This window comes from Burkholderia sp. BCC1999, assembly GCF_905339975.1.
Taxonomy (GTDB): Bacteria; Pseudomonadota; Gammaproteobacteria; order Burkholderiales; family Burkholderiaceae; genus Burkholderia.
In genome coordinates this window covers 1-56,435 of record NZ_CAJPHP010000007.1, presented here as the reverse complement: position 1 = coordinate 56,435, position 56,435 = coordinate 1, and the positions used below count along the sequence as shown (strand labels likewise).

Sequence of the window (56,435 nt, the reverse complement as noted above, 5' to 3'; positions counted from 1 at the left end):
CTCGGCGATCACGCGCCGCTTGAGCTTGCGCTCGCGGATCGGGAATGCGACTTCGACGCGGCGGAACAGGTTGCGGTCCATCCAGTCGGCGCTCGACAGATAGACGTCCTCTGCACCGCCCGCGTGGAAGTAGTAGATCCGGTGGTGCTCGAGGAAGCGGCCGACGATCGAGCGCACCGTGATGTTTTCCGACAGCCCCGGCACGCCGGGCTTCAGTGCGCAGACGCCGCGCACGATCAGGTCGACCTTGACGCCTGCCTGCGACGCTTCGTACAGCGCGGCGATCACGGACGGCTCCAGCAGCGCGTTCATCTTCGCGACGACGCGCGCACGCTTGCCGGCGCGCGCGTTGTCGATTTCCGCGCGGATCGCGTCGATGATGCGCGGATGCAGCGTGAACGGCGACTGCCACAGCTCGTGCAGCGAGAGTTCGCCGCCGATCCCCGTCAGTTGCTGGAACACGTGATGGACGTCCTCGCAGATCTTCTGGTCGGCCGTCATCAGCCCGAAGTCGGTGTAGAGGCGTGCCGTGCGCGGGTGGTAGTTGCCGGTGCCGAGGTGCACGTAGCGGCGCAGCGACGCCTTGCCGGCCTGCACGACGCGCCGCACGATCAGCATCATCTTCGCGTGGCACTTGTGGCCGACCACGCCGTACACGACATGCGCGCCGACGGCTTCGAGCTGCGACGCCCAGTTGATGTTGGTTTCCTCGTCGAAGCGCGCGAGCAACTCGACGACGACGGTCACTTCCTTGCCGTTGCGCGCGGCTTCCATCAGCGCGTCCATCAGCGGCGAATCGGTGCCGGTGCGGTAGATCGTCTGCTTGATCGCGACGACGCTCGGGTCCTTCGCGGCCTGCTGCAGCAGTTCGAGCACGGGCTGGAAGCTCTCGTACGGGTGGTGCAGCAGGATGTCGCCGTTGTCGATCGCGTCGAACATCGTCGGCGCATTCGTGATCGCGGCCGGAATCGACGCGGTGAACGGCGTGAACTTCAGGTCGGGGCGGTCGACGAGATCGGGAATCTGCATCAGGCGCACGAGGTTCACGGACCCGGCCACGCGATAGCAGTCCTTGTCGCCGAGTTCGCTTTCCTCGAGCAGGCGCCGCACGATGTGCTGCGGCGTGTCGGCCGAGACTTCGAGACGCACCGCGTTGCCGAGGTGGCGCGCGGGCAGTTCGCCCTGCAGCGCGACGCGCAGGTTCGTGATTTCGTCTTCGTCGACGAACAGCTCGCTGTTGCGCGTGATGCGGAACTGGTTGCAGCTCTTCACGACGAGTTGAGGGAAGAGTTCGCCGACGAAGCGCTGCATGAACGAGCTCAGCAGCACGAAGCCGTGCTCGAAACCCGAGAGCGCATGCGGCATGCGCACGACGCGCGGCAGCGCGCGCGGCGCCTGCACGATACCCATCACGGCCTGGCGGCCGAACGCGTCGCGGCCTTCGAGCTCGACGACGAAGTTCAGGCTCTTGTTCAGCACGCGCGGGAACGGGTGGGCCGGATCGAGGCCGATCGGCGTCAGCACGGGCAGCAGCTCGTCGAGGAAATAACGCCGCGCCCATTCGAGCTGCTCGTCGTTCCACGTGTCGCTCGCGTGGAAATAGATGCCTTCCTGTTCGAGCGCGGGCAGCACGGTTTCGTGCAGCATCGTGTACTGTCGATGGACGAGCCGCTGCGCGCGTTCGACGACGAGATCGTAAGCATGCTGTAACGACATGCCGTCGGGTGTCAGTGCGCCGGGGTTGTCGCGGATCTGTTCCTGAAGGCCGGCCATGCGGACTTCGAAGAATTCGTCGAGGTTGCTGCTGGTGATGCAGATGAAACGGAGGCGCTCGAGCAACGGGATTTGAGGGTCGGCCGCCTGGGCCAGCACGCGCTCGTTGAAACCGAGGATGCCGAGTTCACGATTGAGAAGCGGGTAACGGACGGACATCGGCAGGGTAGGGGGTGATTCAGGCGATGATTCAAAAGGACGCTCGGAAACTCTCACGGTACGATGACGTGCTGATGACAATACTGTATTTATATCGGCAAATTCTACGCTGGAACCATTTCGTCTCATAAATGTTTTGGCGATATGGAATCGAGCAGTGTGCATGCCCGTGAAGCGTGGTAATGGCAAGCGTTCCACGCTTAAAATGTCGCCTTTGATTGATCGCCCTGGGTTGCCGGTCCGGCTGCCGCGGGCGAACGCGCACGGAGCCCCCTTCAGATGGTTACAACTCCCCACTTGCTGGCTGCCGTGGATCTCGGCTCGAACAGCTTCCGGCTGATCGTCGGTCGCGTCGAGGAAACGCCGGCGGGCAGCCAGATCTATCCCGTCGACGCGCTGCGCGAGCCCGTTCGGCTGGCCGCGGGCCTGTCGAGCGACAAGATGCTCGATCGTGCGTCGCAGGAGCGTGGCTGGGAGGCGCTCAAGCGGTTTGGCGAGCGCCTGCGCGATTTTCATCCCGATCATGTGCGGGCGGTGGCGACCAACACGCTGCGCGTCGCGAAGAACGCCGGCGAGTTTCTCGGCGAGGCTGAAGCGGCGCTCGGTTTTCCGATCGAAGTGATCGCGGGCCGCGAGGAAGCGCGGCTGATCTATGCGGGCGCCGCGCACTCGGTGCCGGCGAGCGCCGGCAAGCGGCTCGTCGTCGACATCGGCGGCGGCTCGACCGAATTCATCATCGGCTCGCACTACACGCCGATCGTGATGGAGAGTCTGTATATCGGCTGCGTAAGCCACAGCCGCACGTTCTTTCCGGCCGGCAACGTCGACGAATACACGATGCGGCAGGCCGAACTCGCGGCCAAGCGCGAGATCCAGATCATTTCGAGCGAGTACAAGAAGGCCGGCTGGGACCAGGCGATCGGTTCGTCCGGCACCGCGCGTGCGCTTGCGGAACTCGTCGAGGCGAACGGCTTCAACGATCCGGGCATCACGCACGGCATTTCGCGCGGCGGACTCGAGCGCCTGAAGCGCGCGCTGATCAAGTCGGAGAACGTCAACCGGCTGAAGCTGGTCGCGCTGAAGCCCGATCGCGTGCCCGTGCTCGCGGGCGGCCTCGCGATCATGCTCGCGGTGTTCGAGGAACTCGGCGTCGATTACGTCGATACGACCGACGGCGCGCTGCGTCTCGGCGTGCTGTACGACCTGCTCGGCCGGACGCAGCACGAGGACATGCGTGCGGTGACCGTCGAGGGCTTCACGCGTCGCTACGGCGTCGATCGCGCGCAGGCCGAGCGGATCGGTGCGCTCGCCGGGCGTTTCTACGACGAACTCGAGGAAGACGACGAAGAGGCGCGCGAGGAAGGACGGATGTTCCTCGGCTGGGCGGCCGCGTTGCACGAGATCGGCCTGTCGATCTCGCACAGCGCGTATCACAAGCATTCAGCCTATATCGCGAGCAACGCGGACATGCCGGGTTTTTCGCGCACCGACCAGGCGCGGCTCGCCGCGCTCGTGCTCGGTCACGCGGGCAAGCTCGGCAAGCTGTCGCAGGCGCGCGAGGTCGAGTGGCCGCTGCTGTTCTGCCTGCGGCTCGCGGCGCTGCTGTGCCGGCGCCGGACCGATGCGGGGCTGCCCGACATTTCCGTTTCGCAGATGAAGAAGGGCGGGTATGAAGTGCGCTTGCCGAGCGCGTGGGTCGAGCAGAACCCGTTGACCGACTACAGCCTCAGCCAGGAGGCTGCCGAGTGGGAGAAGGTCGGTATCCCGTATCGCGTGGTGTACACCGGCGCGTAACGGGCCGATAGCGCGGCCTGGAGGCGTTGGACGGGAGCGTGGTTGCGGCACCCTCAGGCGTGCCGCACGACCGTCCTGGCGGCTCGCTCAATCCGACGAGCAGACGATCGCGGTCAGGAACGGGAACGCCTGCTTGACCGTCGCGTCGCTGCCGGCCTTGCGCACGGCTTCCTCCACCGAACTCTTCGTGCCGCGTACCACGACGCCGTAGGCCCAGTCGCCGATCGGCGTACCGTCGCCCGGACGGAAGATCGGGTCGTTCGCCTGATAGCCCAGCACGACATAGACGCCGAAGCCGTATGCGGTCAGCGGGTGGCTCGTGCGGAACGCGTTGACCGAGTTCGATTCGACATGCATGGGCTCCGACTGGATGTCGCCGGCGGCGAGCAGCGGCGCGACGAACTTGTGGCCGGTCGAATGGCAGTCGAGCGCATTGTCGAGCGCCTTGGCCGAAGCGGTGCCGACGCTCGCAAGTGCAAGCAGCGACGCGCAGAGGGCGGTCTTGAGAATGTTGTTTTTCATGCGCGGGTGCGGGTTGTTCACGCGCATTATCGCGTGTTCCCGGAAGTGCCGTGCGCGGGTTGCGGGCAGCGGCCCGAGCGTTGTCGCGTCGGTGCCCCAATGAATCCCTACAATGAATTAAAGGTGCGAGCCGGGTGACCGCACGTGCGATTCAGCGGCCCGGAAACGGAAAAGGGGCTACGGTGTTTAACCGTAACCCCTTGATTCCTTGGTCGGAGCGATAGGATTCGAACCTACGACCCTCTGATCCCAAATCAGATGCGCTACCAGGCTGCGCTACGCTCCGACGAGCCAAAGATTATATCGGTACGTGCCAGATTAGGTCAATCGCAATATGCGGGTAAATGCCGCGGCGGTGAACCGCCGCGATTTGCGACAATTTGCGCGGTAATCGGCCGTACCCGTGCGCATGTGTGTGCGGACGCTCGCCGAAGCAAGGAGAACATCATGATGAACCTGATCCTGTGGCGTCACGCCGAAGCCGAAGACTACGCGACGAGCGATCTTGCGCGCCAACTGACCGTTCGTGGCCGCAAGGACGCGCAGGCGATGGCCAAATGGCTGCGCAGCAGGCTCGAGACGAACAGCGTGATCCTCGCGAGCCCGGCGGCCCGTACCGTGCAGACGGTCGAGGCGCTGACCGATCAGTACCGGACCGTCGAGGCGCTCGCACCGGGCGGCAGTGTCGACGACGTGCTGGAAGCGGCAGGCTGGCCGGAAGGCATCGCGCCGACGGTCGTGATCGTCGGACACCAGCCGACGCTCGGCAGCGTCGCCGCGCAATTGATCGCCGGCAGCAACGACAGCTGGAGCGTCAAGAAGGGGGGAATCGTGTGGTTGGCGAGCCGCACGCGTGACGGCAGCCGGCAGGCCGTATTGCGCGCGGTATTGACGCCGGAACTGGTGTGAAGCCCGGCTGAATGGGTTTGAAGGGATTCATCATACGGTTTCGCAAGCTTTCTGCTAAAGTCAATTCGGCGACACGTCATTGAAAGGACACAGTCGTGCCACATAACGGTCACGGCCGATTACTACATTGGCGGGCATGTCGCCTTATTCCTTACGACCAGGAAAGCCTAATGCGAGAACTGCCGACGCCTACGCTCCCTTTTGCCTCGCTGCCCCTCGACACGTCGCGGCGCCACCTGCCGCGCGCCAGTGAAACCGTCACATCGGAGTATCGCCTGCGCGCCGCATGGGCCCGCACGGAAGACGAATTGCGCGAAGCCCAGCGCCTGCGCTACAGCGTGTTCGCCGAAGAGATGGGCGCGCAGGTCAGCGGCCCGTCCGGTCTCGACGTCGATCCGTTCGACGCGTACTGCGACCACCTGCTGGTTCGCGATCTCGACACGTTGAAAGTTGTCGGCACGTATCGCGTGCTGCCGCCGCACCAGGCAGCGCGCGTCGGCCGCCTCTACGCCGAAGGCGAATTCGACCTGTCGCGCCTCACGCACCTGCGCGGCAAGATGGTCGAGGTCGGCCGCTCGTGCGTGCACAGCGACTACCGCAGCGGCGCCGTCATCATGGCACTGTGGGGCGGCCTCGGCGCGTACATGATGCAGAACGGCTACGAGACGATGCTCGGCTGCGCGAGCGTGTCGATGGCCGATGGCGGCCACTACGCGGCGAACCTGTACCAGTCGCTGTCGGCCGGTTCGCTGACGGCGCCCGAGTATCGCGCGTTCCCGCACACGGCACTGCCGGTCGACGAACTGCAAACGGGCACCGTCGTCGCGCCGCCGCCGCTGATCAAGGGCTACCTGCGTCTCGGCGCGAAGATTTGCGGCGCACCGGCCTGGGATCCCGACTTCAACTGCGCGGATTTCCTGACGCTGTTCCGCCTGTCCGACATCAACGCGCGCTACGCCCGCCACTTTCTGGGCTGAGTCGCCTGAATCGCGTCGCGCCCGTTGCGGGCGCGCGCAAGCGAACGCCGTCGTGCGGCCATGGCCATGCGACGGCGCTCTTGCATTCGGCCCTGATAATTTCCGGAGTGTGCGGTTTCCGGCGTGCCGCGGGACGGCACGTTTCCGGGCGGCCCGGGTTCGATACGGGCCGGACTGCAGGATGGCTTGCTCAGTGCTTGCGCCGCCAGTCGAGCAGGTGATGTTCCGCCATCCAGTGGTGGATCATCCCTTCGCCGTCATGGCTACGCTTGTATTCGCGCGACTCGAAGTAGGACAGCGCGACCAGCACCATCAGGCCAATGAACAGGCCGATCAGGCCCGCAATTTCTTCAGACGACATGGCAGCCTCCTTTCCACGGCACAGCGCCATGCGTACATAGTAGGACATGCGCGGCGCGACCCTGAAAGCGGATTTCCGCTAGACTCGGCGCGGTCCCGGCGCGCGATGGGCGCACCGTTTTCCGGAGCCATACCCGATGACCCGTTTCATGCTGGCCGTGCTGGCCGCGTCCTTTCTCGCCGGCTGCGGCAGCGACCCACATCAGGCTCGCCGCGGCCACCCGCCGGAAGATCCGGCCGACTATCACGGCGTGCCGACCGACATGACGCCGCCGTCGATGCTCGACGCGCCGCCGCCGAAACCGACGCAGTAACAGCCTGGCCTGCCGTCACGCGTGGGCGGTGGACGTCGCCTGCGCGTCGGCGCCGATGCGTCGCAGCAGCCCGGGCAGGTAGCGCGCAAGCGTCGCGCCGCGCGCGGCCATGAACAGCAGCAGCGCGAACCAGAGGCCGTGATTGCCGAACGTGCCGACGGCGGCGAGCGTGGCCGCAATGAAGATCGAGAACGACACGACCATCGCACGCATCAGCGATTGCGTCTGCGTGGCGCCGATGAAGACGCCATCGAGCAGGAAGCCCCAGACCGACACGATCGGCGAGATCGCAGCCCATGGCAGATAGCGCAGCGCGACGGCGCGGATCTCGGCCTGATCGGTCAGGCGCGCGACGATCCAGCCGCCCGCCGCCCAATAGACGAGTGCGAACAGCAGAGCGCCGAGTGCCGACCAGAGCAGCGTGACGCGTACGGCCTGCCGGAATGCGCGGCGGTCGCGTGCGCCGGCCGCCGCGCCGACGAGCGCCTCGGCCGCGTGCGCGAAGCCGTCGAGGCCATAGGCCATGAAGGTCTGGAAATTCAGCAGCAGTGCGTTTGCCGCAAGCGTCGCGTCGCCCTGTTTCGCACCGAGGTGCGCGAACCAGCCGAACGCGCCGAGCAGGCACAGCGTGCGCAGGAAGATATCGCGATTGAGCGCGATCAGCCGTTTGAGCGCGACGCGGTCGGCGAGCGCGCGCACCGCGATCGGCGCAAGGCCGCGCGGGCGCAGCCGCCACAGGATCCACGCGCCAAGCGCGAAACCGCAGGCATCCGCGGTGGCGGTTGCGGCGCCGATGCCGGCGATGCCCCAACCGAAGCCGTACACATAGAGCAGGACGGCGCCGATGTTCACCGCGTTGATGAACACCTGCGCGACGAGCGCGAGCCGCACGCGCTGCACGCCGAGCAGGTAGCCGAGTACGACATAGTTCGCGAGCGCGAAAGGCGCGCTCCAGATCCGCGCATGGCTGTACGCGAGCGCCGTCGCGCGGACGGCATCGCTGCCGCCGAGCGCGGACAGCGCGAACGACAGCAGCGGCACCTGCAGCGCGAGTACGGCCGTGCCGAGCGCGAATGCGACGATCAGTGCGCGCAGCAGGTTCAGGCGAATCCCGGTGGTGTCGCCGGCGCCGTGCGCCTGTGCGACGAGACCGGTCGTTCCCATCCGCAGGAAGCCGAAACCCCAGAATACGAAATTGAAGAACAGCCCGCCGAGCGCGACGCCGCCCAGATACTGCGCGCCGTCGAGGTGACCGGCGACGGCCGTGTCGACGGCGCCGAGGATCGGCTGGGTCAGGTTCGCAAGGACGATCGGGAAGGCGAGCGCGAGGACGCGCCGGTGCGTGACGGTGGCCGAGCCGGCGCCGGCCCCGTGCGGTAACGCGGATTCAGACATGGCGGACGCGTCAGGCGCGTTCCTGCACGCAGACCCACGGCGAGACGACGACCGCCCACAGCTCCGGGTTGCGCGCCGCGTAGTCGGCGGCCGTTTCGGCCGGCATGCGTGCGACGAGGCCGGCCGACAGCCAGCGCGTGACCTGCTCGGCATCGTCGCTGGCAACCGCTTCCGCGACGCTGACGAGATCGAGGTCGCGCGCGACGGACAGCAGCTTGCCCTGCGCGAAGAAGCGTTCGAGATCGCACCAGTCGATCTTGGCGGTCTCGCCGAGGAGTTTGGCGTAGAGCGGGCTGTGCGACACGCCCGCGGCGGATTGGTGATCAGAGGACATCGGTTTCTTGGAAAAACTGCGTGGCGCCACTATAAACCATCCGGCCGCACGGGCCGAGCCGCCGGCGGGCGGTTCATGCGTCGCGCAGTGCGCGGCGCACGATCTTGCCGGTCGCGGTCATCGGCAGGCTGTCGACGAACGCGATCGCGCGCGGATACTCGTGTGCGGCGAGCCGCGTGCGCACGTGTGCCTGCAGCGCGAGCACGAGCGCGTCGTCGCCGATGTGGCCGGGATTCAGCACGACGAACGCCTTGACGATCTCGGTGCGCGTCGCGTCGGGCACGCCGACGACGGCCGCCATCCGCACCGCCGGATGCGTGAGCAGGCAGTCCTCGATCGGGCCCGGGCCGATCCGGTAGCCGGCGCTCGTGATCACGTCGTCGTCGCGGCCGACGAAGCGCACGAAGCCGTCGGCGTCGATCGTGCCTGTATCGCCGGTGAGCAGGTAGTCGCCCGCGAACTTGTCGCGCGTCGCATCCGCGTTGCGCCAGTATTCGATGAACATCACCGGGTCGGGGCGGCGCACCGCGATGCGACCTTCGACGCCCGGCGGCAGCGGCGTGCCGTCCGCGTCGACGATCGCGACTGCATGACCGGGCACAGCCTTGCCGATCGCACCGGGCTGCGCGTCGAACAGCGCCGCGCACGATGACAGCACCATGTTGCACTCGGTTTGCCCGTAGAACTCGTTGATCGTCACGCCGAGCGCGTCGCGCCCCCAGGCCGTCAGTTCGGTGCCGAGCGACTCGCCGCCGCTCGCGACCGATTTCAGCGACAACGCATAGCGTTCGCGTGGCCGCTCCACGGCGCGCATCAGCTTCAGCGCGGTGGGCGGCAGGAACGCATGCGTGACGCCGTGCCGGGCCATCAGCGCGAACGCCGCGTCGCCGTCGAACTTCTCGAAGCGGCGCGCGAGCACCGGCACGCCGTGATGCCATGACGGCAGCAGCACGTCGAGCAGGCCGCCGATCCACGCCCAGTCGGCCGGCGTCCAGAACAGGCGCGCGTCGCGCGGGAAGCATTGCTGCGACATCTCGACGCCCGGCAGGTGGCCGAGCAGCACGCGATGGGCGTGCAGCGCGCCTTTCGGTTTGCCCGTCGTGCCGGACGTGTAGATGATCACCGCCGGATCGTCGGCGGCCGTGTCGGCCGGCACGAAATCCGGCGTTTCGGCGGCGAGCGCCGCGTCGTAACGCAGCACGCCCGGCGCGTCGGGGGCATCGTCGCCGACGCAGTAGACGGTATGCAGCGCCGGCAGTTGCGCGCGCAGCGGTGCGATTTTTGCGTAGCCGGCTGCGTCGGTGACGAGCGCGGCCGCCTCGCTGTTCGCGAGCCGGTATTCGAGCGCATCGACGCCGAACAGCGTGAAGAGCGGCACCGCGATTGCACCGAGCTTGTACGCGGCGAGGTGTGCAATGGCCGTTTCGGGCCCTTGTGCGAGAAAGATGCCGATCCGGTCGCCGCGTCGCAGGCCGGCGCGCGCAAAACTGTTCGCGAGCCGGTTAGAAGCATTCTTCAAGTCGTCGAACGTGAGGCGGAACACGTCGCCCTGCGCCGTTTCGTAGATCAACGCGAGGCGACCGCTGCCGTCGGCCCATTTGTCGCAGACGTCCACGCCGATGTTGTAGCGGGCCGGAATGTCCCACTGGAAGCGGGAGAGCAGTTCGTCGTAGCGGTCGGCGGCGGGCAGCATCGCAGTGTCTCCTGGGTGTCGATCGTGGCGTCGGGCGCACGGCTTACATCAGGTTTTCACGCAGACGAATCCACAATGGTGTCTGCTGATAGGGAATGTTCGGACTCGTCCAATAGCCACGGCTCAGTGCACGATTCCACAATGACGCATAAGATCAAGTCAAAACAGTGATGTGACCATGGATTTGCTTCTGATAGCTGCGGGGTTCAGCCTGATCGGAATCGGTGTGCTGGTGGCGTTTGCTCGTCACGTCGATCCGCTGTCCGGCCGTTTCACCGGACGTCTGCGCAAGCGCTGACTCAATCATTTTCGTGTTTCGCCGCGACGGCACGCGATGCGTGCCGGCATCGCGTGTCGTCCGTCGTGCGCTCAGCGCGACGGCAGGTAGCGCGACGGGTCGATCGACCGGCCGCCGTAGCGCAGCTCGAAATGCAGCGCGACGCGATCGCTGTCGCTGTTGCCCATTTCCGCGATCGACTGCCCCTGTGTTACCGACTGGCCTTCCTTCACCAGTAGCGCGCGGTTATGCGCGTAGGCGGTCAGGTAGTCGGCGTTGTGCTTCAGGATGATCAGGTTGCCGTAGCCGCGCAGCCCGTTACCGGCATAGACCACGACACCCGGCGCGGCTGCGACCACCGGCGTGCCCGGTGAGTTCGCGATGTCGATCCCCTTCGATTTCGAGCCGTCGAACGTGCGGACCACATTGCCGGCCGCCGGCCAGATCAGCGAAATGCTCGTGGCCGGCTTGACGGCCGATTCAACCGGCGCGGATGGTGCGGGGCGCGCGCGGCCGGCGCTGCCGGTGCCGGTGGTCGACGGCGTCGATGCGGTCGTCGTGCCGGGCGGCGGCGCGACGCGCAGCACCTGGCCGACTTCGATCGCATCGGGATTCGTCATCTGGTTCCAGCGCACGACGTTCTGCACTGACGTGCGGTTGTCCCGCGCGATCTTGTAGAGCGTGTCGCCACGCTCGACGCGATAGAACCCGGGGCCGACGGGCGCGGAGCCGCACGCGACGAGCAGGGCGGCGCAGGCGGCTGCGAAGAGTCGCTTCGTTGTTGTTCCGAACATTGAACCTCGCAAAACCCTGCCGCGGGTGATGCGGCAGGCAACACAAAACGTCCGATTTTAACGGGTTCGACCCACGCACCGCAGTTTGGGCCGTTGCCGGGGCCGTCGCGCGCCGGTCTGGCGCGCCGCGTATCAGCCGGCGAGCGGGCGCACGCGAATGCGCAGCGTGGCCGTTTCGGTCGCGCCCGGCGCGAGCATGCGCAGCCCGAGGCCGTTGTGGATCGCATCGGGCAGGCCGAGCCACGGCTCGACGCAGTAGAAGTCGGAATCCGGTTTTTCGGTCCAGGTCGTGACCGCGTACCACGGGATCGAGCCCGGCACGTCGAGCGCAATCTCGATCGTGCGGCGGCGGCCCGGCATCACGATGCGCACCGGCGCGGACGGCTCGCCGTCGAGGCAGTGGAAGCGGTCGACGATGTCCGGATCGTCGAGGCGGTACTGCGCTTCGCCGGGTTCGAGCGGGCTGATCGAGCCATTCGGGCGCTGCTGGCAACTGCGGGTCGGCGGCAGTTCGAGCGTGGTTTCGGCGCGTTCGCCATGCGGCAGCGCGAAATAGAAGTGGTGGCCGGCGTAGTAGGGCAGCGGTGTGTCGCCGCGATTGGTTGTCGTCAGCGCGACGTCGAGCGTGTGCGCGTCGGTCAGCCGGTAGGTCGTCTCGAACCGGAAATCGAACGGGTAGCTCGCGTGCAGCGCGTCGTTCGCGTCGAGCGTCATCGACAGCGCGCATCCGTCGGCCGACGGATGCGCGTCGAACGGCAGGTCGCGCGCGAAGCCGTGCATCGGCAGGTCGCGGACCACGCCGGCGGCATCGCGCCAGCGGCCGAGTTCGCCGTCGACGCGGTGGCGGCCGAGGAACGGGAACAGCAGCGGATTGCCGCCGCGCACGCGGGCGAGGTTGCTCCAGTCGGCCGTTTCCGGCCAGAAGATGATTGGTTCGCCGTCGACGTGCCAGGACAGCAGGCGGCCGCCGAATTGCGGAGCGACCCGGACGAGCGACGGGCCGGCGTGAAGTTCGTGGATATCGTGTTGCTGGAAGATCGGCATGGCGAATCGGATTGAGCGGGTGGACGGAGCAACGCGCGTTCCATTATCGGGCCGCCGCTGCTCGGGGAAAACCCTTCTCGGGAAATTGCGAGTTTTTAACATTCTCAACGGTCTGGATAATGCGTCTAAACCGGTGATGTTGCCGGGTCATGACACTTCGAGGAGGGGGCCATGGATCTGGCAATGGCAATGGGCATCGCACTGTTCGGCATGTTCACCGGCAGCACGGTATTATTTTTCTATCAGCTCGGCCGCTGACGGCAATTCCTGCCGAAGTCGACAGGCCCGCCATGCAAATGGCGGGCTTTTTGCTTTCTGTGCGCTTACAAATTGCAAGCGTTTGTGTGCATTGCCGCAATAACCTGCCAAATGCCTTGGCGCAGTAATCCTGGCTCGGCATAATCGGGGCGCGTTTTTTCGGACGCGCATCGCGGCGTCCGTCTTTCTTCCCGCTTAATCTCGACTAAAAGGACCGACGCGTGAGTCTCTGGTTTCTGGTATTCCTGAGCGTCCTGCAGGGCGTCACCGAACTCTTCCCCGTCAGCAGCCTGGGCCATACGCTGCTCGTGCCGGCGCTGTTCGGCATGCATATCGACAAGCACGCGCCGCAACTGCTGCCGTTCCTCGTCGCGCTGCACCTCGGCACCGCGCTGGCGCTGCTGTGGTACTTCCGCGCGCGCTGGATCGCGCTGATCAGCGGTTTCTTCGCGCAGCTCGGCGGCCGCAAGAACGATGACGGCCACCTGATGTGGGCGCTCATCATCGGTACGATTCCGACCGGCATCGTCGGGCTGCTGCTCGAGAAGCGCATCGAGCGCGTGTTCCACGATCTGCGGATCGTCGCGATCGCGCTGATCGTGAACGGCGTGCTGCTGTGGCTCGGTGATCGCATCCAGCGCAGCCGCGCGCATCAGGCGCCCGAGAAGATGACGTTCAAGCAGGCGTTCTTCGTGGGTCTCGCGCAGATCGGCGCACTGATTCCGGGTTTCTCGCGCAGCGGGCTGACGATGATCGCGGGCAACGCGGCCGGGCTGACGGCGGAGAAGGCGGCGGAGTTTTCGTTCCTGCTCGGCACGCCGATCATCTTCGCGGCAGGCGTGCTCGAACTGCCGAAGCTGTTCCATGCTCGCGACCAGCTCGCCGATGCACTGCTCGGCGGCGTGCTGACGGCGATCGCCGCGTACCTGAGCGTGCGGTTCCTGATGCGCTATTTCGAAGGGCGCGGCCGGCTCGCGTCGTTCGGCGTGTATTGCGTGATCGCCGGCGTGTTCTGTCTCGGCTGGTTCATGCTGCATCCGCAGCCGGTTTGAGGCTGTGACGGCCCGATTCGCGTGATGTGATGCGATGATCGGGTATAATTTCGGGCTCGGTTTCGTACCGGGCCCGTTTTGTTTCGGGGCTTTGGGTTTGGCGGTGCTGTCGCCGCTGCCTGAAGCCCGGTACCGAATGCGGTCCGGGTCAGGCCGTGTCTTTTCTCCCCGACCGCCCTTAGCTCAGCTGGATAGAGCAACGGCCTTCTAAGCCGTAGGTCACACGTTCGAGTCGTGTAGGGCGGGCCAGCTTGATCAATTGATGACCTTCGCGAGCCCACCCGGGTGACGCCAATCCATCACTCCACCGTCACCGATTTCGCCAGATTCCTCGGCTTGTCGATATCCGCGCCGCGCAAGCACGCTGCGTGATACGCGAGCAATTGCAACGGCACGACGTGCAGGATCGGCGACAACAACCCGTAGTAATCCGGCATCCGCAGTACCGACACGCCTTCGCTGTTGTCGATCCGCGTATCCGCATCGGCGAACACGTAAAGTTGCCCGCCACGCGCCCGCACTTCCTGCATGTTCGACTTGAGCTTTTCGAGCAGCGCGTCGTTCGGTGCGATCGTCGCGACCGGCATCGTGTGCGTCACGAGCGCGAGCGGCCCGTGTTTCAGCTCACCCGCCGGATACGCTTCCGCGTGGATATACGAAATCTCCTTCAGCTTCAGCGCTCCTTCGAGCGCGATCGGGTAGTGCAGCCCGCGCCCGAGAAACAGCGCATTCTCGTGCTGCGAGAATTCCGCCGCCCAGCGCTCGATCTGCGGCTCCAGCCCGAGCACGTCTTCGAGCGCACCGGGCAGCCGCCGCAGCTGCGTCGTGTAGCGCGCGAGCTGCGCGTCGTCGACGTAGCCGCGCAGCCGTCCGAGCGTGACGACAAGAATGAACAGCGCGACGAGCTGCGTCGTGAACGCCTTGGTCGACGCGACGCCGATTTCCGGGCCGGCCCGCGTCAGGAAGCGCAGGCCAGTCTGACGCATCATCGCGCTGGTCGGCACGTTGCAGATCGCCAGCGTGTCGATATGGCCGAGCGCCTGCGCGTACTTGAGCGCGGCGAGCGTGTCGGCGGTCTCGCCGGATTGCGATACGCTGACCACCAGCGTGTTCGGCATCGCGAGCGCATCGCTGTAACGGTACTCGCTCGCGATTTCGACCTGCGCGGGGATGCGCGCGATCGTTTCGAGCCAGCGGCGCGCGGTCAGGCCGGAATAATGGCTCGTGCCGCACGCGAGAATCAGCACGTTGTCGATCTGCTCGAACGCGCGCGCGGCATCCGGGCCGAACACGGCCGGATCGAACAGCCCGGCGTCCGGGATGGTCGCGGCCACGGCCTGCGGTTGCTCGAAAATTTCCTTCTGCATGAAGTGCCGGTACGGCCCGAGTTCGACCACACCCTGTGCGGACGAAACGGTCTGTATCGCGCGCTCGATCGGCGCACCGGTGCGATCGAGCACCCGCACGCCACCCGGCGTCAACTCGACGATGTCGCCTTCCTCGAGAAAGATGAAGCGGTCGGTGATGCCGGCAAGCGCGAGTGCATCGGAAGCGAGAAAGCATTCGCCATCCTTCACGCCGACGACGAGCGGTGAGCCGGCCCGCGCGCCGATCAGCCGCTGCGGCTCGTGTTTGCTGAACACCGCGATCGCGTAGGCGCCGTGAAGCTGCGACGTTGCATCGCGTACGGCGGTGAGCAGGTCGCCGCGATACTTGCTGTGGATCAGGTGGGCGACGACTTCGGTGTCGGTCTGGCCGTCGAATTCGTAGTGTTCGTCGGACAGTTGCTTGCGCAACGTTTCATGGTTTTCGATGATGCCGTTGTGCACGAGCGCGATCTCGTCGCGGGAGAAGATCGGGTGCGCGTTGCAGGTTGCGGGCGCGCCATGGGTCGCCCAGCGCGTGTGGGCGATGCCGGTGCTGCCGGTCAGGCCGGCGCTGCGCACGTGCGCGTCGAGATCGGCGACGCGCGACATGCTGCGCTCCCGTCGCGCCTGGCCGTTGACGACCGTCGCCACGCCACATGAGTCGTAGCCGCGATATTCGAGGCGGCGCAGACCTTCAATCAGAATCGGGACGATGTCCCGTTGCGCGACCGCGCCGACGATGCCACACATGACACGTCTCCTTCCCTGTAAATTCTCCTGGGCCGCATGCACGCTGTGTCAGCGCGACGCAGTCTCCGTCGCCTCCGCCGTCGTGAAGCCGCACTGGGCGGGCGCGACGGGGTCGGCCATCCTGCTTTCGAATGCGAGATAAAGCGATTCCTCCAGTACGTTCCAGTGCGCGCCATGCCGGTACGGGCCCGATCGCGCATGCCAGCAGGCGACCGTGCTCCAGTCGTTCATCTTGAATGCGACCAGCGCAATCAAGCCCCATGGATAATCGCTGCCGGCCAGTTGCAGCCAGGTCTTGCCGTATTTCTGCATCCACTGCGCGTAGATCGTCTCGTTCGACTGGTCGGGAACCTGAATCCCCGACAGGAGCGGGAAGATCTGTGCGACTTTCGCCGGATAGAAGCTCGTGTCGCTGATGCGCTGCGTACTCGCGCGAAAGCCGGATTGCGTGCCGCGCCAGAACACCTTCAGGATCGCGGACGAGAGCCGGTCGGCGCGCTGGCTCCACGGGCCCGCGTGCGCGTAGTCGGCATGCCGGACGTAGTACGCGGCGAGCGCCTGGAACGCGCTGTGTACCTCGACGTTGTCCATCAGCAGCGCGACGTGCAGCGTCGACGAGATCTGATAGACGCCGGCGGGCTTGCTGAGCAGCGTGTCGAGATGCGCGCCCGCGCGGTTCAGGCTGAGTTCCCACGCGGCGGGCATCCCGTCGGGCGGCGCGAAGCGGGAGAGCAGTTCGATCCACGTCGCCATCATCGAGTCGTCGGCGTCGGCCTCCGCGCATGTGCTGTACTGGCCGCTCTTCACGCAGTAGCGATCGAAGCCGCCGTCGGGGCGCTGACGCGGCAGCAGCCACGCGATCCATGCGAGTGCGGCCTGATGAGCGTCAAGCCCGGCATCGGCGGCGGCGAGCAACGCCTTCGCCGCAAAATATGGATCGATACCGGCGCCATTCAGGCGCACGGTGATCGCGCCGTCGGGGCGCTGGTACAGTCCGTTGAGCTGGAGTTCGGCGGCGCTCGCGTGCAGCGCGAAGCCGAATGCCGAGACACAGCAGGCAACGCACCACAGGCGGCATAGCCGGGAGGTGGCCGCCACGCGTGCGCGTGCGGCCGGGAAAAGCGCGGGCCGGTTCATGATCGGGGGCTCCTGCGCGGTGGTCCTGCGCAATGTCCGCCGGGCGCGGCGTTGGCCGCGTCGCGCGCCGGCGGGGGTGTCGACGGTTCGGCTCAGTTCACCTTGGCGCTGGTGAACTTGAAGCTGGTTCCGCTGTTCGCGGTGACGAGCCAGTACGTCGCATCGGTGATGACGACACTGCCGATACCCTGCGTGATCAACGGCAGCGCGAACGACTTCTTCGGCAGTAGCCAGGTCATGTTCGCGAGGCTGGTCGGGTGGCTGGCGGCAAATGCCCAGCCGCTGCCCGTGTCGGTAGCCGACCACGTGACGTTCAGGCGCGCACGATCGAAGATCGTGATGTCACTCATCGTGTACCACTTGAACTGACCGAGCAGCTTCAGCGTGTTCGCCTGCGAGAAGATCGCCGACAGTGTCGACGTATAGGACGACGCGCCAAGCGGGTGCGCATAGATCAGCCGGCTCGTGCGGTTCGCGACGACGAAGTTCATCAGGGCTGCGTACCAGTTGTTCACGTCGCTCGTCGGCACCGCATACTGCTGGAACTCCTCGAACGTCGCGTACTTGCCGAACGGCATCACCGGGTAAGCCCACAGGCCCGGGTTCAGCAGCGCGCCGTTGCGATATGCGCGGGTCGGCGCCGAGCCGGTGTGGCCGGTGAAGTAGTACCCGTTGAAGCCGTTGGCTTCGAGCCAGTTGACCGACCAGGTCGGCGTGTTGCCTTCCGGCGCCGCGTACTCGACGTCCGGCTGGCCCGTCGCAGCCTGGACGGCCTGATGGTTCATCACCAGGTACTGCGTGAACGTGCTCGCGTTCGTTTCGCTGGCATTTGCCCCCCAGTAGTCGTGAATCCAGCCGCCGTGGCTGCCGACGTGATGGCCCTTGCTCAGGAAATACTTCACGAGATTCAGCGCGGTGGGGTTGTTGGCGAGGTTCACGCCGTCGCCGTCGCCGAAGGTCGCTTCGTCGGGGCCGGCCGTGATCACGAGCGAGAACGGCCCGTTGTTCCACACGCCGAGGTTCTTCAGCTGGAGCGCCGGCTGGATCTGGTCGCCCGCGCAGAAGTGCCAGTTGAACACCAGCCCGGCCATCGCCTTCGGCAGCGGCGACAGCGACGGCAGGTTCAGCATCTGCGTACCGAAATAATGCAGGTAGCCGTGGATCAGCATGCCGTCGGTCTGGCCGTCGAGGTAGGCGAGCGGCAGGTTGACGAACAGCACGCCACCGTTGCCGTACGTGTTGTAGCCGGACACCAGCCCGAACGTCGGCGAGGTCAGGATCGTCGTGCCGGTGTACGTTCCCTGCGTGACGAAGCTCGGATAGGTGAGGAAGCCGTACACGTAGCCGGAGATACCCTCGAGCGTGTCGGTGGTCGTTGCCATGGTCGACGCGAGCGTGGTGGCGGCCTTGCCGGTCGTCGTGCTGACGAGCGAGTTGGCGCTATACGTGCCGGACTTCACCTGCTTGCCATTCGCAACGCCGGTCAGCTTCGGGGCCGTCTGGCTCAGCACGCCGCTGCCTGCGGGGGACGTGTCGTACTGGAACCATGCGCCGTGGTTGTAGTTGGCGAGGCCGCCCGGGTTCGACGGGCTGCCGGACAGATACAGCGCGGTACCGGTCGTCTGCTTCGACGAATTGTTCGTCTTCGAGTTGCTGGTGGTCGCCGCGGCCATGACGCTGGCGGTCGTCGTGGTCGAAGCCGTCGTGGTCCACGTCATCGACTTGCCGGGAGGCACCTGGAGCGTGCGCAGCCAGCTGCTCATGCCGGTCACGTTACCGAGACCGATCATGTTGCCGCCCAATTGGTCATACAGTACGTAGTCCACACCGACCATGTTGCTGAAACGAGATTTCGGGCTCACGTAGAAGCCGGCCGAATTCAGCACGCCGAAATCGTAGACGAGCATCACCTTGCCGCCGTTCAGTGCATAGTTCTGGATTGCCGTGACGAGCGTGTCGTCGGCCGTCGTATGCACCTGATCGGGCAGGATCAGGCCGGGATACTGCGACAGCGACGCGCCGGCCGCCATGAACTGGCTGTCGGTCATCACCGTGATCTGCAGCCCTTCCTCCTGGGCGGTGTCAAGCCATGCGGACACGCGCGGATCGGGCAACGTCAGCGTATTCGGCACCAGCAGGATGAGCTGGTTGGTGGCCGCCTGAACGCCGCCCGGACTGAATGCGAACGCGAGCGCGAACAACGCGAACAGGATCCGCAAGAACTTGCCTGACTTTGCCAACATGGTGTGCTCCTCGCTCAAGGAATGGGGGCGCGCGGCAGCCGTGATACGCGTGCCGCCAGGTCGACCAATCCTGCCCCGTAGGTGTGTGCGGCTGTCCGGTGCGTCGGACATCGAGCGGCACCTGTCGACGGCAGCCGGACCAACACGACATGTCGGTACGCCGCGCTGCCGTCGTCGACGAGCGGACTCGATGCGACGTATTGAGTGAAGCGAACAACGTGCCATTTGCCCAGGAGGCCCGGTCCTGCTGGCTTCATGTGACGCGAGTCGCGCGGCATGGCAGCAAACGCAATGGATTCGTTTCATCGCTGATACGGCGCGTTTGCAAGCGAAATCAGCAGACGGAATCGGAGCCGTTCGTCAGCGCGCCGGGCCAGCTCGCGCAGTAGGTGTAGAGCGTGACCAGCAGGCCGATCAGCAGCGGTCCGCCGAGCAGGAAATAGCAGAACGGCAGAAACAGCAGCGAGCCGTGATGGATGATCACCGCGTGCAGCAGCATCACGAACGGCAGCGCGAAGACGAAATAGCCGAGCACCAGCACCGATGCGAGGGCCTTCTGCAGCAGCGAGAAATCGAGCGGGTAGTACAACGCCGCCATCACCAGCGGGATCATCGCGATCGCCGCGCCGTGCAGCACGAACATGTCGCGCAGATGCAGCAACGGGACATACGGGAACGTGCCGGGCGCGAGCCAGAAATAGACGCAAATCAGCAACTGGGTGAAGCTTGCAATTCGTAACAGATATGCAACAGGCAGCCAATTCCTGTGGCGCACAAAGGACGCGGCGAAGCCGATTGCGCAGAGCGCCGCGGTGGACGCCAGCAGCACGCCGCCGGGCATGCGCGCGGCGACGTCGATCGACAGCAGCGGCACGCGCGGCGCGTCGGGCGGATAGCCGATCACGATCACGTGGAGCGCCGGGTCGATCTGGTGCGCGCCCCAGGTCATCACCGCGCGCCAGTAGCGCCAGGCGATCGGCAGGTCGGCCCACAGCAACGCGTACAGCGCAGGCGTCAGCAGTGCGATCGACGACAGCCAGCGCTGCGGATAGGCATGAATCCGCAGCGAACGGTCGGCGGGAGGACGGACGGGGTGCGTCTGCATGGCGCCCGCCCGATTACCAGCGATAGAACACGCTCAGCTCGCCGCCGATCCGTGAGTAGTAAGGGTTGTGGTAGTAGTCGAACTCGATCTGCGTTCCCCACTTGCGCGTGAACCAGTAGCGCCATTTCGCGTCGATCTCGTGGCTGCGGAAATCGGCGATCTGCGAGCCGGAGCCGGTGACCTGGTAGGCCTCGCGGCCGAACCCGCCGCGCAGCACGATCACGCTCTTGCCGACTTCGCCGTAGGTGACGGCGCCGTAATAGGCCGGTGCCTTGACCGATCCGGGCGAATCGACCGTGTAGTTCGTGCCTGCCTCGAAGATCCATTTCGGCAGCGCGTACCAGATCAGGCCGGCGTGATAGAGCTGGTCGCGATGGCCGCTGCGGTTCCACGCGTAGCCGGCGCCCAGCGACACGACCAGCGAACGATTCGACAATAGCTTGCGATTGATCGACAGGTCGACGCGTGCGCTCGGCAGGATCGTCCCCGACGTGGTGCCGGCGAAGCCGATGCCGCCGAACCAGTCGGGGTTGAAGTCCTGCACGTAGGTCAGTGCGCCGAGCTGCGTGTTCTCGCCGAAGCGGTGCAGTTGCGCGAGTTCGCCGAGCACGGTACGTCCGCCGTCCTGATAGACCCCGCGCAGGTGCACGCCGTACCAGTCGCCGTAGCCGTGCGTCAGGTGTGCACTTGAATAGCCGAACGACAGTTCGGTGTGCTTTTCTTGCGGCGCCTGGACATGTGTGACGATTGCGTCGGGCAGCGGCGGCCGGTTCGTATCGTCAGGCGTGAACTCGGCGAGCGGCACGCCGTCCGGCAGGCCGTCTGCGCTGACGCGTACGAACGTGGATTCGTCGCGCGGCCGTGGCGTAATGACGGTGGGAACGTCGGGCGACTGCACGGGCGGCGCGGTGGCGGCGTCATCCGGCAGTGCGGCCAGTACCGGTGGCGTACCGAAGGCGACGCCGCACAGCACCGCGAGGGTGGCAACCGGCACGCGCGGGCCGCGATGGCAGGGGCGATCGGACATGAAGGCGCTCCTTAACGGGATGCGTGGAACCAGCCGCTGCGCCATGCGACGAGGTCGCCATGCACGCATGCGTGACCGACGACCGAGACATCGCGCGCGCACGCGCTGACAGGATGGCCGGCGACACCGATGCGCGCACCGGTCAGCCGCAGCAGGCCGCCGGCCGACACGACGCCGTCGATGCAGCTCGCGTTCGCGAGCAGCACGTCGTCGCGCGCGAACACGGCGCCGTGCAGCAGCGCATGACGTTCGAGTTCGACGCGATGCGCCTTGACGCTGCCGCGCAGCACGCAGCCTTCGCCGAGCGTGAGCGTGCCGTCGACGATGAGGTTGCCTTGCACGACCGTGTGCGCGGGCAGGCGAACGTCGCAATGCACCAGGTAGCGGCCGTGCAGGAAGCGGTGCGGCAGCGATGCGAAGTGGCGGGTGAGCGAGATTGCGCGGCGCGGCGCCGCCGGCACGCTGGCGGGTCGCGCACTCGGCGCGGCACCGAAGACGATCGGTTCGCCGTACAGGGACGCGAAACCGCCGGCGCCGTGCAGGTGCACCGTGCCGCCGACCACGACGCCGCGCAGTACCGCGCCGTCGACGTCGATCCGCGGTGCGTGTGCAAGCGCGCCGATCGTCGCGCCGGCGCGAATGTCGATGCGCTCGCCGGCGAATGCGTACGCCGCGCGGGCGCCACCGTCGAGCGTGATCGCACGATCGGCATGGAGCACGCCGTCGCGATGCTCGTCGTGCGCGACGTGGATGGTGTCGGCGTGCTGTACGGCCAGCCCGAGTGCTTGCCAGGGCGGCGCGGCGGACGGGTCGGCCGGCGGTTCGCCGGTCGCGTATGCCCGCAGTGCGTCGTGCCATCGCGTGGCGAGCAACGCTTGATCGACGAACGGACCGTCGCCGATCGGCAGGGCCGCGACGTCGCTGCGCCGGATCAGTTCATGCAGCATCGGCAGGAACGGCAGGCTGAGCACGCCGGCCACCGGCACCATCACATTGAAGGTCGTCATCGATCATCGCTCCGGTTTCAGTTGCCGGCGAAAACGCTCGGTCTTGTCCCATTTCAGTTCGCGGCGGAATGCGGCGTCGAGCGTGAGTCCCCATAGCGCGGAGACGACGGCCGCGATCGTCACGCAGAAGCCGACGACGTTGACCGGCACGAGCCGCAGCCGCGTCGCTCGGCCGTCGAGCCGGGCCGCGACGACGATCTCGAAGAACACGCCGAAGTTGCCGAAGGTGCTGAACGAGAACAGCGCGAACAGCGACACGATCAGGCCGAGCGCGGTCGAGTTGACGCCGTTGAACAGGTACAGCGCGAGCGCCGCGCTCCATGCGACTGCGAGGAGCGCGGGCATCACGAACACACCGAGCAGCAGCGCGCCGTCCAGCCGACAGCGCCGCGAGATCAGCGGATTGCGCAGTACCGGAACCAGATAGCGCAGCAGCGTCTGGTTGTGGCCTTTCGCCCAGCGTGTCAATTGACGCGCACGCACGGCCCAGCGCTCGGGCACTTCCTCATAACATTCGGCGTGGTTCAGGTAGACGGTGCGCCAGTCGCTCAGCAACAGGCGATAGGTCATGTCGGTGTCCTCGGCGAGCGTGTCGTCGCGCCAGCCGCCCACCGCGTCGAGCGCACCCTTGCGGATGCCGCCGACCGTGCCGCCGTACTGCGGTACCAGGTTGAGGTTGTTGCGGGCTTGCTGGTTGACCTGGTAGCCGCCCGCGCGCTCGAGGTCGAGCAGCCGCGCGAGCAGGTTGCTGTCGGCGTTTTGCGGCACGACGCGGCCCATCACCGCGCCGACTTCCGGATCGAAGAACGGCGCGACGAGTTCCTTCAGCAGCCCCGGACGCGGCAGGTAGTCGGCGTCGAACACCACCATGATGTCGCCGCGGATGAAGCGCAGCGCATCCTTCAGTGCGGCCGCCTTGCCCGGCTTGCCGTTCTCGCGGTGAAACGGCTGGATGAGGTCGGGCGCGAGCGCCTGGACCTCGTCGATCAGCGCGCGGGTGTTGTCGGTCGAGCGGTCGTTGACCGGAATGATCGTCAGCCTGTCGCGCGGGTAGGTCGTCGCCAGCAGCGCCATCAGGCAATCGACGACGACGGCTTCTTCGTTGTGGGCGGCGACGAACACCGTGAGCCGCGGCCATTCGCCGTGAGTGATGGTCCGGTAGGGCGCGCATTGCGGCTTGAACAGGCGGTCGAGGCTGAACACGTAATGCCGTCCGGCGTAGATGCACGTCAACAGCGTGAACAGCCACAGGTACGCGACGCAGGGCATCAGCAGCAGATCGGGGTCGAACGTGATGCCCGGCGCGCTGGCCGGCGGCGGTTCGAGCGACGCGTCCGCACCGGGCGAGGCTGGTGCGGCAAGCGCGAGCGGGGCGCCGACGAGGGCCGCGCGTTCGACCGCGACCGCTGCGTTTGCGGCGGGCATGGCGATTCGCGCCGGCTCGGCGATCGCCTGCGATGCGGTGTCGCGCACGGTCAGCGAGAAGGCAAGCACGATCAGCAGCAGGATGCCTTGCTCGCAGAGTGACGCCATCCGCGCTTTCTTCATGTCCTGGTCCCCGGTGTCCGCGACGATGACCGATGAGAGCTGAAGGCGCCCGTGGATCGCGCGGATGTCAATGGGACGCGGCCGCACGTTCGTCGCGCAGGGGCGGATGTCGTTCGCCCCGGCGGACGCGTCGCGTCGCCTCCCGGCTTCGTTGCTTTGGCGTCCCCGTCTGTCTGTTGCTGTCGTGCGAGTGCTTCGGGACGCACCTGTCTGACATTAAGCAAGGCGTGAGCCATGGGCCGAAATGCCCCGTGCAGCAAGGAGCCGGGCGCGCGGTGCGCGCGTGGTCGGGGCCGCGGCGACGTGTTTTGATTCACTGACGAATCAGCGGATGCGCGCGACATTCGACCCCGAGCAGTCCGCGACATATCTCGTGCACGTCACACGGCGGGCGGTTTGTCTAACGAGTCGCGGCCGCCTTGTCCGATGCGGCCTGGCGAGACGCGCCGTCGTGCGTCGCTGGCCGCGCGCGCGGTGCCCCGCAGGCGAACCCGGCGATCGCCGTGGTCCGCACCGAATACACCGGACTCCGATGTATCAGAACGCGCCGGATCTGCGTTACACATTCGCAACATTTCCCACGCATCGATTCGTGCGACGCAAGCGACGCCTCGTGTTGGGGAAACCGCGCGCACCTGACCGTGGCCGGCCGCCATGTGCACGCCGCGCGCTGCACTGACAAAAGTGCCGAATCGAGACGACGCAAAGCGTTTCGAAAGAGGCAGGCAGTTCGATGAGCCATCGGCGCGCGACATGCATTCGCGATTCATCGGACGACGTCGTCAGACGGATCGGTCGGTCGGTCGGCTGTTTATCGTTGTCGTGCCGATTCGTCGATGAGACGGCCCGTAGCAGTTGTGAAACATTCCGTAACCCCTCGTGCGTGTGCGGTGCGCGTCGCGCAGACCGGGCCCGGCTGCAGTGCGGCTGGTTTGAATATTGCTGGTGTGGAAGCAACGTGACGAACCGACGTGACGCTCGACACAGCGAGGAACGACTCATGACGTGACTGATCAGTGCAACGGGACGCCGGTAGTACGACGATTCGCGTGGCCGGGACCGCGCGGACAGGGCGGCGCGCTCGCCTCGCGACATCGCCACGTGCTGACCGCGTGCGAGTACGGGAAGCGCCGCCTGAATACATGCTTCGCGCCACGTGCAGGGTCATCCGCGCGAAGTGGCTAAACGAGGATAACGATGAAGAAGATCTTGCTTGTGTTCGGGACTCGGCCGGAGGCCATCAAGATGGCGCCGCTGGTTCGCGCGCTGAAGGCGCAGGCGGATGTCGACGCCCGGGTGTGCGTGACCGCGCAGCATCGGGAAATGCTCGACCAGGTGCTGACGCTGTTCGACATCAAGCCCGACTACGATCTCAACCTGATGCGGCAAAGCCAGACGCTGACCGACGTGACGACCGGCATTCTTCAGGCGATCGGCATGGTCTTCGACGATTTGCGTCCGGATGTCGTGCTGGTGCACGGCGATACGACCACCACGCTCGCGGTCAGCCTTGCTGCGTTCTACCGTTATCTGCCGGTCGGGCACGTGGAGGCCGGGTTGCGCAGCGGCGACATCTGGTCGCCGTGGCCGGAGGAACTGAATCGCCGCGTGACCGATGCGGTGTCGTCGTGGCATTTCGCGCCGACGGGGCAGGCGCGCGACAACCTGCTCAGCGAGGGCGTGCCGGGGAGCGGCGTCTCGCTGACCGGCAATACCGTGATCGATGCATTGCACGAGGTCAAGCGCATGCTCGACCGCACGTCCACGCTGTCGGACAAGGTTGCCGCGTATTTTCCGTTTCTCGAGCCGTCGCGGCGCGTCGTGCTGATCACCGGCCATCGCCGCGAGAGTTTCGGTGAGCCGTTCCAGCATTTCTGCGAGGCGCTCTGTACGCTCGCCGGCCGCTATCGCGACGCGCAGTTCGTCTATCCGCTGCACATGAATCCGAACGTGCGGGAGCCGGCGCGCGCGCGGCTCGGCGGCGTGCCGAACATCTACCTGATCGAACCGCAGGAATACCTGTCGTTCGTATTCCTGATGTCCCGCGCCCATTTCATCATCACCGATTCGGGCGGCATTCAGGAAGAGGGGCCGGCGCTCGGCAAGCCGGTGCTCGTCACGCGCGAGACGACCGAGCGGCCCGAGGCGATCCAGGCCGGCACCGCGCGGCTCGTCGGCACGGACCAGGAGCGGATCGTGTGGGAGGCATCGCGCCTGTTCGACAGCGAGAGCGCCTACGAGGAAATGTCGCGCGCGAGCAATCCGTATGGCGACGGTCACGCGAGCGAGCGAATCGTTCACGCGCTGATGCGCACGCCGGGCGTGACGACGAAGACGACGAGCTTCTCGATGGGGGCCGCGGAGATGCCGTTCAACGCGCTCACGCTGGGGTTGCAGGCGCTGCGGTCGCCGTGAGCCGGGTGACGCGACAGCATCTCCCGTATCGTTCGTTGCCGTCACGCAAGGATCCGGTTCGGCCGTCAGGCCGGCCGGATCCCTGCATTTGCGCGACCCGGGACGAATTTTCCCGCCGGGTTCAAAAGTGTTTTCGTCGAATCTCCCTTTCCCGGTACGGCGCCGGGCACGGATACTTCAGCGGATACCCGCCCCGCATCGGCCCGCATTCACGTTGAAGTCCAGGCTGCCTCGATGCAGGGGATCCGATGCCTCCGATCGTCGATCGTCCGTCGCGACGCATGCCGCACGGGTGCGGCCTTGTTGCCGCCGCCGATCGCGTCTCACATCACGCCGATTTCCATGACCCAATCCACTCATCAAGCATCGTTGCCGGCCCGCTATCACGCATGGACCTGGCAAGGCAGCGAGCATCCCGCGCAGCTGCATCTCGAACAACGGCCGATGCCGACGCTGAAACCCGGCCAGGTGCTGGTGCGCAACCATGCCATCGGCCTCAACCCGGTTGACTGGAAAGTGCTCGGCGGCGCACTGGTGAGCTGGCGTCACGGGCACGTGCCCGGTGTCGACGGCGCGGGGACGGTGGTCGCGGTCGCAAGCGAGCCGATGCGTCACTTGCTCGGCCGCCGCGTGGCCTATCATCAGGCGCTCGGCGAACACGGCAGTTTCGCGGAATACACGCCGGTTGCCGCGTCCGTGCTGTTGACGGTGCCCGAGGCGCTCGATTTCGAGACGGCGGCGAGCGTTCCGTGCCCGGCGCTGACCGCGTGGCAGGCGCTCGAAAAAGTGCCGTGTCGCGTGTCGAGGGACATCCTCGTCAGCGGAGCCGGCGGCGCGGTCGGCAACTACCTGGTGCAGATCGCCGCCGATCGTGGCTTCGTGGTGTCGGTGTCGAGCCATGAGCGGCATTGGGAACGGCTGCGCGCGCGAGGTGCAAGCCGTTTCCTGCCGGGCTCGGCCGAGGGATCCGTCGACGCCGGGCACGAACCGGCACGACACTTCTACGCGGTGTTCGATAGCATCGATGCGCAAAGCGCCGCCCGGTGGGCGCCCGCGGTTGCGGCCAACGGGCACATCGTCTGCATTCAGGGGCGCTTCGATGCGCCGCCGCTGCCGCCGTTCACATCGAGCGTGTCGCTTCACGAGGTCGCGTTGAATGCGTTGCATACGTACGGCGATGACGCCGCGTGGCTCGAAACGACAGCGGCGGGCAGCATGCTGCTGGCGAGCGTCGCGAACGGCCGGATGCAACCCGAGGCACGCGTCACGGGCGATTTCGCCCAGCTGCCCGGGCAACTGGAAGGGCTTCGGCAGCGGCGGTTTTCCGGCAAGCCGGTGGTGCTCGTCGGGTAACGGAAGCGATCGACGCATGTGAAGCGCCGCATCCGGCGCGCCGGCGCAAAACCGCCGCGCATCGGTTAAAGTTGAAGCCCGGCTCAATCCCCATACGAATCCGCCTGCCGCGGGCGATGTCGCAGCCGTCCGGGCGGGGCGTCGCGCACGGGCGACGATGTTCCGCGGTGCCGTTTCTGGCAGCGCCGACAGGATCGCGTTGCCTGAGTGACGGTTTGCGTGGGGCAGAATCGGGACCCGCGGGCGCCCGCTTTCGACCGGCGTCGTACGCCCGGCAGTCATCGGCACCGATAGCAGATCCAGCGCCGTTCTTCCGGCGAAGCAGTCCACCAGGCGGTGCCGGGTCGGCACCGTTCGAATCCCCACACGGCACCCGCGGTGCGACGCGGGCGCCTCGACCAGGAGGTGAACGATGATCACGCTGACCGTCAACGGTAGCGAGCAGCACTTCGACGGCAATCCCGACATGCCGTTGCTCTGGTATCTGCGCGACGTCCTCGGCCATACCGGCACCAAGTTCGGCTGCGGGATGGCGCTGTGCGGCGCGTGTACCGTGCATCTCGACGGCGTCGCGATCCGGTCCTGCATCACGCCCGTTGCGGCGGCGACGGCCAAGCGCGTGACGACGATCGAGGGGCTGTCGACGGACCTGACCCATCCGCTGCAGCAGGCGTGGCAGGAACTGAACGTCGCGCAATGCGGCTACTGCCAGTCCGGGCAGATCATGCAGGCCGCGTCGCTGCTGAAAACGAATCCCCACCCGAGCGACGCCGACATCGACGATGCGATGTCCGGCAACATCTGCCGCTGCGGCACCTACACGCGCATTCGCGCGGCGATCCGGCTGGCCGTGCGCCGCGGAGGCGCCGCATGAGCGCGCGCGAACTCTCCGTCCACAACGAAAGCCGTCGCGCGCTGCTGCTCGGCTTCGCGTCCGGCGGGCTGCTGCTCGCATTCGGCGTGCCGTCGCTCGTGCATGCTGCTGCGCCGGTGCAGCCGCCTGTCAGCGCGAATCCGCAATACGGCGGTGCCGGGATGCCGCACGGGTTGCGCGACGATCCGCACCTGTTCGTCGCGATCGCCCCGGACGGCACCGTGACCGTGACCTGCATCCGCTCGGAGATGGGACAGGGTGTGCGCACGAGCGTCGCACTCGTGGTTGCCGACGAGCTGGGCGCCGACTGGGCGCGCGTGAAGGTCGCGCAGGCCGTCGGCGACGAGCCGCGCTACGGCAACCAGAACACCGACGGGTCGCGCAGTTTGCGCCAGAGCTTCGCCGCGCTGCGCCGGGCCGGTGCGGCCGCGCGCACGATGCTCGAGCAGGCCGCCGCGACCGCGTGGGGCGTCGATGTGGGGCAGGTCAGGGCGACGGTGCACGAGGTCGTCGACACGAAGAGCGGGCGCACGCTCGGCTTCGGCGAGCTCGCGGCGAAAGCGGCCGCGTTGCCGGTACCCGATACGAAGACACTCGCGTTGAAGGCGCCGGCCGAATTCCGCTACATCGGCAAGGGTGAGACCGCGCTGATCGACGGGCGCGACATCGTCGGCGGCCGCGCGCACTACGGGATCGACACGCGGCTCGACGGGATGCTGTATGCGGTCGTTGCGCGACCGCCGGCCTACGGCGACACGGTCGCGTCGTTCGACGCAGCGGCGGCCGAAAAGCTGCCGGGCGTCGTCAAGGTCGTGCAGCTCGCGTCGGCGCCGCTGCCGTCCGGCTTCCAGCCGCTCGGCGGCGTGGCCGTCGTCGCGCGCGACACGTGGACGGCCATCCAGGCGCGCGCGCAGTTGAAGATCGACTGGAAGCACGGCCCCAACGCGGGCTACGACTCGACCGAATATCGCAAGACGCTCGAAGCGGCCGCCGCGCAGCCGGGCGACGTGATCCGCAACGACGGCGATGCGGCCGCGGCGCTCGCCGGCGCCGCGAAACGCGTGCGCGCGACGTACTACATCCCGCATCTCGCACACGCGACGATGGAGCCGCCCGCGGCCGTCGCGCGCGTCGCCGACGGCCGCTGCGAAGTATGGACCTGTACGCAGGCGCCGCAGACCACGCGCGACGAGATCGCGAAGGCGCTCGCGTTGCCGGCCGAGCGCGTGACCGTCAACGTGACGCTGCTCGGCGGCGGGTTCGGCCGCAAGTCGAAACCCGATTACGTGGTGGAGGCCGCGCTGCTGTCGAAGGCGGTCGGCGCGCCCGTGAAGCTGACGTTCACGCGCGAGGACGACATCGCGCACGACTATTTCCACGCGGTGTCGCTCGAAGCGTTCGACGGCGGGATCGATGCGTCTGGGAAAGTGGTCGCGTGGCAGCATCGCACGGTCGCGCCGTCGATCCAGTCGACCTTCAAGCCGGGCGTCGTGCACGAGCAGCCAGGCGAACTCGCGCAAGGGATCGCGGATCTGCCGTTCGCGATTCCGAACGTGCGGATCGAAAACCCGGCGGCCGTTGGGCACACGCGGATCGGCTGGTTCCGTTCGGTCTACAACATCCCGCATGCGTTCGGCATCCAGAGCTTCGTGTCGGAACTCGCGCATGCGGCCGGCCGCGATCCGAAGGATTTCCTGCTCGAGCTGATCGGGCCCGCGCGGCGTTTCGAGCCGCACATCACGGTGAAGAACGTGAACTACGGCGAGGATCCCGCGCTGTATCCGGTCGATACGGGGCGGCTGCGGCGCGTGGTCGAGACGGTCGCGCGCGAAGCCGGCTGGGGGCGCAAGCTGCCGAAGGGGCACGGGCTCGGGATCGCCGCGCACCGCAGCTTCGTGTCGTACACGGCGGCCGTTTGCGAGGTGCAGGTCGGCGCGGACGGCAGGATCACGGTGCCGCGCGTCGACATTGCGATCGACTGCGGGCCGCAGGTCAATCCGGAGCGCGTGCGCTCGCAGCTCGAGGGCGCGGTGGTGATGGGGCTCGGCATCGCGCTGCATGGCGAGATCACGTTCAAGGACGGCCACCCGGAGCAGAGCAACTTCAACGGCTTCCAGGTGCTGAGAATGAACGAGGCGCCGCGTGAAATCCGCGTGCATCTCGTCGCGCCGGACGACTTCACGGCGCCGCTCGGCGGCGTCGGCGAGCCGGGCCTGCCGCCCGTTGCGCCGGCGCTGACCAATGCGATCTTCGCGGCGACCGGCACGCGCATCCGCAGCCTGCCGGTTGCCGATCAGCTCGCGAAGCCACTGGCGAGTTGACGCACAATACCCCCGCACCGGGCCGCATCATGCGGCCCGATTCGCACCAACCTGTCGACAAGGAGTGTGACGTGGCCTCATCCGATGTCAGTGTGAAGCAGGCGGTTTCTTCCGCCGAATGGGATGCGCGAGTCAACCTGGCGGCGGCCTATCGCCTGACCGCGCTGTTCGGCTGGGACGATCTCGTGTTCACCCATATTTCTGCGCGCGTGCCCGGCCCGGAACACCATTTCCTGATCAACCCGTACGGGATGATGTTCGACGAGATCACGGCGTCGTCGCTGGTCAAGATCGATCTCGACGGTCGCAAGGTGTCGGAATCGCCGTACGAGATCAACCCGGCCGGCTTCACGATTCACAGCGCGGTGCATGCGGCCCGCGATGACGCGCTGTGCGTGATGCATACGCATTCGATCAACGGCGTCGCCGTGTCGGCGCAGGAGGCCGGCTTGTTGCCGCTGTCGCAGCAGTCGCTCGGCGTGCTGGCCTCGCTCGGGTATCACGATTACGAAGGCATCGCGCTCAACGAGGGCGAGAAGGCGCGCCTCGTGCGCGACCTCGGCGGCAACACGAACCTGATGCTGCGCAATCACGGGTTGTTGACGGTCGGTGCGACGCCGGCCGACGCGTTCGTCGCGATGTACTTCTTCGAGGCGGCCTGCATGATCCAGGTCCGCGCGCAGGCCGGCGGTTCGGCGCTGCTGCCGATCGCGCAACCGATTCTCGACGGCATCCGGCAGCAGATCGCCGCGGTCACGCGCGGAATGGGCGCCGGGGCGCTTGTCTGGCCCGGCCTGCTGCGCCGGCTCGATCGACGCAATCCCGGCTACGCGGACTAGCTCGCTCGTCGTTGTCGTTTTCGAACGACCGTGCTAAATTTGCCGCCAGCACTTGCGGTCATGAAACCCTTCATTCGGCTGACACGGCCGGCACCCCTGGAGGCAGCACGATGAGCCTGTTGATGTCGCGACGCGATCTCGCGTTCCTGCTGTATGACTGGCTCGACGCCGAAGCGCTCGTCACGCTGCCGCGTTTCGCGGAGCACAGTCGCGAGACTTTCGATGCGGTGCTCGACACCAGCGAGCGGATTGCCGAGGATCTGTTCGCGCCGCATGCGGCGCGCGGCGATCGCGAGGAGCCGCAGTTCGACGGCGAGCGCGTGACGCTGATCCCTGAAGTCGAACCGGCCGTGCGCGCGTTCGCGGATGCCGGGCTGATCGCCGCGGGCCATGACGAAGCGCTCGGCGGCATGCGCCTGCCGAAACTGGTCGAAGCCGCGTCGTTCCTGTTCTTTCAGGCCGCGAACATCGCAACGGCTGCCTATCCGTTCCTGACCGTCGCCAATGCGAACCTGCTCGTCGCGCACGGCAACCCCGCGCAGATCGACACGTTCGCGCGCCCGGAACTGGAAGGGCGTTTTCTCGGCACGATGTGCCTGTCCGAGCCGCAAGCCGGCTCGTCGCTGTCCGACATCGCGACGCGCGCGGATTTCGAGGGCGATTCGCCGCTCGGCCCGCGCTACCGGCTGACTGGCAACAAGATGTGGATTTCCGGCGGCGAACACGAGCTGGCGGAGAACATCGTCCACCTCGTGCTCGCGAAGATTCCCGACGAACACGGCCGGCTGCAGCCCGGCACGCGCGGCATCTCGCTGTTCATCGTGCCCAAGTACCTGCCGGGCACCGACGGTCGCGCTCAGGGCGAACACAACGACGTCGTGCTCGCCGGGCTGAACCACAAGATGGGCTATCGCGGCACGACCAACTGCCTGCTGAACTTCGGCGAAGGCACGCGCTATCGTCCCGAAGGGCGGGCGGGCGCGATCGGTTATCTGGTCGGCCAGCCGAACCACGGCCTCGCGTACATGTTCCACATGATGAACGAGGCGCGCATCGGTGTCGGCGCGGGCGCGGTGGCGCTCGGCTATACCGGTTATCTGCACGCGCTCGACTATGCGCGCAACCGGCCGCAGGGGCGTCCGCTCGGGCCGGCGGGCAAGGATGCGGCCGCGCCGCAGGCGCCGATCGTCGAACATCCGGACGTGCGGCGCATGCTGCTCGCGCAGAAGGCCTATGTCGAAGGCGGTCTCGCGCTGATCCTGTACTGCGCGAAGTTGGTCGACGAAGCCCGCGCGCATGACGACGAGGCGGTGCGCGCGCAGGCGACGCGCCTGCTCGACATCCTTACGCCGATTGCGAAAAGCTGGCCGTCGCAGTGGTGTCTCGCCGCGAACGACCTCGCGATCCAGGTGCACGGCGGTTACGGCTACACACGCGACTACGCGGTCGAGCGGCTCTACCGCGACAACCGGTTGAATCCGATTCACGAAGGCACGCACGGGATCCAGGCGCTCGACCTGCTGGGCCGCAAGGTCGTGCACGACGACGGTGCGCTGCTGCGTGCGCTCGACGCACGGATCGGCGCGACGGTCGAGCGTGCGCGGGCGATGGATGGCGGCACGCGCGAGCAGGCCGATGCGCTGGTACGGCGCTGGACGCGACTGCGCGACGTCACGCAGCAATTGAGCGCGATCGGCGATCCGCAGACGCGGCTGGCGAACGCGAGCGTCTATCTCGAAGCGTTCGGCCATCTCGTCGTTGCATGGCTGTGGCTCGACGTGACGCTTGCGGCGCACGGGCACGGCGGCGATTTCCACGACGGCAAACGTGCGGCGGCCCGGTATTTTTTCACTTGGGAGTTACCGAAGGTGGATGCGCAGCTCGACCTGCTGTCGAGCGTCGACACGACGACGCTCGACATGCGCGACGCGTGGTTCTGAACGTTACGTCACCGACATTCCGGAATGCGGACGATATCGCGGGTGCCGGCTTTGCCGGCCATCGCGTGCGCGTCGCGAACCGGCCGGGCGGGGGCATCCCGCCGACCGTACCGATGCGCGGCCGCGCCGCGCAAGGAGAGAGAAGCGCATGAAAGCCCTGCTGTGTACCGCATTCGGCCCGATCGACAGTTTGCGTATCGATGACGTGGCGATTCCCGAACCGGCTGCCGGCCAGGTGCGGATCCAGGTGAAGGCGGCGTCGCTCAATTTCCCCGACGCGCTGATCGTCCAGGGGTTGTATCAGGTGAAGCCGGCGCTGCCGTTCTCGCCGGGCGCCGAGTTCGCCGGCGTGATCGACGCGGTCGGCGCCGGCGTGACCGCGTGGCGGCCTGGCGACGCCGTGGTTGCGTTTACCGGGCACGGCGGGTTCGCGGAGCAGTGCGTGGCCGACGTGCACCAGATCGCCGCGCTGCCGCCAGGCATGTCGTTCGAGCAGGGTGCGTCGCTCGTGCTCGCGTACGGCACGTCGCTGCACGCGTTGCAGCAGCGCGCGCGGTTGCAGGCGGGCGAAACGCTGCTCGTGCTGGGTGCGGCGGGCGGGGTCGGTGTCGCCGCGATCGAGATCGCGAAGGCGCTCGGCGCGCGTGTGATCGCGGCGGCGTCGAACGCGGACAAGCTCGCACTGTGCCGCGAGGCGGGCGCCGACGAGACGATCGACTATGCGACCGAGGACCTGCGCCGCCGCGTGGACGAACTGACCGGCGGGCGCGGTGCCGACGTCGTCTACGATCCGGTCGGCGGCGCGTACAGCGAACCGGCACTGCGCGCGACGGCGTGGCGCGGCCGGTTCCTCGTGGTCGGTTTCGCGGCCGGCGAGATTCCGAAGCTCGCGCTGAATCTCGCGCTGCTCAAGGAGCGCGACATTCTCGGCGTGTTCTGGGGCGATGCGGTGCGCCGCGACCCGGCGCAGCATGTCGCGAACATGCGGCTGCTCGCCGAATGGTTCGCGGCCGGCAAGGTGCGACCGGCGATCACCGAGCGCGTGCCGCTGGCCGGCGCGGCCGATGCGATCGCGCGGATGGCGAACCGGCAGGTAAAGGGCAAGGTGGTGATCCTGCCGGGCGCGTGATTGCGGCCCGGCGCACGGCGGCACGATGCGCGCCGCGTGCGCCGTTGCGACGCCGGTGCGGCCGTGCCGGCGGCCACTATGCGACCCGGTTCAGCTCCTCGAAGCCCGCAACGAGCGCGTCGAGCAGATGGCGCACCGCGGGCACCATCCCGCGTCGCGTCGGGAAGATCGCGTGGACGAGTGCCGTCGGTGCCGACAGCGCGGGCAGCAGGTGGAGCAGCCGGCCGGCGTGAAGGTCGGCGCTGACCAGATCTCGCGGCAATTCGGCCACGCCGATTCCGTCGAGCGCGGCAAGCCGCAGGCTTGCGAGATCGTCGGTCGCCAGTCGTGGCCGATGTGAGAACGAGATGGCGCGCCCGTCGGCGTCCGTCAGGTTCCACACGAACCGGTCGCCGTTGCTGGCCGTCGACACCGTCGGCCAGTCCTTCAGGCTGTCGATCGACGCGGGCGCCGGAAAGCGCGAGGCCAGTGCCGGGCTCGCCACGAGAATCCGGTACGACAGCCCGAGCTGCCGAACCGCGAGATCGGTGTTCTCCAGCGGCGGCACCCGCACACGGATCGCGAAATCCAGCCCTTCCTCGACCACGTCGACCCGCCGGTTGGTCGCATCGAGTCGCACCTGCACCTGCGGATTGCGCTCGATATAGCGCGCGACGATCGCGGCGACACCCGAACTCAACAAGCCGACCGGGCAACTGATGCGCACGGTGCCCTGTGGCTGCGTGCGCGTGCGGTCCACGATGTCTTTCGCCGCTTGGGATTCGGCGACCAGCGCGACGCAATGCTGATGGAACTGCCGCCCGGTTTCCGTCAGTGACAGGCTGCGGCTCGTGCGATTGAGCAGCCGCACGCCGAGTTCCTCCTCGAGCGCGCGGATGCGCCGGCTGAGCTTCGACGTTTGCGCGCCGAGGCTGCGGGCGGCGGCCGTGAAGCTGCCGTGTTCAACCACTTCCGCGAACAGCCGGAGATCGTTCAGGTCGGCGATGGGGTTCATGGCGGCGGCTCCGTTCGGCCAGATCGTTCTATTGGAGGCAATGATACGTTGCCGTTCAGGAGATATGCGATCGATCTTTGCGAAATTAGCATTCATCCCAAGTTCGGTGCCGTGCAGAAACCAGCAAGGCACCGCCAGGCAACCGCCCGTCGTTCGGGCAGCAGGAAAAGGAGTCGGACATGTTGACGCATCGGCGTTGGGCATCGCTGGATACGGCGAATCACGGCTGGCTGCGCGCGAAGTACCACTTTGCGGTGACGGCCGACGGCACGCCCGAGCATGCGCCGCTGGGACCGCTGATCGTGTGGAACGACGACGAGATCGCCGTCGGCAGCGGGTTCCCGATGCACGGGCACCGCGACGTGGAAATCATCACGTACGTGCGGCAGGGCGTGCTCGGTCATCGCGACACGCTTGGGTCGGAGGGCACGATCGACGTGGGCGACGTGCAGGTCATGAGCGCAGGCAAGGGCATCCGGCACGCGGAGTTCAACCGGGGTGATACGCCGCTCAAGCTCTACCAGATCTGGCTGCTGCCCCGTACAAACGGCGGCGTGCCCGGATGGGGCACGAAGCAGTTTCCGAGGGGCGAGCGGTCCGGGCGTTTCGTCGTGCTGGCGAGCGGCTATGCCGGCGACGAAGGCGCGTTGCCGATCCGTGCCGATGCACGCGTGCTCGGTGCCACGTTGAAGGCGGGCGAGCAGGTCAGGCAGGCATTGGGTGCCACGCGCCGCGCCTATCTCGTCGCGGCTTCGGGGCGCATCGAAGTGAACGGAGAACGCGTGGGGCCGCTCGACGGCGTCGCGATCACGAACGAAGCCGCGCTCGACATCGTCGCGGTTGAAGATTCCGAGCTGGTGATGGTGGACGCCGGCTGAATGCCTTTATTTATCAGTCCACCGAATCATTTCATTTCAGGAGTACATCATGGATCGTTACAAGTATCTTCCGCTGCTCGGCCGCATTCTGATCGGCGCGCCGTTTCTGATGAGCGGCTTGAGCAAGCTGGCCGCACACGCGACCACCGTCGGTTACATCGCCTCCGTCGGCCTGCCGGCGCCATCGCTCGCCTTCGTGGTCGCGGTGCTCGTCGAGGCGGGCGGTGGGGTGCTGCTGATGTCGGGTTACCGGGCGCGCCCCGTGGCGCTGGCGATGGCGCTGTTCAGCCTCGTGACCGCCGTGTTCTTCCACCACAACTTTGCCGACCAGAACCAGATGATTCACTTCCTGAAGAACGTGATGATGGCCGGCGGCCTGCTGCAGATCGCGTACTTCGGCGCGGGCGCGTTCAGCCTCGATGCGCGGAATGCACGCACCGCGCTGCGTATCGCCCCGGCGGCATGAGCCGGAGCGGCCGGTGCGCGCCGTCGACGCGCACCGATCGCGCACCGATCGCGCGCAGCGCGAACACGCTGTCCGGTCGAACGCCGGCAGCCCCGCGCAGCAGGCACGAACCCGGTTCAATCCTTCGGCAGGCGCAGCGTGTCGAGCGCGTCCTGGGAAAACTCGACCCAGAACCGCTCGTTCGCGATACCGGCCTGCAGCACCAGATGCTGCAGGCGTTTCGCACGCGAGTCGGCACCTTCCGGAAAATCGCGTGCCTCGATCTTCAGATACAGGTCGAGCTTTTCCTGGTGAAGCGCAATGCGCCGCCGGATTTCGTCCTCGAGGCCGGACGGCCCGAGCACCGCTTCCGCGCGCAGGCGCACCATCAACGCTTCGCGCAGCGGCGTCGGATCTTCGTGTTCGGCGATCCAGCGGCGCAGCTCCTTCTTGCCGGCCGGCAGGATCCGGTACGCGCGCTTGCGGCCGCGCCCCGATTCGGCGGGCAGCGATTCGATCCAGCCGGCTTCCTCGATGCGCCCCAGTTCGCGATAGATCTGCTGATGCGTCGCCTGCCAGAAATAGCCGATCGAGCGATCGAAGCGGTCGGCGAGCTCGGATCCCGAACCGGGACGTTCGGCGAGCGCGGTGAGGAGTGCGTGAGGCAGGGACATGTCGGATCGGAGGAGGCCGCGGAATGAATCGCATCTTGCCATATCGGGGCCACAGTACAAGCCAATGATCATGTTTATGCAACATGTTGCATAAAGCGGGGCGGCGGACTACTATCTGTGCAACTTGTTGCATAAAAATTGGAGACCCCGATGACACCCCGTTATCCGCATTTGACGACCCCGCTCGAGCTGGGCTTCACGTCGCTCAGGAACCGCGTGTTGATGGGGTCGATGCATGTCGGCCTCGAGGAAGCGCCGAACGGCTTCGAGCGGATGGCGGCGTTCTATGCGGAGCGTGCGCGAGGCGAGGCCGGGCTGATCGTCACGGGCGGATTCGCGCCGAACGAACGCGGCCGTCCGGCGCCGGGCGGCGCGATGCTGACGACCGAGGCGGACGCCGAACGCCATCGCGTCGTGACGCGTGCGGTGCATGCCGAGGGCGGCAAGATCGCGCTGCAGATCCTGCATTTCGGGCGCTATGCGTATCACCCGGCGCTGGCGGCGCCCAGCGCACTGAAGGCGCCGATCAACCCGTTCACGCCGCATGCGTTGAGCAGCGACGAAGTCGACGAGACGATCGCCGACTTCGTGCGTTGCGCGGCGCTCGCGCAGCATGCGGGCTACGACGGCGTCGAGATCATGGGGTCCGAAGGCTACCTGATCAATGAATTCATCGCCGCGCGCACCAACCATCGCGACGACGCGTGGGGCGGCGCGTACGAGAACCGCATCCGCTTCGCGGTCGAGATCGTGCGGCGCGTGCGCGAGCGCGTCGGCACGCACTTCATCGTCATCTACCGGCTGTCGATGCTCGATCTCGTCGAAGGCGGCTCGACGCTCGACGAGGTGATCCGTCTCGCGCAGGCGATCGAGGCGGCCGGCGCGACGATCCTCAATACCGGCATCGGCTGGCACGAGGCGCGCATTCCGACCATCGCGACCAAGGTGCCGCGCGCCGCGTATGCGTGGGTGACGCGGCAGCTGATGGGCAAGGTCGGCATCCCGCTCGTCGCGACCAACCGGATCAATGCGCCGGAAGTGGCCGAGCAACTGCTCGCCGACGGCTATTGCGACATGGTGTCGATGGCGCGGCCGTTCCTCGCCGATGCCGAGTTCGTCCGCAAGGCGCGGGAAGGGCGCGCGGACGAAATCAACACGTGCATCGGCTGCAACCAGGCGTGCCTCGACCACACGTTCAGCGGCAGGATCACGTCCTGTCTCGTGAATCCGCGCGCCTGCCACGAAACCGAGCTCGTGATCCGCCCCGCGCAGCAGCGCAAGCGGATTGCCGTGGTCGGCGCCGGGCCGGCGGGCCTCGGCTTCGCGGTCACGGCGGCCGAACGCGGTCACGCGGTGACGCTGTACGAAGCCGGTGCCGAGATCGGCGGCCAGTTCAATATCGCGAAGAAGGTACCCGGCAAGGAAGAGTTCAACGAAACGCTGCGCTATTTCCGCCGGCAGATCGAATTGCGCGGCGTGACGCTGCACGTCAACACGCGTGCGACCGCCGAGATGCTGCTGCAGGGCGAATTCGACGAAGTGGTGATCGCGACGGGCATCGTGCCGCGCACGCCGCCGATCGACGGCGTCGGCCATCCGAAGGCGCTCGGCTATCTCGATGTGTTGCGCGACGACAAGGCCGTGGGCCGCAACGTGGCGATCGTCGGTGCCGGCGGCATCGGCTTCGACGTCGCGGAATATCTCGTGCATCGCGGCGACGGCGAGCGGGTCGACGCGGACAGGTTCTTCGCGGAGTGGGGTGTCGACCGGACGTATGCGAATGCCGGCGGTCTCAGTCACGCACGACCCGAACCGGCGGCGCGGCACGTGCATCTGCTGCAACGCAAGGCGTCCAAGGTCGGCGACGGGCTTGGCAAGACCACCGGCTGGATTCATCGCACGGGGCTGAAGGCGCGCGGCGTCGGGATGTCGTCGGCGGTCACGTACCGGCGCATCGACGACGAAGGATTGCACGTGACGATCGACGGCGTCGAACGGACACTGCCGGTGGACAACGTGATCATCTGCGCGGGGCAGGAGCCGCTGCGCGAGCTGGCCGTGCAACTGGAGGCGGCCGGATGCAAGGTTCACGTGATCGGCGGTGCATACGAGGCCGCCGAGCTCGATGCGAAGCGCGCGATTCACCAGGGCACGACGCTAGCCGCGACGCTTTGAGGCCGATTCGTTTTCTTTTCGTCCGACGATTCAGGAGTCCACGATGATGAATGCACCGACGTATGTCCCTCCCGCTGTCGCGAAGTCGCTCGACGCGTGGCACGGGATGATCGAAAACAAGGACTTCGGCGAGCTGGAGTCGATCGTCCACCCCGATGCCGTGTTCCGTTCGCCGATGGCGTTCAAGCCGTATGGGCCCGCGCCTGCGCTGTTGCTGGCGTTGCGCACGGTGATCACGATCCTCCAGGATTTCACGTATTACCGCCAGTTCGTCACCGACGACGGCAAGAGCGTGGTGCTGGAATTCAGCGCGGCCGTCGACGACAAGGCACTGAAAGGAATCGACATGATCCGCTTCGACGACGACGGGCGGATCGTCGAGTTCGAAGTCATGATCCGGCCGTTCAATGCGCTGCAGGCGCTCGGCGCGGAAATGGGCGCGCGGCTCGGGCAGCAGTTGCCGACGTTCAAGATCGGCGGCTGAGCGAGGCGGCGGCGGTGCGGTCAGCGCGCGAGTTGCGCGTGCGCGAGCTGGCCAAGGCGCCGGACGCCGTCCTCGATCCGTTCATTCCACACGTGGCCCGCGCTCAGGCGCAGGCAATGACGAAAGCGCCGGCCGGCGGAGAACACGTCGCCCGGCGCGAAGCAGATGCCGTGTTCGAGCGCGGCGTCGAACAGCGCGCGTGAATCGAAACGCTTCGGCAGTTCGAGCCAGAGCACGAAGCCGCCGACCGGCCGGCTCACTTTCGTGCCGGCCGGAAAGCTTGCCTCGATCGTGCGTGTCATGCGCGCGAGGTTGTCTTCGAACAGTCGGCGGATGCGGCGCAAATGCGCATCGTACGCGCCGCTCGCCGACACTGACGAGCGGCTGGAGGCCGTTTCGCACACGCGTGGCGCGGGGGCGGCGGTGCCCGTTGGCGGCTTTTCGTTCAGCCGGACCAACGAGGCGCTCGTGCAGGCCGTGAACGCACAACGGCGCGCGTATCTCGGCTCGGCCGATCATCGCGAGCGGATGGCGAAGTACGGCTTCACACGGGCGGAAATCGACGGCGTCGTGGCGAACGGCGGCGCGACGTCGTAAGTCCTGGTGCCGCGCACGGTGTCGACCGCCAGCACGGCCGGCACCGCATGCGTGGTCACACGGCTGTCGCCCGCGCCAGCCGCTCGACGAACCAGTCGCACACGAACGCGGTGCGCTCGGACGCGTGGTTGTAGATCGTATGTTCGCCGTCGGGCCAGACCTTCAGCGTCGCATCATCGGACGTCGCCGCATCGAGAAACGGCTGCTGGTCGTCGAGCCGGATCAGCGGATCCTCGCCGCCGTGCAGCACCAGCAGCGGGCACGCGATGCGATCGCGCCCGGACGAAAAGCTCATCCGCGCGAAGTTCGCCGCCACTGCATCGGGGTCGTCGGTGCCGAGCATCGCCGCGGCCTGCTCGACGAACGTACGAAACGGCAGCAGCGTCGGCGCCGCGAGCGCGCCGTTCACGCAACAGGCCGCGATCCGTTGATCGCTCGCAGCGGTCGACGCCGCCCACAACCCGCCGATGCTGTTCCCCCAGATGCCGATCGGCCCGGGTACGCGGTCGGCGACATGATCGACGAAGCGCCGATACGCGGCGCTCATGTCGACGTCGACGAAGATCCGCTGTTCGAGCCGCGTCTCGCCCTGGCCGGGCCCTTCGGCGAGCAGCGTGGCGATGCCGCGAGCCGCGAGCGCGCGGGCGATCGGCCAGTACGCGAAGCCCCAGCCGCTCTGGCCGCCGAACACGATCACGGTGCCGCGCAGCTGCTCCACCGGCGGGCGGACCAGCCAGCCGATCAGGTGCGTATCGCCGAACGGCGCCTCGACGCGCTCGATCCGCTTGTCGGACCAGCGCGCGAGGCCGTGCGACGCGTCGACGAGCCGCGCATAGAGCGCACGCTTGCGCGGCACGTCGTGATTGAACGCCATCTGCGCAAACAACAGATCGGCGATGGCCATTGCCTGCGCGTCGGCGGCCGTGACCAGGTGGCCGGCATCCGCCGCCTGCGCGGCGCGCGCGAGCTGCGCGTCCGCCAGCGCCTCGGCCGCGACATCCCACGGTTCGCCGGCCGACGTGCGGGCGTGCAGCGCGATCGCATCCGCGTAGTCCATCCCGCAGTCGAGCAGGCGCGTGACCGGCATCGCGCGCTGCAGCGACAGCGCGAACGGTGACAGTTCGGTCGTCATGTGTCGGTCTCCTTCACGATGCGTGGGTGACGGCCGCCGAAGCCGCGGACGGCTCGCTCGACAAGGCGGACCAGTGCAGTTTGCCGCGGAGTGCATCGACGAGCGCGCCGAGGTCACGCAGGTCGGCCACCGAACCGAACACGACGAAATCGGGCCGCTTGATATATGCGGCAATCCCGTGCGCTTGCATGAACGCGTGCTGTTCGCCGTCGAGATCGACCACCGCATCCGGCGCGCACACGTCGTCGGCGAGCACGGCGACGTGACAACCGAGCTGCGCGAGGAACGCGCGCTGCGCATCGTCGAGATGGCGGGCAGGGTGCTCGCGCGTGACGAGCTGGAAGCCCTGGCCGACCACGTCGTCGAAGCGGCCTTCCGCCGCGCCGCGCCGTGCGCGGCCTTGCGGTGCCGGTGCACCGGTCGTCGGCAGCAGCGTGCCGTCGGCTTCGGCGTGCACGATGCCGTGATCGAGCTTCGGGAACGGCGGCATCGGCGGCATGTTGCCGGAGCGGAATGCCGCGTCGCGCTCGGCGACCTTGCGCGGATCGTCCTCGTTGACGACCTGCCCGAGAAACAGCGACATCTGCGTGATCGCGCTCACGTGCGGGCGACGCTCGGCTTCGTAGGTGTCGAGCAGGTCGGCGGACGCGCGCCCGGTCAGCACGAGATCGAGCTTCCACGCGAGGTTGATGCCGTCGCGCATGCCGGAGCACGCGCCTTGCCCCATGTACGGCATCATCGTGTGCGCGGCGTCGCCCGCGAGCAGCACGCGGCCGGAGCGCCAGCGTTCGGCCATGCGCGTCTCGAACGTGTAGACGACGTGACGCAGCAGCTTCAGGTCGTCCGGGCCGTAGCCGTAGTGATCCTCGAGCCACTTCCAGCCGGCGGCCTCGGTTTCCCATTCGGCCGTCGATTCGTTCGGCAGCACGCGCAACTCGAAACGCGTGCGCTTCGTGCCGATCGGCATGTGCATGTACGCACGCGCCGGATCGCAGTAGATCGTCGTGCGCGCGCAGCCGTCGCCGAGATCGCGCTTGTTCTCCGAATCGAGATTGAGCCAGCGTTCGTTGTAGCCGAAATCGGACCGTTCGATGCCGAGCGTGCGGCGCACGAGGCTGTTCGCGCCGTCCGCGCCGATCACGTAGCGGGCGCGAATGACGCGCGGCTTGCCGGTCCATTGCGCGTCCTGGCCGCAGCGCGACGGATGCGCGGTCAGCGTCACGCCGTCGTCGTCCTGCTGCAGCGTGTCGACTTCCCAGCCGCGCAGGATCGTCACGTTCCTGAAGGTGCTGGCGCGCGCATCGATTGCATCCTCGATATCGGGCTGGTAGATCGAGATGTGCGCGGGATAGCCGCACGCGCGGCCGGTCCAGTTCAGTTCCAGCAGCAGGTCGCCGTTCGCGTCGCGGTAGTGGTAGGTGTCGACGGCCTTCGCGTTGCGCAGCGCGTGATCGACGTCGGCGCTGGCCTGCACGATGCGCGCGGTTTCGCCGTCGATGTGCGTGAGACGCGGCAGCCCGTAAGGCGTCGGCCAGCGTTCGAGGACGATCACGCGATGGCCGGCGCGGCCCAGCATCGACGCGGCGACGAGACCGGTCGGGCCGTAGCCGACGATCGCGACGTCGCACGGTTCGACGGCATCGTGACCCTGTGCGCTCGGTTCGGTATTCATGTGGGGTGTCTCCATGACGGGTTCGTTTGTTGGTTTGTCGTGTGGTCGGCTCAGTGCGCGGTCGTGCCGGGCAGGTTGCCGTCGAAGGCGTCCTGCAGCAGTGCGCGCAGGCCGTCGCGTTCGATCGGGCGCGGGTTCCAGTACGGGTTGGCGGCCGCGAGATCGGCCGCGCGATCGAGATCGGCCTCCTGCATGCCGATCGCCTTCAACGAGACCGGTGCGCCGTTGTCGAGCGCCAGTGCGTAGAGGCCGCGCGCGGCGTCGTTCGTCCCGATCGCGCGGGCGATCCGCTGCATCGCCTCGGGGGCATGCGCTGCGTTGTACGCGAGCGCGTGCGGCAGCACGACCGTGTGGGTCGGCGCGTGCGGCAGATTGAAGCTGCCGCCGAGCGTGTGACAGAGCTTGTGGTGCAGCGCCATGCCGACGTTGCCGAGGACCATTCCGCACAGCCACGCACCGTAGAGCGCGTCGCCGCGCGCAGTGAGATCGGCCGCGTTCCGGCGCACGCCGGGCAGGCCGCGCGCCAGCGCGCGGATGCCTTCCTCGGCGATGAGGCTCATGACCGGATTCGCATTGTTCGCATACAGACCCTCCGCTGCATGCGCGATCGCATTGAGGCCGCTCGTCACCGATAGCTCGACCGGCAGCGTCACGGTGAGCTCGGGATCGTAGATCACCGTTTTCGGTAACACGCGTGCATCGGAGCCGGTGCGCTTGAGGCCGCCTTCGGTCAGGCCGTAGATCGGGGTCATTTCGCTGCCGGCGTACGTCGTCGGTATCGCGAGGATCGGCAGGCTGCTTTCGAGCGCGATCGCCTTGCCGAGGCCGATCGTCGAGCCGCCGCCGATCGCGATCGCGCAATCCGCGTCGCACGACCGGGCGAACGCCTGCGCATCGCGGGCGATCTCGATCGGCACGTGCATCGTCGCGCGGTCGTACAGCCCGGCGGAACGTGCGCCGAGCCGGTCGACGATGCGTTGCGCGAGGCCGCGTTGCTCCGGCGTGCAGAGGACGATCGCGCGCTGCGCGCCGAGTTCCAGCACCTCGCGTTCGAGATGTTGCAGGCTGCCTGCGCCGAAGACGACGCGTGCCGGACGCGCCTGATAGATGAAGTTCATGTCGTGGTCACTCCGTGGCGTAGTCGACCTGATGGCGCGCGATGCGCAGGCCCGTCAGTGCGTCGCGTACCCGTGCGTGTTCGGGATGCGCCGCATAGCCGGCGAGCGCTTCGCGCGATTCGAATTCGGCGACGAGAATCAGGTCGCACGCGTAGTCGGCCGCGCTGAAATCCGCCCCGACCTCGAGGTGCGTCATGCCGGGAATCCGGCCGCGCAGGCTTTCGAAGGCCGTCTTGACGCTGGCGCGCGCTTCCGCGCGCTCGTGGTCGGTTGCGCCTGCAACGTTCCACATCACGACGTGCCGGATCATGCGGCACGCTCCGCGTGATTCAGCACGAAGTCGTAGTCGAGCGTGTAGAACGGCGTGTCCATCCGCGTTCCGTCGGGTGCGAGGCCCGGCGCATGCCGTACCCAGTCGGCGACGAGCGTCGAGCGCACGCCGAAGACGGCGTCGGAGTCGAGATAGCGGTCGCCGTCGCGGAACACGTGCGTGATCAGCGTTTCGTAGCCGCGCGCGTCAATCATGAAGTGCAGGTGCGCGGGGCGCCACGGATGGCGGCCGAGCGCATCGAGCATCGCGCCGACGGGGCCGTCGTGCGGAATCGGATACGGCTCGGCGAGGATCGAGCGGAACGCGTAACGGCCGTCGGCGCCGCTGCGCAGCCGCCCGCGCGCACGATGCGTGACGGATCCGTCGTCGTCCGGCTGCTGCACGTCGTAGTGGCCGTCCTCGTCGGCCTGCCAGACTTCCAGCGACGCGTTCGCGATGGGCGTGCCGTCGATGCCGCGCACATGGCCGGACACGAAGCAGGGCTCGCCGCATGCGCCGTTCGCGATGTCGTCGAACATCGCGAATTCGGGGCTGCCGTCGACATAGAACGGGCCGAATACGGTCGCCTCCGTGCAGCCGGCCGGTTTCGCATGATTCTGCGCGGTGACGAGCGTCGACAGCCCGAGCACGTCGGACAGCAGGATGAACTCCTGGCGCTTGTCGTCGGTGATGTGGCCGACGGCCGTCAGGAAGCCGATCGCGGCTTCCCATTCGGCCTCGGTGAGCTTCGTCTCGCGGGCGAACGAATGCAGATGCTGGACGAGGCTCGTCATCACCGTGCGCAGCCGCTCGTCGCGACAGCCGGAGAGCGACGCGATGACGGCCTGCGTGATGGTGTCTTCGTTGAGATTGCGCATAGGGGTTGTCTCCTGATGTCGTTCGATGGCGCGTTGACGTAACATTAATTCCTCCCTGAATCGTAAAAAAGATGGTTTGGAGGAGTTTTGTTCTCCGCCAGGTGGAAGAATCGAACGCATGGACAAGTGGACGCAGATCGAATTTTTCGTGCAGGTGGCCGAGCTGGGCAGCCTGTCGAAGGCCGCTGACCGGCTCGGCATGTCGAGCGCGGCGGCGAGCCGTTGCCTGAATGCGCTGGAGGAGCGACTGGGCGCGCGGCTCGTCGAGCGCACCACGCGCCGCCTGTGGCTGACCGACGCGGGGCACGAGTACCACCGGCGTTGCGTCGCGATCCTGACGGAGCTGTCCGAGGCCGATGCCGCCGTCAACGAGGCGAGCGTCAATCCGGCCGGCACGCTGCGCGTGACCGCGTCGGTGTCGTTCGCATCGATCTATATCGCGCCCGCGCTGCCGGAGTTTCACCGGCGCTACCCGAACCTGAACGTGCAGATCATCGCGGCGAACCGCTACCCGGATTTCATCGAGGCCGGCATCGACGTGGCGATCCGCACGCGCGAGCACGAAGCCGATTCGGGCATCACCGTGCGCAAGCTCGCCGAGACGCGGCGCGTGCTGGCCGCGTCGCCCGGGTATCTGGCGAAGCATGGCGCACCGGCGACGCCCGACGCGCTGTGCGACCATCGGCTGCTGGTCTACAACCTCGCGAACGATCCGTACGTGCTGCATTTCCGCCATGGCGCGAAGACGCAGTCGGTCACGATCAAGAGCGTGCTCGATGCGAACGAAGGGCAGGTGATCCGTGCGGCGGCGCTCGCCGGGCTCGGCATCCTGATCCAGCCGCTTTACATCATCCATGACGATATCGTCGCGGGAAAGCTGGTGCCGGTGCTCACCGGCTGGCAACTGCCGGCGCTCACCGTCAATATCGCGTACCAGAGCCGCCGGCACCAGCCGGCAAAGATCCGCGTCTTCACCGAGTTCCTGATCGAGCGTTTCGAACGCCTCGGACTCGCGCGCAAATGGAAGGAAGTCGGCCGCTGATCGCAAGCCGGTGCGGCGCTGTCGCGCATTTCTCCGTGTGGCGGAGAACTGTTCTCCCGATCGTCGTCTTTTTCGCCGCTGTCGTGCGTTTTACATTGCGTCTCCCCGGGCCAGCAGAGCCCGGCTCGCGATTACACGATAACAATCCGGTCTGGAGACGACATGAAACATGCATTGCGACGAGTGCCGTTGGCACTCCTGATCGCCGGAGCCATTCACGTTCCGGCGTCGGCCACGGAGAGCGGGCAGATCAGCTATCCGTTCGGCGTCAACACGGTGCTGAACGGGATGCTGCCGCCGCCCGGCAACACGCAGTACTTCAACTATTCGCTGTACTACTCGGCAAACCGCTTTGCCGGGCCAGACGGTGGCAACGCGGTGCCGGGGTTCCACCTGAGCGTCGTCGCGGAAACGCCGCGCGTCGTCCATACCTGGGGCGCGACGTTCGGGCCGTTCTCGCTGTCGAGCAGTGCGATCGTGCCGATCGTGCACCTGCATCTGTCGACGCCGGGCGGCACCGGCAACCGCACGTCGCTCGGCGACGTGATCCTCGAGCCGTTCATGGTCAACTACGCGAATGCGTCGAAGACCTTCTTCGCGTTCTTCTCGCCGTCGTTCGCGGTGCCGAGCGGCGCGTATTCGGTGAACCGGATCGCGAACACGGGGCTGAACACGTACGCGTTCCTGCCATATCTCAGTACGACGTGGTTTCCGGGCCGCGACTGGGAGATTTCGACGACCACGCTGCTGGAGCTGAACTCGCCGAACCACGCGACGCGCTACCACTCGGGCGCGGTCGCCGTACTCGACTACCTGATCGGCTATTCGATCGACCGGCGCGTGCAGGTCGGCGTGCAGGGCACGTTCCTGAAGCAGTTCACCGACGATACGCAGGACGGCGTGAAGGTCGGCTCGGACGGCTTTCGCGGGCAAACGGTCGCGATCGGTCCGCAGTTGCGCTACATGTGGGGGCCGGCGTCGGGCGTGGTCGTGAAATACCAGCACGAGTTCGCGGTGCGCAACCGGCCGCAGGGCGACAAGCTGTGGGTGCAGTTCAGTTTTCCGCTGTAAGGGCGCCGGACCGGGCTTCGCGCGTCAGTGATCCTTGATCCTGACGCTGTAGCCGGCATCCTCGAACGCGACGACGAATTCCTCGGGGAACAACCATGATTCGACCTTCACGTGCGACGTCGCGCGATCGATCTCGACCTTCGCGTCGGGGTCGACTCGCCAGATTTCATGTTCGACCGCGCGCGCGGTTTCGTCGTCGAGCGAGTGGTCCAGTACGAATTCCATGATCGGATTCCTTTTGATGGCGGCCGCTTCCACATGAGCGTGTACGGCGCGGTTGGCGAACGAAGTCGATGACATCGCCGGCATCGGACCGCATGTGTCGACGATACGTGCGATCGCGTCGGACGATAAGCGGGTATCTTCGCGACGCACTGTCTCCTGGCGATCAACGAACCCGGTGAAATGCGTGCGAACGAGTCTCCGGCGTGCGCAAGACGTGTCGAAGCGGGTGCCGTCTGTTCCCTGGCAACGTACGGCTCGCGCAAACAGGTTTCGAAGAAGCACACCTCGTTCCGCGCGATCGACGCTGCACCGCGCTGAGCATCAAGCATCGAGCGACGCGACCGCGGCGGCTGCGATCATCGCGAGATGATTCGCGGGCCGCGGCCGACCGGTCGGACGAAACACGGCCTCGCCCTGCACGATCGCGCGGCCCGAATACGCGCACCGTCCATCGCGTCGTGCGCGCGTGCGCCGCCACCTCTGTTCGCCGTAGTGCAGACGGCCGCTTTCGACCCAGCGCACGAGCAGCGATTCGTGCGACCACTCGAGCAGCGTGACCTGAACCTGACTGCGACCGGGCGAAGACGCGCGCGGCGCGATGCCGACGGGAGTAACGGTCAACATGATTGATTGTCCTCGGTACGACGGCCGCGAGACCGGCCCGCAACATGCGGTGACGAACGGGATGGCGTCGGCTGACCGGCGCCACACGGGAGGTCATTCGATACGCTGAATGCCATTGCCGGCCTCCTGTCGCCCTGTGAGATCGGCGCCGGTCGGGGTCGATCGGGACCGTGCGCGGTCGGTTCGGGATGCGTCGGCGCACGGTCCACATCGTCGACGAACCCCCAGTGTAAAAGCGCACGCAGCGCCATCGGAAGGCGTGCGACCACGAACACGGTGTTGCTCGATATCGAACACCGGTGTGCCCGCGCGCATTCGGCCGCAAGGCCGCATCATGGGCGGCCATCCGGCGCCGCGCCGCGTGCCGTGGAGTGCGGCGTCGGGCGCAGCGTGACCGTGCAGGTCGTCCCGGCCGCGAGGAAGCCGTCGCGCGGCATGCCGTCCAGCCGGATCCGGACCGGTACGCGCTGCGCGAGCCGGACCCACGTGAAGATCGGATTGACGTCGGCGAGCAGCGTCGAGCCGGCCGGGTTGTCGCGATCGCTGATGCCGCGCGCGACACTTTCGACGTGCCCGGCCAACGACGGCCCGCCGGCGAGCAGCCGGATCTCGGCCGGATCGCCGACGTGCACCTGGGGCAGCTTGGTTTCCTCGAAATAGCCGTAGACCCAGTATGAATGCGCGTCGATCAGCGCGAGGCGCGCGACGCCCGCGCTCGCATAGTCGCCCGGGTACAGGTTCAGGTTCGTGATGTAGCCGTCGACCGGCGCGCGAATTTCGCTACGCGCGAGATTCAGGCGCGCGACGTCGCGCGTCGCGAGCGCCGCCTGGTAACCGGCCCGTGCCTGCCGCGCGGCCGAGCCGGCATCCTCGCGCACTTCCGCCGAGATCACTGCGCTGTCGAGCTGGGCACGACGCGACGCCTGCTGGAGGCGCATGTCGAGCTCGGCCTTGCGCAGGTCGACCTGCGCGTCGGCTTGCGCAAGCGCGTAGCGAAAGCGATCGGCGTCGATGCGAAACAGCACGTCGCCGCGGCGCACCGGCTGGTTATCGGCGACGAGCACGTCGGTCACGATGCCCGATACGTCAGGCGCAATATTGACGACCTTGGCACGCACGCGTCCGTCGCGCGTCCACGGCGCATACATGTAGCGATTCCACAGCGCGTGGGCGAGCAGGATGGCGGCGGCGAACAGCAGCAGGGTAGCCGCCACGCGGAAACAGGTTTGGGCACGCATGTTGACTCGATACGAAGCAGGGTGATCCATCAGCCGGCCAGCAGCAGGCCGGCGCCGCAGAACAGGCACACGAACGCGGACACGCGGAACAGCGCCGGATGCCACACGTGCCGGTACAGCCCCGCGCGGGCGAGCACGCGGTCGACGATCCAGAAGGCGAGGCCGCAGCCGAGGAACGCAGGCAGCACGCCCGGCACGAGCAGCGACGCGAGCGGAAATTCAGCGAACATCGGGCACTCCCCGTGGTGGCCGGGCGGCGGCGTCGCCCGGCAGTTCGACGCCGCCGCCGAGCGCCGTCATCAGCTGCGCCCAGGTGTCGAGGCGTGCGGCGCGCACGCTGGCGAGCGCCTGCTGTGCCTGCAGAAGTTCAGTCTGGGTCGCCAGCACGTTCAGGTAATCCGTGAGGCCCGCGCGATAGCCCTGCGTCGCATCGTCGAACGCGCGTTGCGCGGACCCGTTCGCCGCCTCGATGTCCACCTGCTGCTGCGCGAGCGACTGCAGCGACACGACCTGGTCAGCGACGTCGCGAAACGCCGCGAGCACGGCCTCGTTATACGTCTCGACCGCAAGGTCGTAGTCGGCGACCGCGACGCCGTAGCGGCCCTGACGCACGCCGCCGTCGAAGATCGGCAGCGAAATGGCCGCGCCGAACCCGTGCGTCATCGCATCGTTGTCGATGAACGTGAAGAAGCCGCCGAACGCCGCGGACGCGAGCCCGGCGCTCGCGATCAGGTCGATGTTCGGATAGAAGTCGGCGTGCGCGGCGTGAATCCCCTTGGCCATCGCCTCGACGCGCCAGCGTGCGGCGCGGATGTCCGGCCTGTGGCCGACGAGTTCGGCCGGCAGGTTCGCCGGCAGTGCGACCGGTACGTCGAGCCGCAGCGCGGGCCGCGCGAGCGCCGCGCCAGCGCCCGGCCCGCGGCCGGTGAGCACCGCCAGCGCGTTGCGCAGCACCGCGAGCTGCCGGTCGAGTTCCTCGATCTGCGCGCGCGTCGTCGCGACCGGCGTGCTGGCCTGCGTGATTTCGAAGCGGCTCGCGAGACCTGCCCGGTAGCGGCGCGCGATGATGTCGACGACGTCCTGCTGGCGCTTGCGGGTCGCCACGGCGACGTCGCGCTGGTCGAATGTCCTCGCGAACGTGACGTAGGTGCGCACGACCGCGGTTTCGAGCGTCAGGCGCGCGACGCGTGCGTCGGCCTCGGCCGCCAGCGTGCCGTCGAGCGCGCCGTCGCGTTCGGCGCGATGCTTGCCCCACAGGTCGAGCTGGTAGCCGAGGTTCGCGCCCACCGAGTTGTTCCAGACGGTGTTGCCGCCCGGTGGGCTCGGGCTCGCGAAGCGGGCGAAGCGCATGCGGCCGAAGTCGCCGCTCGCGGATACGATCGGGTAGCGCGACGCACCGGCGATGCGTGCGAGTTCGGCATAGCGGTCGATGCGGGCCTGCGCGACGCGCAGCGCGGGGCTGCCGGCGATGGCATCGTCGACTAGCGCGTCGAGCTGCGGATCGTGCCACGCGCGCCACCAGTCGTCGCGCGGCCACGACGCCTCCGAGGCGGCTGCGGGCATGCCTTGCGCGAGCGTGTCGACATCGACGAGCGTCGCGCGCGGCGCGATGCCGCCGGTGTTCGCGCACGCACCGAGCCACAGCACGGCGAGCGCCGCAATCGCGCGCGTGGCGAGGGGGCGGGGCGAGCGTGCCGTGCTGCGGCGCTCGGGATTACGCGCATGCGTCATCGGTCTGGGTGGGCAGGGTGGACGGGGGCTGCAGCGGGATGAGATTGCATTGCAGCGACACGAGGATGAAGTGGACGTAGTCGGCGACGCGCTGCGCCGTCCCGGTCGTGAGCAGCGGCGTGGCGTTCAGCGCGGCGAGCGCATCGGTGGCAGCGCGTTCGGCATCGCGCAGCGTCTCGGGCGACGGCTGCTCGAACAGGCGCGCAACCGCCGTACACAGCGCGCGTTCGTGCACACGCCACGCGCTGTCGGGCGGCTCGGCGGCGCCGGCCGTGCGCAGGTCGACGATGCTGCGACCGATCTCCAGCGACGCGAAACTCCAGGCGAACAGTTCCTGCTGACCGAGGTGGCCGGTTGCCGGTCGCGCGGCGATCTGCAGCATGAAATCGCGCACGCCCGCATCGAAGCGCGGCATCAGGCCGACGAGTTCGCCGAAGCACGCATCGACGGAAACCAGTCGCCGCAGCGCGTGGAGATAGCGTCCGGTCGCCCAGTCGCCTGCATACGGCGCGACGACGGAATAAGCGAGCGATGCGGCCACGATGCCAAGGATCGACGAGAAGCCGGCATCGAGCGTCGCGGTGGGCGCATAGACACCGGGGTTGGTGATGTTGGTCAGGAAGCAGAAGTAGATGTTGAAGCCGAGACCGAACGCGGCCGTCTTCGGAAATGAATTCAGATACGCGCCGACCGCGACGAACAGCGCGACTGCCGCGGCGAGCGGCGCGAAGCCGTCCAGGTTGGGCAGCAGACCGAAATTGAACGCGAGACTGGCGAGCCAGGCGATTGCGCAGCCGAGCGCGACCTGGCGTGTCGCCGCGGCCGGCGCCGGCATGATCGAATACAGCGCGCTGGCGATCGTCGCGGAGACCACGGCACCGGCCGCGCCGGTCCAGCCCGACGCGATCCAGAACAGCGATACTGCTGACACCGCGACGATCGCGCGCAGTCCTGCCGCGGCGGACACCATGCGATTCGCGCTGGTGACGATCCGGGCCGGCGCCCGGGCCGTACCAGGTGCGATCGCGGCGGGCGCAGGCTGCAGACGAATCGCGACGAAGTCCGCCAGATATGCGCGCAGGCTGCCGAGCGCCTGTCGGAGCAGCGACAGGCCGGTCAGCGCATCGCGCGCGTCGGGCACGAATGTCGGTGCGGGTTCGCGCGTACCGCTTTCCGGCAACCGCGCAACGACCTGGTCGAGTGCGTCGACGAGCTGCTCGACGGCCCGCAGGTCGAACGCGCGCGCGGGATCGTCCGGCGGCAGCACGTGCGCGACGTCGTCGCAGGCGGCCGACAGCGCGTCGGCCGCGCGCTGCTCGACAGCGAGGTCCAGGCGCGCGCGATATTGATGCAGCGCGTGGAAACGCGCGCCGGCATCGAGGAATTGTCCGGCCATGCGCGTCATGATGTCGTTGCGCGCGCGCAGGTCGGGATCCTCGAACACCGCCGCGCTGCGCAGGTTCTCGAGTTGCGCGCGCGCGGCGAGGAGCCGCATGTAGCGGTGGCTCTGTTCGTCGGTCGGCAGGGTCCGCGTGAGCGTGGCGCGCACGAAGCCGATGAAGTCCGCATAGTGGTCCTCGCCGGTCTTCATCAGCATTGCGCGAACATGGCGTGGCAGGATCAGCGCACTGACGACGCCGGCCGACAGGATGCCGATCGACACTTCTCCGAGCCCGGTGACGACATTGGCAATGATGTCGTAGGGGCGTTCGATCGACGGAATCGCCGCGATGCACGTCGCATAACCGGCGAGCACGAAGCCGTACGACTGATAGTTGCGGAAGTACGCGGCGCCCCATGTACAGCAGCCGATCCACAGCACGAGTGCACCGAGGAACAGCACGCGCTCTTGCGGGAATGCACCGATCAGCACGATCGCGGCCAGGTTGCCGACCAGCATGCCGACGCCGCGATAGAAGCCGCGCGCCATCACCATTCCGCTGTGCTGATGCATCATCAGGATCACGACCGTCACCATCGCCGTGCGCGGGGCCGCCAGCTCCAGCCGCATCGACACGCTCAGCGCGAGCACGACGGCGACGGCCGTCTTCGCGACATGGATCAGGCGCGCGCCGTCGGTTCGGCCGTATTCGCGGCACATGCCAAGCAGCGTGCGTGCGAAGGTCGCTGCATCGAAGGGGCGCGTTATCGTGCGCTTGTCCGGTGGCATGGCGTGAGCGAAGAATGGATCAGGCTCGACAGGGTGGCGCGCATCTCTTCAGACGGAATCCGCCGACAGCGTTTCGTCGTGCAGCACCTTGTCCGTGCCGGCGGACCATGGCGAGTCGAGCAGCGCGATGCGCACGTGCTCGATGAACAGCTTCAGCTTGTTGCTTGCATACGGATTGCGCGGATAGACCGCGTAGATCACCTCGTCCTGAGGCGCTTCATCGGCGAGCACGCGTACCAGCCTGCCGGCGCGCAGATATTCGTCGGCGATGTAGCGCGGCAGCATCGCGATGCCGATGCCTTGCACCGCGGCATCGCACAGCGTCTCGCCGTTGTTCGACAGGAACACGCTGCCCGGTGTGATCGCGCGCGGCTTGCCGAGGCTGCCAGGTGTCGTGAACGTCCACGTGGCCGACGGCGCCGCGTGGCTGTAGTTCAGGCAGCGGTGCTCGAGCAGCGCGTCGATCGAGTCCGGTGCGCCGTGGGCCGCGAGATAGCCGGGGCTGCAAACGACGACACGCTCGCAGGTGGCGACGCGGCGCGCGATCAGCGCGCTGTCCGGCAGCCGCGCGGAGCGGATCGCGACGTCGAAGCGCTCGACTTCGAGGTTTACCGAGCGATCGTCGGTTTCGAGCGTGACGCGCAGCTGCGGATGCGCGGCGGCGAACTTCGCGACCGCCGTTCCGAGCCAGCGGCGGGTGAGGCTCACGGGCGACGTGATGCGCAGCTCGCCGCACAGGCCGTGCGCGCGTTCGGCGATTTCCTCGGCAACGTCGACGAGCCGGCGCATGGATTCCGACGCGGCGCGATAGAAGGTCAAACCGGCTTCCGTCGGCGTCACGTTGCGGGTCGAGCGCATCAGCAGCTGCACGCCGAGCGTGCGTTCGAGGTCGCTGATGCGTTTGCTGACGACGGACTTCGACAGGCCGAGCCGGCGCGCGGATTCGGTGATGCTCTGCCGCTCGACGGCGAACAGGAAGGCCTGGATATCGTCAATGTTCAGGGATTTCATGATGCAGTCCGAGGGGCGTCGGGCATGTGCCAGGGGCGGTCATCTGTCGCGCTTGCCGCCGCGATCGACGGACGATACGGCGGCTTGCGGCGGTGCGAATGGTGCGACGAAAGCGCGATGCGCGGCGGCACGCGCTGCAATACGCGGAAACGCGACGCGTATCCGGCGCGCCGAACGTAGCGCGAACGGGCGGTTCGCGGGCAGGGCGCTTCACGCGAGCCCGACGCCGTCGGTAGTCCGTATGGGTTCAAGCGTAGTGGAAGGTGTCGTCTGTCGATAGCCGGGCCGGGTGGTCCTCAGTGTTCCGTGCATGGAACGATCGATCGCGCCACCGCCGGGGCGGCGCGAGCGTCGAATCCGCGGCGTGCGTGCGCGCGCTGCCGCCCTGGCAGCGGCCGTCAGGCGAGCTGGTTGAGGCGATAGACCTCCACCTTGTCGACGGCGTCCCAGTCACGCGCCTGGAACGCGGCGATGTGCGGACTCTCGTTGTGATGGCTGGCGTGCGCCTGCGCGTCCTCCCACTGCTCGACGAACACGAAGCGACGCGGGTCGGCTTCGTCGATCAGCAGTTCGTAGCGCAGGTTGCCGCGTTCCTGCCGGGACGGTTCGACCAGTTCGGCGAGCCGGGTGCGCAGGCGTGCCTCGTGGCCGGCCTTTGCGTACAGCACTGCGACGATGTGCAGTTGTGTCATGTTCGTGCTCCGATCTCGTGCGCGTGCGGGGCGATGGACGGGCGGCTTACCCGTGGGTGACCAGGCGGCCGGGGCCGGCGGCGATCAGGATCATGAAGCCGCCGATGATGCTGATGTGTTCGAGGAAGCCGGTCAGCATCAGCGTGCGCTGGTTGCCTTGCTGGTTCCAGAAGTCGTAGAACACGATCGCGGTCGCGAGCGTGAAGGCCGCGAGCAGCACCGAGGCGAGCAGGGTCTGGAAGCCGACCATGATCGCGATGCCGCAGACGAGCTGGACGAGGATCGTGCTGGCGAGCGCAAGGTGTGGAAGGGGCAGGTTCTTCGCGCGCACTTCCTCGAGGCCGTGCTGGAAGAACAGGAATTTGTTGAGGCCGCTCAGCACGAACATCAGCGCGATGAAAATGCGGCCCGCGAACAGGAGATAGTCGGCCATGGCGCGTTCGTATCCGGTATCGGTCGGAGGGGCGGTGTCGACGGCGGGCGTCGACGCGGTAGGTCGTTGCGGTTGCGCCCGGCGGTGTCCGGGCGGGCGCAACCGCGCGAAACGGCATGCGTCGTCGCGGC

Annotated in this window: 51 protein-coding genes and 2 tRNA genes (1 of these 53 running past the window's edge); 20 read left to right on the top strand and 33 right to left on the bottom strand. The window is 67.2% G+C overall.

Annotation, left to right across the window (positions count from 1 at the left end):
• Positions 1–1,932: the 5' portion of a polyphosphate kinase 1 gene (ppk1, locus tag U5809_RS11615; protein WP_322086616.1), read on the bottom strand. It extends 132 nt beyond the left edge of the window; the window shows 1,932 of its 2,064 coding nt (coding positions 1–1,932); the start codon lies at positions 1,930–1,932; its stop codon lies off the left edge, out of view.
• Between the two features lie 279 nt (positions 1,933–2,211).
• Between ppk1 and ppx the strand changes: the two genes are divergently transcribed.
• Positions 2,212–3,726: an exopolyphosphatase gene (gene ppx / locus U5809_RS11610; protein ID WP_176047010.1), complete on the top strand. Its 1,515-nt coding sequence runs from the start codon at positions 2,212–2,214 to the stop codon at positions 3,724–3,726.
• A gap of 87 nt (positions 3,727–3,813) precedes the next feature.
• Here ppx and U5809_RS11605 read toward each other — a convergent pair whose 3' ends face one another.
• Positions 3,814–4,248 carry a hypothetical protein gene (locus U5809_RS11605; protein WP_322086615.1) on the bottom strand — a complete coding sequence of 145 codons (435 nt, stop codon included), beginning with the start codon at positions 4,246–4,248 and terminating at the stop codon, positions 3,814–3,816.
• 209 nt (positions 4,249–4,457) lie between these two features.
• Positions 4,458–4,534, bottom strand: a tRNA-Pro gene (locus tag U5809_RS11600).
• Between the two features lie 161 nt (positions 4,535–4,695).
• Between U5809_RS11600 and sixA the strand changes: the two genes are divergently transcribed.
• Both sixA and U5809_RS11590 read left to right on the top strand, forming a co-directional pair.
• Positions 4,696–5,157, top strand: coding sequence for a phosphohistidine phosphatase SixA (sixA, locus tag U5809_RS11595; RefSeq protein ID WP_322086614.1), 462 nt, complete (start codon positions 4,696–4,698; stop codon positions 5,155–5,157).
• 170 nt (positions 5,158–5,327) lie between these two features.
• Entirely contained in the window at positions 5,328–6,134 is an 807-nt protein-coding gene (locus tag U5809_RS11590; protein WP_034206968.1) for a GNAT family N-acetyltransferase, read from the top strand.
• Between the two features lie 190 nt (positions 6,135–6,324).
• On the opposite strand, the gene U5809_RS11585 is transcribed toward U5809_RS11590, so the two are convergent.
• Entirely contained in the window at positions 6,325–6,495 is a 171-nt protein-coding gene (locus U5809_RS11585; RefSeq protein WP_174380017.1) for a hypothetical protein, read from the bottom strand.
• 136 nt (positions 6,496–6,631) lie between these two features.
• Here U5809_RS11585 and U5809_RS11580 point away from each other — a divergent pair, with 136 nt between their 5' ends.
• Complete coding sequence (locus tag U5809_RS11580) at positions 6,632–6,808, top strand: hypothetical protein (RefSeq protein WP_282507193.1); 177 nt, start codon at positions 6,632–6,634, stop codon at positions 6,806–6,808.
• 15 nt (positions 6,809–6,823) lie between these two features.
• Here the strand turns inward: U5809_RS11580 and U5809_RS11575 are convergent, their stop codons facing one another.
• From U5809_RS11575 to U5809_RS11555, 5 genes are all read right to left on the bottom strand, one after another.
• Complete coding sequence (locus tag U5809_RS11575; RefSeq protein ID WP_322086612.1) at positions 6,824–8,203, bottom strand: MATE family efflux transporter; 1,380 nt, start codon at positions 8,201–8,203, stop codon at positions 6,824–6,826.
• Positions 8,204–8,213: 10 nt separating this feature from the next.
• Positions 8,214–8,537: a DUF2288 domain-containing protein gene (locus U5809_RS11570; protein ID WP_322086611.1), complete on the bottom strand. Its 324-nt coding sequence runs from the start codon at positions 8,535–8,537 to the stop codon at positions 8,214–8,216.
• Positions 8,538–8,610: 73 nt separating this feature from the next.
• Positions 8,611–10,230: an acyl-CoA synthetase gene (locus tag U5809_RS11565; protein WP_322086610.1), complete on the bottom strand. Its 1,620-nt coding sequence runs from the start codon at positions 10,228–10,230 to the stop codon at positions 8,611–8,613.
• 369 nt (positions 10,231–10,599) lie between these two features.
• Positions 10,600–11,301: a peptidoglycan DD-metalloendopeptidase family protein gene (locus U5809_RS11560; RefSeq protein ID WP_282507197.1), complete on the bottom strand. Its 702-nt coding sequence runs from the start codon at positions 11,299–11,301 to the stop codon at positions 10,600–10,602.
• 132 nt (positions 11,302–11,433) lie between these two features.
• The gene (locus U5809_RS11555) at positions 11,434–12,345 is read right to left on the bottom strand and encodes an aldose epimerase (RefSeq protein WP_322086609.1); all 912 of its coding nucleotides are present in this window, start codon (positions 12,343–12,345) and stop codon (positions 11,434–11,436) included.
• A 479-nt stretch (positions 12,346–12,824) separates the two neighbouring features.
• On the opposite strand from U5809_RS11555, the gene U5809_RS11550 reads away from it, so the two are divergent.
• Positions 12,825–13,655: an undecaprenyl-diphosphate phosphatase gene (locus tag U5809_RS11550; RefSeq protein ID WP_059649338.1), complete on the top strand. Its 831-nt coding sequence runs from the start codon at positions 12,825–12,827 to the stop codon at positions 13,653–13,655.
• Positions 13,656–13,827: 172 nt separating this feature from the next.
• A tRNA-Arg gene (locus tag U5809_RS11545) sits at positions 13,828–13,904 on the top strand.
• A 50-nt stretch (positions 13,905–13,954) separates the two neighbouring features.
• Here U5809_RS11545 and glmS read toward each other — a convergent pair.
• The 7 genes from glmS to U5809_RS11510 all read right to left on the bottom strand — a co-directional run bounded on the left by glmS (position 13,955) and on the right by U5809_RS11510 (position 23,839).
• Positions 13,955–15,772, bottom strand: coding sequence for a glutamine--fructose-6-phosphate transaminase (isomerizing) (gene glmS / locus U5809_RS11540; RefSeq protein WP_322086608.1), 1,818 nt, complete (start codon positions 15,770–15,772; stop codon positions 13,955–13,957).
• A 48-nt stretch (positions 15,773–15,820) separates the two neighbouring features.
• Entirely contained in the window at positions 15,821–16,909 is a 1,089-nt protein-coding gene (locus tag U5809_RS11535) for a hypothetical protein (protein ID WP_322086607.1), read from the bottom strand.
• Between the two features lie 92 nt (positions 16,910–17,001).
• Positions 17,002–19,152 carry a polysaccharide deacetylase family protein gene (locus tag U5809_RS11530; RefSeq protein WP_322086606.1) on the bottom strand — a complete coding sequence of 717 codons (2,151 nt, stop codon included), beginning with the start codon at positions 19,150–19,152 and terminating at the stop codon, positions 17,002–17,004.
• 334 nt (positions 19,153–19,486) lie between these two features.
• Positions 19,487–20,257: a hypothetical protein gene (locus tag U5809_RS11525; protein WP_322086605.1), complete on the bottom strand. Its 771-nt coding sequence runs from the start codon at positions 20,255–20,257 to the stop codon at positions 19,487–19,489.
• A 13-nt stretch (positions 20,258–20,270) separates the two neighbouring features.
• Positions 20,271–21,284: a YaiO family outer membrane beta-barrel protein gene (locus U5809_RS11520; RefSeq protein WP_322086604.1), complete on the bottom strand. Its 1,014-nt coding sequence runs from the start codon at positions 21,282–21,284 to the stop codon at positions 20,271–20,273.
• A gap of 11 nt (positions 21,285–21,295) precedes the next feature.
• Entirely contained in the window at positions 21,296–22,291 is a 996-nt protein-coding gene (locus U5809_RS11515) for a polymer-forming cytoskeletal protein (protein WP_322086603.1), read from the bottom strand.
• A gap of 3 nt (positions 22,292–22,294) precedes the next feature.
• The gene (locus U5809_RS11510) at positions 22,295–23,839 is read right to left on the bottom strand and encodes a glycosyltransferase (RefSeq protein WP_322086602.1); all 1,545 of its coding nucleotides are present in this window, start codon (positions 23,837–23,839) and stop codon (positions 22,295–22,297) included.
• Between the two features lie 1,197 nt (positions 23,840–25,036).
• Between U5809_RS11510 and wecB the strand changes: the two genes are divergently transcribed.
• The 7 genes from wecB to U5809_RS11475 all read left to right on the top strand — a co-directional run bounded on the left by wecB (position 25,037) and on the right by U5809_RS11475 (position 34,710).
• A complete protein-coding gene (gene wecB, locus U5809_RS11505; protein WP_176047031.1) occupies positions 25,037–26,254 on the top strand; it encodes a non-hydrolyzing UDP-N-acetylglucosamine 2-epimerase in 1,218 nt (405 codons plus the stop codon).
• A gap of 342 nt (positions 26,255–26,596) precedes the next feature.
• On the top strand, positions 26,597–27,607 hold the full coding sequence (locus tag U5809_RS11500; protein WP_322086601.1) for a zinc-binding dehydrogenase: 1,011 nt from the start codon (positions 26,597–26,599) through the stop codon (positions 27,605–27,607).
• Positions 27,608–28,019: 412 nt separating this feature from the next.
• A complete protein-coding gene (locus U5809_RS11495; protein ID WP_322086600.1) occupies positions 28,020–28,481 on the top strand; it encodes a (2Fe-2S)-binding protein in 462 nt (153 codons plus the stop codon).
• Positions 28,478–30,802, top strand: coding sequence for a xanthine dehydrogenase family protein molybdopterin-binding subunit (locus U5809_RS11490; RefSeq protein ID WP_322086599.1), 2,325 nt, complete (start codon positions 28,478–28,480; stop codon positions 30,800–30,802). The genes U5809_RS11495 and U5809_RS11490 overlap by 4 nt, the downstream gene beginning before the upstream one ends.
• A 71-nt stretch (positions 30,803–30,873) precedes the next feature.
• The gene (locus U5809_RS11485; RefSeq protein WP_282507209.1) at positions 30,874–31,641 is read left to right on the top strand and encodes a class II aldolase/adducin family protein; all 768 of its coding nucleotides are present in this window, start codon (positions 30,874–30,876) and stop codon (positions 31,639–31,641) included.
• A gap of 110 nt (positions 31,642–31,751) precedes the next feature.
• On the top strand, positions 31,752–33,581 hold the full coding sequence (locus U5809_RS11480; RefSeq protein WP_322086598.1) for an acyl-CoA dehydrogenase: 1,830 nt from the start codon (positions 31,752–31,754) through the stop codon (positions 33,579–33,581).
• Between the two features lie 148 nt (positions 33,582–33,729).
• Positions 33,730–34,710 (top strand): NADPH:quinone oxidoreductase family protein, encoded by a 981-nt coding sequence (locus tag U5809_RS11475; protein ID WP_322086597.1) that lies wholly within the window; start codon positions 33,730–33,732, stop codon positions 34,708–34,710.
• Positions 34,711–34,786: 76 nt separating this feature from the next.
• On the opposite strand, the gene U5809_RS11470 is transcribed toward U5809_RS11475, so the two are convergent.
• Positions 34,787–35,704 carry a LysR substrate-binding domain-containing protein gene (locus U5809_RS11470; RefSeq protein WP_322086777.1) on the bottom strand — a complete coding sequence of 306 codons (918 nt, stop codon included), beginning with the start codon at positions 35,702–35,704 and terminating at the stop codon, positions 34,787–34,789.
• Positions 35,705–35,883: 179 nt separating this feature from the next.
• Here U5809_RS11470 and U5809_RS11465 point away from each other — a divergent pair, with 179 nt between their 5' ends.
• Positions 35,884–36,582 carry a pirin family protein gene (locus U5809_RS11465; protein WP_322086596.1) on the top strand — a complete coding sequence of 233 codons (699 nt, stop codon included), beginning with the start codon at positions 35,884–35,886 and terminating at the stop codon, positions 36,580–36,582.
• Between the two features lie 49 nt (positions 36,583–36,631).
• Positions 36,632–37,048: a DoxX family protein gene (locus tag U5809_RS11460; RefSeq protein ID WP_322086595.1), complete on the top strand. Its 417-nt coding sequence runs from the start codon at positions 36,632–36,634 to the stop codon at positions 37,046–37,048.
• 116 nt (positions 37,049–37,164) lie between these two features.
• Here the strand turns inward: U5809_RS11460 and U5809_RS11455 are convergent, their stop codons facing one another.
• Positions 37,165–37,701, bottom strand: a complete 537-nt coding sequence (locus U5809_RS11455; RefSeq protein ID WP_322086594.1) for a PadR family transcriptional regulator — start codon at positions 37,699–37,701, stop codon at positions 37,165–37,167.
• A 150-nt stretch (positions 37,702–37,851) separates the two neighbouring features.
• Here U5809_RS11455 and U5809_RS11450 point away from each other — a divergent pair, with 150 nt between their 5' ends.
• A complete protein-coding gene (locus U5809_RS11450) occupies positions 37,852–39,876 on the top strand; it encodes an NADPH-dependent 2,4-dienoyl-CoA reductase (protein ID WP_322086593.1) in 2,025 nt (674 codons plus the stop codon).
• Positions 39,877–39,919: 43 nt separating this feature from the next.
• Positions 39,920–40,360 carry a nuclear transport factor 2 family protein gene (locus U5809_RS11445; protein ID WP_322086592.1) on the top strand — a complete coding sequence of 147 codons (441 nt, stop codon included), beginning with the start codon at positions 39,920–39,922 and terminating at the stop codon, positions 40,358–40,360.
• A 20-nt stretch (positions 40,361–40,380) separates the two neighbouring features.
• Here the strand turns inward: U5809_RS11445 and U5809_RS11440 are convergent, their stop codons facing one another.
• Positions 40,381–40,662, bottom strand: coding sequence for a hypothetical protein (locus U5809_RS11440; protein ID WP_322086591.1), 282 nt, complete (start codon positions 40,660–40,662; stop codon positions 40,381–40,383).
• 31 nt (positions 40,663–40,693) lie between these two features.
• Here U5809_RS11440 and U5809_RS11435 point away from each other — a divergent pair, with 31 nt between their 5' ends.
• Positions 40,694–40,957, top strand: a complete 264-nt coding sequence (locus U5809_RS11435; RefSeq protein ID WP_322086590.1) for a hypothetical protein — start codon at positions 40,694–40,696, stop codon at positions 40,955–40,957.
• A 55-nt stretch (positions 40,958–41,012) separates the two neighbouring features.
• Here U5809_RS11435 and U5809_RS11430 read toward each other — a convergent pair whose 3' ends face one another.
• Genes U5809_RS11430 through U5809_RS11410 form a run of 5 tightly spaced genes read right to left on the bottom strand, consistent with a single transcriptional unit; the run spans position 41,013 to position 46,067 of the window.
• Positions 41,013–42,089, bottom strand: a complete 1,077-nt coding sequence (locus U5809_RS11430; RefSeq protein ID WP_322086589.1) for an alpha/beta hydrolase family protein — start codon at positions 42,087–42,089, stop codon at positions 41,013–41,015.
• Between the two features lie 13 nt (positions 42,090–42,102).
• Positions 42,103–43,761, bottom strand: a complete 1,659-nt coding sequence (locus tag U5809_RS11425; protein ID WP_322086588.1) for a bifunctional 3-(3-hydroxy-phenyl)propionate/3-hydroxycinnamic acid hydroxylase — start codon at positions 43,759–43,761, stop codon at positions 42,103–42,105.
• Between the two features lie 50 nt (positions 43,762–43,811).
• Complete coding sequence (locus tag U5809_RS11420) at positions 43,812–44,879, bottom strand: maleylacetate reductase (RefSeq protein ID WP_322086587.1); 1,068 nt, start codon at positions 44,877–44,879, stop codon at positions 43,812–43,814.
• Between the two features lie 7 nt (positions 44,880–44,886).
• Entirely contained in the window at positions 44,887–45,189 is a 303-nt protein-coding gene (locus U5809_RS11415; RefSeq protein ID WP_322086586.1) for a Dabb family protein, read from the bottom strand.
• Positions 45,186–46,067, bottom strand: a complete 882-nt coding sequence (locus tag U5809_RS11410; RefSeq protein WP_322086585.1) for an intradiol ring-cleavage dioxygenase — start codon at positions 46,065–46,067, stop codon at positions 45,186–45,188. Before U5809_RS11410 ends, U5809_RS11415 begins: the two co-directional genes overlap by 4 nt.
• A 118-nt stretch (positions 46,068–46,185) precedes the next feature.
• On the opposite strand from U5809_RS11410, the gene U5809_RS11405 reads away from it, so the two are divergent.
• Together U5809_RS11405 and U5809_RS11400 are read left to right on the top strand one after the other, a co-directional pair.
• A complete protein-coding gene (locus U5809_RS11405; RefSeq protein WP_282507226.1) occupies positions 46,186–47,109 on the top strand; it encodes a LysR family transcriptional regulator in 924 nt (307 codons plus the stop codon).
• A gap of 162 nt (positions 47,110–47,271) precedes the next feature.
• Positions 47,272–48,180: a transporter gene (locus U5809_RS11400; RefSeq protein ID WP_282507227.1), complete on the top strand. Its 909-nt coding sequence runs from the start codon at positions 47,272–47,274 to the stop codon at positions 48,178–48,180.
• 24 nt (positions 48,181–48,204) lie between these two features.
• On the opposite strand, the gene U5809_RS11395 is transcribed toward U5809_RS11400, so the two are convergent.
• From U5809_RS11395 to U5809_RS11355, 9 genes are all read right to left on the bottom strand, one after another.
• Positions 48,205–48,405 (bottom strand): hypothetical protein, encoded by a 201-nt coding sequence (locus U5809_RS11395; RefSeq protein WP_282507228.1) that lies wholly within the window; start codon positions 48,403–48,405, stop codon positions 48,205–48,207.
• A 321-nt stretch (positions 48,406–48,726) separates the two neighbouring features.
• Complete coding sequence (locus U5809_RS11390) at positions 48,727–49,029, bottom strand: DUF3331 domain-containing protein (protein WP_322086584.1); 303 nt, start codon at positions 49,027–49,029, stop codon at positions 48,727–48,729.
• A gap of 332 nt (positions 49,030–49,361) precedes the next feature.
• On the bottom strand, positions 49,362–50,267 hold the full coding sequence (locus U5809_RS11385; protein ID WP_322086583.1) for an HlyD family secretion protein: 906 nt from the start codon (positions 50,265–50,267) through the stop codon (positions 49,362–49,364).
• Positions 50,268–50,296: 29 nt separating this feature from the next.
• A complete protein-coding gene (locus U5809_RS11380; protein ID WP_282507231.1) occupies positions 50,297–50,497 on the bottom strand; it encodes a DUF1656 domain-containing protein in 201 nt (66 codons plus the stop codon).
• On the bottom strand, positions 50,487–51,998 hold the full coding sequence (locus U5809_RS11375; protein ID WP_322086582.1) for an efflux transporter outer membrane subunit: 1,512 nt from the start codon (positions 51,996–51,998) through the stop codon (positions 50,487–50,489). Before U5809_RS11375 ends, U5809_RS11380 begins: the two co-directional genes overlap by 11 nt.
• Complete coding sequence (locus U5809_RS11370) at positions 51,982–54,099, bottom strand: FUSC family protein (RefSeq protein WP_322086581.1); 2,118 nt, start codon at positions 54,097–54,099, stop codon at positions 51,982–51,984. The genes U5809_RS11375 and U5809_RS11370 overlap by 17 nt, the downstream gene beginning before the upstream one ends.
• A 117-nt stretch (positions 54,100–54,216) precedes the next feature.
• Complete coding sequence (locus U5809_RS11365) at positions 54,217–55,170, bottom strand: LysR family transcriptional regulator (RefSeq protein WP_322086776.1); 954 nt, start codon at positions 55,168–55,170, stop codon at positions 54,217–54,219.
• Between the two features lie 407 nt (positions 55,171–55,577).
• Entirely contained in the window at positions 55,578–55,871 is a 294-nt protein-coding gene (locus U5809_RS11360; protein WP_282507235.1) for a putative quinol monooxygenase, read from the bottom strand.
• Between the two features lie 46 nt (positions 55,872–55,917).
• The gene (locus U5809_RS11355) at positions 55,918–56,304 is read right to left on the bottom strand and encodes a DoxX family protein (protein ID WP_322086580.1); all 387 of its coding nucleotides are present in this window, start codon (positions 56,302–56,304) and stop codon (positions 55,918–55,920) included.
• Positions 56,305–56,435: the final 131 nt, after the last annotated feature.

Bases quoted from the DNA above. Each gene is read 5' to 3' on its own strand.
- ppx (WP_176047010.1), top strand. From the start codon at position 2,212: ATGGTTACAACTCCCCACTTGCTGGCTGCCGTGGATCTCGGCTCGAAC.
- U5809_RS11605 (WP_322086615.1), bottom strand. From the start codon at position 4,248: ATGAAAAACAACATTCTCAAGACCGCCCTCTGCGCGTCGCTGCTTGCA.
- sixA (WP_322086614.1), top strand. From the start codon at position 4,696: ATGATGAACCTGATCCTGTGGCGTCACGCCGAAGCCGAAGACTACGCG.
- U5809_RS11590 (WP_034206968.1), top strand. From the start codon at position 5,328: ATGCGAGAACTGCCGACGCCTACGCTCCCTTTTGCCTCGCTGCCCCTC.
- U5809_RS11585 (WP_174380017.1), bottom strand. From the start codon at position 6,495: ATGTCGTCTGAAGAAATTGCGGGCCTGATCGGCCTGTTCATTGGCCTG.
- U5809_RS11580 (WP_282507193.1), top strand. From the start codon at position 6,632: ATGACCCGTTTCATGCTGGCCGTGCTGGCCGCGTCCTTTCTCGCCGGC.
- U5809_RS11575 (WP_322086612.1), bottom strand. From the start codon at position 8,203: ATGTCTGAATCCGCGTTACCGCACGGGGCCGGCGCCGGCTCGGCCACC.
- U5809_RS11570 (WP_322086611.1), bottom strand. From the start codon at position 8,537: ATGTCCTCTGATCACCAATCCGCCGCGGGCGTGTCGCACAGCCCGCTC.
- U5809_RS11565 (WP_322086610.1), bottom strand. From the start codon at position 10,230: ATGCTGCCCGCCGCCGACCGCTACGACGAACTGCTCTCCCGCTTCCAG.
- U5809_RS11560 (WP_282507197.1), bottom strand. From the start codon at position 11,301: ATGTTCGGAACAACAACGAAGCGACTCTTCGCAGCCGCCTGCGCCGCC.
- U5809_RS11555 (WP_322086609.1), bottom strand. From the start codon at position 12,345: ATGCCGATCTTCCAGCAACACGATATCCACGAACTTCACGCCGGCCCG.
- glmS (WP_322086608.1), bottom strand. From the start codon at position 15,772: ATGTGTGGCATCGTCGGCGCGGTCGCGCAACGGGACATCGTCCCGATT.
- U5809_RS11535 (WP_322086607.1), bottom strand. From the start codon at position 16,909: ATGAACCGGCCCGCGCTTTTCCCGGCCGCACGCGCACGCGTGGCGGCC.
- U5809_RS11530 (WP_322086606.1), bottom strand. From the start codon at position 19,152: ATGTTGGCAAAGTCAGGCAAGTTCTTGCGGATCCTGTTCGCGTTGTTC.
- U5809_RS11525 (WP_322086605.1), bottom strand. From the start codon at position 20,257: ATGCAGACGCACCCCGTCCGTCCTCCCGCCGACCGTTCGCTGCGGATT.
- U5809_RS11520 (WP_322086604.1), bottom strand. From the start codon at position 21,284: ATGTCCGATCGCCCCTGCCATCGCGGCCCGCGCGTGCCGGTTGCCACC.
- U5809_RS11515 (WP_322086603.1), bottom strand. From the start codon at position 22,291: ATGACGACCTTCAATGTGATGGTGCCGGTGGCCGGCGTGCTCAGCCTG.
- U5809_RS11510 (WP_322086602.1), bottom strand. From the start codon at position 23,839: ATGAAGAAAGCGCGGATGGCGTCACTCTGCGAGCAAGGCATCCTGCTG.
- wecB (WP_176047031.1), top strand. From the start codon at position 25,037: ATGAAGAAGATCTTGCTTGTGTTCGGGACTCGGCCGGAGGCCATCAAG.
- U5809_RS11500 (WP_322086601.1), top strand. From the start codon at position 26,597: ATGACCCAATCCACTCATCAAGCATCGTTGCCGGCCCGCTATCACGCA.
- U5809_RS11495 (WP_322086600.1), top strand. From the start codon at position 28,020: ATGATCACGCTGACCGTCAACGGTAGCGAGCAGCACTTCGACGGCAAT.
- U5809_RS11490 (WP_322086599.1), top strand. From the start codon at position 28,478: ATGAGCGCGCGCGAACTCTCCGTCCACAACGAAAGCCGTCGCGCGCTG.
- U5809_RS11480 (WP_322086598.1), top strand. From the start codon at position 31,752: ATGAGCCTGTTGATGTCGCGACGCGATCTCGCGTTCCTGCTGTATGAC.
- U5809_RS11475 (WP_322086597.1), top strand. From the start codon at position 33,730: ATGAAAGCCCTGCTGTGTACCGCATTCGGCCCGATCGACAGTTTGCGT.
- U5809_RS11470 (WP_322086777.1), bottom strand. From the start codon at position 35,704: ATGAACCCCATCGCCGACCTGAACGATCTCCGGCTGTTCGCGGAAGTG.
- U5809_RS11465 (WP_322086596.1), top strand. From the start codon at position 35,884: ATGTTGACGCATCGGCGTTGGGCATCGCTGGATACGGCGAATCACGGC.
- U5809_RS11460 (WP_322086595.1), top strand. From the start codon at position 36,632: ATGGATCGTTACAAGTATCTTCCGCTGCTCGGCCGCATTCTGATCGGC.
- U5809_RS11455 (WP_322086594.1), bottom strand. From the start codon at position 37,701: ATGTCCCTGCCTCACGCACTCCTCACCGCGCTCGCCGAACGTCCCGGT.
- U5809_RS11450 (WP_322086593.1), top strand. From the start codon at position 37,852: ATGACACCCCGTTATCCGCATTTGACGACCCCGCTCGAGCTGGGCTTC.
- U5809_RS11445 (WP_322086592.1), top strand. From the start codon at position 39,920: ATGATGAATGCACCGACGTATGTCCCTCCCGCTGTCGCGAAGTCGCTC.
- U5809_RS11440 (WP_322086591.1), bottom strand. From the start codon at position 40,662: ATGACACGCACGATCGAGGCAAGCTTTCCGGCCGGCACGAAAGTGAGC.
- U5809_RS11435 (WP_322086590.1), top strand. From the start codon at position 40,694: ATGCGGCGCAAATGCGCATCGTACGCGCCGCTCGCCGACACTGACGAG.
- U5809_RS11430 (WP_322086589.1), bottom strand. From the start codon at position 42,089: ATGACGACCGAACTGTCACCGTTCGCGCTGTCGCTGCAGCGCGCGATG.
- U5809_RS11425 (WP_322086588.1), bottom strand. From the start codon at position 43,761: ATGAATACCGAACCGAGCGCACAGGGTCACGATGCCGTCGAACCGTGC.
- U5809_RS11420 (WP_322086587.1), bottom strand. From the start codon at position 44,879: ATGAACTTCATCTATCAGGCGCGTCCGGCACGCGTCGTCTTCGGCGCA.
- U5809_RS11415 (WP_322086586.1), bottom strand. From the start codon at position 45,189: ATGATCCGGCACGTCGTGATGTGGAACGTTGCAGGCGCAACCGACCAC.
- U5809_RS11410 (WP_322086585.1), bottom strand. From the start codon at position 46,067: ATGCGCAATCTCAACGAAGACACCATCACGCAGGCCGTCATCGCGTCG.
- U5809_RS11405 (WP_282507226.1), top strand. From the start codon at position 46,186: ATGGACAAGTGGACGCAGATCGAATTTTTCGTGCAGGTGGCCGAGCTG.
- U5809_RS11400 (WP_282507227.1), top strand. From the start codon at position 47,272: ATGAAACATGCATTGCGACGAGTGCCGTTGGCACTCCTGATCGCCGGA.
- U5809_RS11395 (WP_282507228.1), bottom strand. From the start codon at position 48,405: ATGGAATTCGTACTGGACCACTCGCTCGACGACGAAACCGCGCGCGCG.
- U5809_RS11390 (WP_322086584.1), bottom strand. From the start codon at position 49,029: ATGTTGACCGTTACTCCCGTCGGCATCGCGCCGCGCGCGTCTTCGCCC.
- U5809_RS11385 (WP_322086583.1), bottom strand. From the start codon at position 50,267: ATGCGTGCCCAAACCTGTTTCCGCGTGGCGGCTACCCTGCTGCTGTTC.
- U5809_RS11380 (WP_282507231.1), bottom strand. From the start codon at position 50,497: ATGTTCGCTGAATTTCCGCTCGCGTCGCTGCTCGTGCCGGGCGTGCTG.
- U5809_RS11375 (WP_322086582.1), bottom strand. From the start codon at position 51,998: ATGACGCATGCGCGTAATCCCGAGCGCCGCAGCACGGCACGCTCGCCC.
- U5809_RS11370 (WP_322086581.1), bottom strand. From the start codon at position 54,099: ATGTGCCGCGAATACGGCCGAACCGACGGCGCGCGCCTGATCCATGTC.
- U5809_RS11360 (WP_282507235.1), bottom strand. From the start codon at position 55,871: ATGACACAACTGCACATCGTCGCAGTGCTGTACGCAAAGGCCGGCCAC.
- U5809_RS11355 (WP_322086580.1), bottom strand. From the start codon at position 56,304: ATGGCCGACTATCTCCTGTTCGCGGGCCGCATTTTCATCGCGCTGATG.